This window comes from Paraburkholderia sp. CNPSo 3272 (genome assembly GCF_024206495.1).
Lineage (GTDB): Bacteria > Pseudomonadota > Gammaproteobacteria > Burkholderiales > Burkholderiaceae > Paraburkholderia.
Window position 1 is genome coordinate 170,824 of sequence record NZ_JAMBPQ010000009.1, and the last position, 57,671, is coordinate 228,494.

At 65.2% G+C, this 57,671-nt stretch carries 48 protein-coding genes and 2 pseudogenes (2 of these 50 only partly in view); 29 read left to right on the top strand and 21 right to left on the bottom strand.

Annotated features, from left to right (window positions below; genetic code table 11):
* From M3I53_RS14270 to M3I53_RS14300, 7 genes and pseudogenes are all read right to left on the bottom strand, one after another.
* On the bottom strand, nt 1-53 hold the start of the coding sequence (locus M3I53_RS14270) for an alginate export family protein (RefSeq protein ID WP_375542528.1). The gene continues 1,330 nt to the left of window position 1, outside the view; 53 of the gene's 1,383 nt are visible here — the first part of the coding sequence; the start codon lies at nt 51-53; the stop codon falls past the left edge of the window.
* 158 nt (nt 54-211) lie between these two features.
* Nucleotides 212-899, bottom strand: a pseudogene (locus M3I53_RS14275) (YoaK family protein).
* Complete coding sequence (locus M3I53_RS14280) at nt 896-1,810, bottom strand: glyoxalase (protein ID WP_254316557.1); 915 nt, start codon at nt 1,808-1,810, stop codon at nt 896-898. The pseudogene M3I53_RS14275 and the gene M3I53_RS14280 overlap by 4 nt, the downstream one beginning before the upstream one ends.
* 37 nt (nt 1,811-1,847) lie before the next feature.
* Entirely contained in the window at nt 1,848-2,273 is a 426-nt protein-coding gene (locus tag M3I53_RS14285; protein WP_254316558.1) for a DoxX family protein, read from the bottom strand.
* 1 nt (nt 2,274) lies between these two features.
* A complete protein-coding gene (locus tag M3I53_RS14290) occupies nt 2,275-4,164 on the bottom strand; it encodes an amidohydrolase (RefSeq protein ID WP_254316559.1) in 1,890 nt (629 codons plus the stop codon).
* A gap of 19 nt (nt 4,165-4,183) precedes the next feature.
* Nucleotides 4,184-4,351, bottom strand: coding sequence for a DUF1427 family protein (locus M3I53_RS14295; protein WP_254316618.1), 168 nt, complete (start codon nt 4,349-4,351; stop codon nt 4,184-4,186).
* A 233-nt stretch (nt 4,352-4,584) separates the two neighbouring features.
* Nucleotides 4,585-5,271 carry a hydrolase gene (locus tag M3I53_RS14300; protein WP_254316560.1) on the bottom strand — a complete coding sequence of 229 codons (687 nt, stop codon included), beginning with the start codon at nt 5,269-5,271 and terminating at the stop codon, nt 4,585-4,587.
* 287 nt (nt 5,272-5,558) lie between these two features.
* Between M3I53_RS14300 and M3I53_RS14305 the strand changes: the two genes are divergently transcribed.
* Entirely contained in the window at nt 5,559-5,825 is a 267-nt protein-coding gene (locus M3I53_RS14305; protein WP_254316561.1) for a XapX domain-containing protein, read from the top strand.
* Between the two features lie 107 nt (nt 5,826-5,932).
* On the opposite strand, the gene M3I53_RS14310 is transcribed toward M3I53_RS14305, so the two are convergent.
* Nucleotides 5,933-6,412, bottom strand: a complete 480-nt coding sequence (locus M3I53_RS14310; protein ID WP_254316562.1) for a hypothetical protein — start codon at nt 6,410-6,412, stop codon at nt 5,933-5,935.
* Between the two features lie 352 nt (nt 6,413-6,764).
* Here M3I53_RS14310 and M3I53_RS14315 point away from each other — a divergent pair, with 352 nt between their 5' ends.
* From M3I53_RS14315 to M3I53_RS14325, 3 genes are read left to right on the top strand one after another with little or no spacing between them, the layout of a single operon-like run.
* Nucleotides 6,765-9,086 (top strand): FdhF/YdeP family oxidoreductase, encoded by a 2,322-nt coding sequence (locus tag M3I53_RS14315; RefSeq protein WP_254316563.1) that lies wholly within the window; start codon nt 6,765-6,767, stop codon nt 9,084-9,086.
* Entirely contained in the window at nt 9,073-10,470 is a 1,398-nt protein-coding gene (locus M3I53_RS14320) for a cytochrome ubiquinol oxidase subunit I (protein ID WP_254316564.1), read from the top strand. Before M3I53_RS14315 ends, M3I53_RS14320 begins: the two co-directional genes overlap by 14 nt.
* 36 nt (nt 10,471-10,506) lie before the next feature.
* Complete coding sequence (locus M3I53_RS14325; protein ID WP_254316565.1) at nt 10,507-11,502, top strand: cytochrome d ubiquinol oxidase subunit II; 996 nt, start codon at nt 10,507-10,509, stop codon at nt 11,500-11,502.
* A 102-nt stretch (nt 11,503-11,604) separates the two neighbouring features.
* Here M3I53_RS14325 and M3I53_RS14330 read toward each other — a convergent pair whose 3' ends face one another.
* The 7 genes and pseudogenes from M3I53_RS14330 to M3I53_RS14360 form a co-directional block, all read right to left on the bottom strand.
* Complete coding sequence (locus M3I53_RS14330) at nt 11,605-12,003, bottom strand: DUF3331 domain-containing protein (RefSeq protein ID WP_254316566.1); 399 nt, start codon at nt 12,001-12,003, stop codon at nt 11,605-11,607.
* A gap of 100 nt (nt 12,004-12,103) precedes the next feature.
* Entirely contained in the window at nt 12,104-12,295 is a 192-nt protein-coding gene (locus tag M3I53_RS14335; protein ID WP_254316567.1) for a hypothetical protein, read from the bottom strand.
* A complete protein-coding gene (locus M3I53_RS14340) occupies nt 12,282-13,211 on the bottom strand; it encodes a helix-turn-helix domain-containing protein (RefSeq protein WP_254316568.1) in 930 nt (309 codons plus the stop codon). The genes M3I53_RS14335 and M3I53_RS14340 overlap by 14 nt, the downstream gene beginning before the upstream one ends.
* A 417-nt stretch (nt 13,212-13,628) precedes the next feature.
* Entirely contained in the window at nt 13,629-14,285 is a 657-nt protein-coding gene (locus M3I53_RS14345; protein WP_254316569.1) for a response regulator transcription factor, read from the bottom strand.
* Nucleotides 14,282-14,458: pseudogene (locus M3I53_RS38625) on the bottom strand (ATP-binding protein); the annotation flags it as partial. The gene M3I53_RS14345 and the pseudogene M3I53_RS38625, both read right to left, overlap by 4 nt.
* Before the next feature lie 212 nt (nt 14,459-14,670).
* The gene (locus tag M3I53_RS14355) at nt 14,671-15,030 is read right to left on the bottom strand and encodes a response regulator transcription factor (RefSeq protein ID WP_254316570.1); all 360 of its coding nucleotides are present in this window, start codon (nt 15,028-15,030) and stop codon (nt 14,671-14,673) included.
* A gap of 189 nt (nt 15,031-15,219) precedes the next feature.
* Nucleotides 15,220-16,185: a LysR family transcriptional regulator gene (locus M3I53_RS14360; protein ID WP_254316571.1), complete on the bottom strand. Its 966-nt coding sequence runs from the start codon at nt 16,183-16,185 to the stop codon at nt 15,220-15,222.
* A 328-nt stretch (nt 16,186-16,513) separates the two neighbouring features.
* Here M3I53_RS14360 and M3I53_RS14365 point away from each other — a divergent pair, with 328 nt between their 5' ends.
* From M3I53_RS14365 to M3I53_RS14465, 21 genes are all read left to right on the top strand, one after another.
* A complete protein-coding gene (locus tag M3I53_RS14365; protein ID WP_254316572.1) occupies nt 16,514-18,736 on the top strand; it encodes an FUSC family protein in 2,223 nt (740 codons plus the stop codon).
* Complete coding sequence (locus M3I53_RS14370; protein ID WP_254316573.1) at nt 18,733-20,247, top strand: efflux transporter outer membrane subunit; 1,515 nt, start codon at nt 18,733-18,735, stop codon at nt 20,245-20,247. Before M3I53_RS14365 ends, M3I53_RS14370 begins: the two co-directional genes overlap by 4 nt.
* The gene (locus tag M3I53_RS14375) at nt 20,231-20,431 is read left to right on the top strand and encodes a DUF1656 domain-containing protein (protein WP_254316574.1); all 201 of its coding nucleotides are present in this window, start codon (nt 20,231-20,233) and stop codon (nt 20,429-20,431) included. The genes M3I53_RS14370 and M3I53_RS14375 overlap by 17 nt, the downstream gene beginning before the upstream one ends.
* Before the next feature lie 25 nt (nt 20,432-20,456).
* A complete protein-coding gene (locus M3I53_RS14380; RefSeq protein WP_254316575.1) occupies nt 20,457-21,416 on the top strand; it encodes an HlyD family secretion protein in 960 nt (319 codons plus the stop codon).
* A gap of 282 nt (nt 21,417-21,698) precedes the next feature.
* On the top strand, nt 21,699-22,913 hold the full coding sequence (locus tag M3I53_RS14385) for an MFS transporter (protein ID WP_254316576.1): 1,215 nt from the start codon (nt 21,699-21,701) through the stop codon (nt 22,911-22,913).
* Between the two features lie 58 nt (nt 22,914-22,971).
* Nucleotides 22,972-24,108 carry an alkene reductase gene (locus M3I53_RS14390; protein WP_254316577.1) on the top strand — a complete coding sequence of 379 codons (1,137 nt, stop codon included), beginning with the start codon at nt 22,972-22,974 and terminating at the stop codon, nt 24,106-24,108.
* Nucleotides 24,109-24,153: 45 nt separating this feature from the next.
* The gene (locus M3I53_RS14395) at nt 24,154-25,440 is read left to right on the top strand and encodes a c-type cytochrome (protein ID WP_254316578.1); all 1,287 of its coding nucleotides are present in this window, start codon (nt 24,154-24,156) and stop codon (nt 25,438-25,440) included.
* The gene (locus M3I53_RS14400; RefSeq protein ID WP_254316579.1) at nt 25,437-25,922 is read left to right on the top strand and encodes a (2Fe-2S)-binding protein; all 486 of its coding nucleotides are present in this window, start codon (nt 25,437-25,439) and stop codon (nt 25,920-25,922) included. The genes M3I53_RS14395 and M3I53_RS14400 overlap by 4 nt, the downstream gene beginning before the upstream one ends.
* Nucleotides 25,919-28,183: a molybdopterin cofactor-binding domain-containing protein gene (locus M3I53_RS14405; protein WP_254316580.1), complete on the top strand. Its 2,265-nt coding sequence runs from the start codon at nt 25,919-25,921 to the stop codon at nt 28,181-28,183. Before M3I53_RS14400 ends, M3I53_RS14405 begins: the two co-directional genes overlap by 4 nt.
* Nucleotides 28,184-28,189: 6 nt before the next feature.
* Entirely contained in the window at nt 28,190-29,110 is a 921-nt protein-coding gene (locus tag M3I53_RS14410) for a LysR family transcriptional regulator (RefSeq protein ID WP_254316581.1), read from the top strand.
* A 102-nt stretch (nt 29,111-29,212) separates the two neighbouring features.
* Nucleotides 29,213-29,932, top strand: coding sequence for a TetR/AcrR family transcriptional regulator (locus tag M3I53_RS14415; RefSeq protein WP_254316582.1), 720 nt, complete (start codon nt 29,213-29,215; stop codon nt 29,930-29,932).
* A 211-nt stretch (nt 29,933-30,143) separates the two neighbouring features.
* Entirely contained in the window at nt 30,144-31,160 is a 1,017-nt protein-coding gene (locus M3I53_RS14420; protein ID WP_254316583.1) for an XdhC family protein, read from the top strand.
* A 136-nt stretch (nt 31,161-31,296) separates the two neighbouring features.
* Nucleotides 31,297-32,430: an NADH:flavin oxidoreductase/NADH oxidase gene (locus M3I53_RS14425; RefSeq protein ID WP_254316584.1), complete on the top strand. Its 1,134-nt coding sequence runs from the start codon at nt 31,297-31,299 to the stop codon at nt 32,428-32,430.
* 138 nt (nt 32,431-32,568) lie between these two features.
* Nucleotides 32,569-33,063 carry a VOC family protein gene (locus M3I53_RS14430; protein WP_254316585.1) on the top strand — a complete coding sequence of 165 codons (495 nt, stop codon included), beginning with the start codon at nt 32,569-32,571 and terminating at the stop codon, nt 33,061-33,063.
* A gap of 1 nt (nt 33,064) precedes the next feature.
* Nucleotides 33,065-34,288 carry an FAD binding domain-containing protein gene (locus M3I53_RS14435; RefSeq protein WP_254316586.1) on the top strand — a complete coding sequence of 408 codons (1,224 nt, stop codon included), beginning with the start codon at nt 33,065-33,067 and terminating at the stop codon, nt 34,286-34,288.
* Between the two features lie 80 nt (nt 34,289-34,368).
* Entirely contained in the window at nt 34,369-34,731 is a 363-nt protein-coding gene (locus M3I53_RS14440; RefSeq protein ID WP_254316587.1) for a DUF485 domain-containing protein, read from the top strand.
* On the top strand, nt 34,728-36,368 hold the full coding sequence (locus tag M3I53_RS14445; protein ID WP_254316588.1) for a cation acetate symporter: 1,641 nt from the start codon (nt 34,728-34,730) through the stop codon (nt 36,366-36,368). Before M3I53_RS14440 ends, M3I53_RS14445 begins: the two co-directional genes overlap by 4 nt.
* Before the next feature lie 305 nt (nt 36,369-36,673).
* Nucleotides 36,674-37,138 (top strand): LysR substrate-binding domain-containing protein, encoded by a 465-nt coding sequence (locus M3I53_RS14450; protein ID WP_254316589.1) that lies wholly within the window; start codon nt 36,674-36,676, stop codon nt 37,136-37,138.
* Between the two features lie 107 nt (nt 37,139-37,245).
* Nucleotides 37,246-38,715, top strand: coding sequence for a winged helix-turn-helix domain-containing protein (locus M3I53_RS14455; RefSeq protein WP_254316590.1), 1,470 nt, complete (start codon nt 37,246-37,248; stop codon nt 38,713-38,715).
* Nucleotides 38,716-39,020: 305 nt separating this feature from the next.
* Nucleotides 39,021-44,252, top strand: coding sequence for a trifunctional serine/threonine-protein kinase/ATP-binding protein/sensor histidine kinase (locus M3I53_RS14460; protein WP_254316591.1), 5,232 nt, complete (start codon nt 39,021-39,023; stop codon nt 44,250-44,252).
* Nucleotides 44,253-44,310: 58 nt separating this feature from the next.
* Complete coding sequence (locus M3I53_RS14465) at nt 44,311-44,964, top strand: response regulator transcription factor (protein ID WP_254316592.1); 654 nt, start codon at nt 44,311-44,313, stop codon at nt 44,962-44,964.
* A gap of 24 nt (nt 44,965-44,988) precedes the next feature.
* Here the strand turns inward: M3I53_RS14465 and M3I53_RS14470 are convergent, their stop codons facing one another.
* The 5 genes from M3I53_RS14470 to M3I53_RS14490 form a co-directional block, all read right to left on the bottom strand.
* Nucleotides 44,989-45,729: a YoaK family protein gene (locus tag M3I53_RS14470; protein WP_375542526.1), complete on the bottom strand. Its 741-nt coding sequence runs from the start codon at nt 45,727-45,729 to the stop codon at nt 44,989-44,991.
* Nucleotides 45,730-45,806: 77 nt separating this feature from the next.
* Nucleotides 45,807-46,469, bottom strand: coding sequence for a phosphohydrolase (locus M3I53_RS14475; RefSeq protein WP_254316593.1), 663 nt, complete (start codon nt 46,467-46,469; stop codon nt 45,807-45,809).
* A 95-nt stretch (nt 46,470-46,564) separates the two neighbouring features.
* Nucleotides 46,565-48,457, bottom strand: coding sequence for an amidohydrolase (locus M3I53_RS14480; protein ID WP_254316594.1), 1,893 nt, complete (start codon nt 48,455-48,457; stop codon nt 46,565-46,567).
* A 270-nt stretch (nt 48,458-48,727) separates the two neighbouring features.
* Nucleotides 48,728-49,720 (bottom strand): alpha/beta fold hydrolase, encoded by a 993-nt coding sequence (locus M3I53_RS14485; protein WP_254316595.1) that lies wholly within the window; start codon nt 49,718-49,720, stop codon nt 48,728-48,730.
* 214 nt (nt 49,721-49,934) lie between these two features.
* Nucleotides 49,935-52,829, bottom strand: coding sequence for a winged helix-turn-helix domain-containing protein (locus tag M3I53_RS14490; RefSeq protein WP_254316596.1), 2,895 nt, complete (start codon nt 52,827-52,829; stop codon nt 49,935-49,937).
* Nucleotides 52,830-53,394: 565 nt separating this feature from the next.
* Between M3I53_RS14490 and M3I53_RS14495 the strand changes: the two genes are divergently transcribed.
* The 4 genes from M3I53_RS14495 to M3I53_RS14510 all read left to right on the top strand — a co-directional run bounded on the left by M3I53_RS14495 (nt 53,395) and on the right by M3I53_RS14510 (nt 57,399).
* Nucleotides 53,395-54,315, top strand: a complete 921-nt coding sequence (locus M3I53_RS14495; protein ID WP_254316597.1) for an AraC family transcriptional regulator — start codon at nt 53,395-53,397, stop codon at nt 54,313-54,315.
* Between the two features lie 121 nt (nt 54,316-54,436).
* Nucleotides 54,437-55,078, top strand: a complete 642-nt coding sequence (locus M3I53_RS14500; RefSeq protein WP_254316598.1) for a DsbA family oxidoreductase — start codon at nt 54,437-54,439, stop codon at nt 55,076-55,078.
* Nucleotides 55,075-56,244: an FAD binding domain-containing protein gene (locus M3I53_RS14505; RefSeq protein ID WP_254316599.1), complete on the top strand. Its 1,170-nt coding sequence runs from the start codon at nt 55,075-55,077 to the stop codon at nt 56,242-56,244. The genes M3I53_RS14500 and M3I53_RS14505 overlap by 4 nt, the downstream gene beginning before the upstream one ends.
* Before the next feature lie 21 nt (nt 56,245-56,265).
* A complete protein-coding gene (locus tag M3I53_RS14510) occupies nt 56,266-57,399 on the top strand; it encodes a hypothetical protein (protein WP_254316600.1) in 1,134 nt (377 codons plus the stop codon).
* Between the two features lie 39 nt (nt 57,400-57,438).
* Here M3I53_RS14510 and M3I53_RS14515 read toward each other — a convergent pair whose 3' ends face one another.
* A protein-coding gene (locus M3I53_RS14515; RefSeq protein WP_254316601.1) for a LysR family transcriptional regulator crosses the window boundary here: on the bottom strand, nt 57,439-57,671 show its final stretch. The gene runs 673 nt beyond the window's last position; 233 of the gene's 906 nt are visible here — the last part of the coding sequence; its start codon lies off the right edge, out of view — the gene reads right to left on this strand; it ends in the stop codon at nt 57,439-57,441.

Below are 57,671 nucleotides of genomic sequence, written 5' to 3' on the forward strand. Positions count from 1 at the left end.
GTATTGTCCGGCGCGTTCGTTCCCGTCTCTGCGAATGCCGCATGGGCGCTCATCATCAGCAGCCCGGCGGCAGCCGCAACGCCCGCGGCCCTTTTCTTTCGACGCCCGCGCGTCGTGCTCGACACCATGTTTTTCCTTGCCGTTGACGGCGTGTGTTTGATTTCGCGAGACGTACGAAGGGCAGGCGCCCCGCCGCTTCGATTCGTTCGCGTTATGCCGGGTCGGCGGTTGCCGCGCGCTCGTGCTCTCCGGTGGTCAACGCGAGCGCAGCCAGCGCGCACACGGGCACGAGCAGCGCCCAGAAACCCACGTAGCGCAGGCCGAGCGCGCCGCCCACCGCCCCCGCCGCAAACGCCGCGATGGCCGGCATCATCTTCGCGAACCGGGCGCGCGCCGCGGCGCGCAGGCTCTCAGGCGCGCCCGTGTGCACCATGTCCACGACGTCGAGAATCGCCTGCGTGACGTTGCCCGTCATCACCGTATTCGGCACGGCGGCCCGCACGATCAGGCGTGGATGCGCGTTCTGCACGCCCATCGCGAACGCGCCGAGCACGCCGGCCACGACCACCGGCAGCGTGTCGGGCTGGCTGACCCCAGACGCCCGCGAGACAAAAGCCGAGCATCAGCACTGCTTGCACCGCATGAAGCAGGCGCGCGCCCTGGCGCGCGTGCTGCCCGCTGAGCGAGCGCAACAGCAGGCTGCTGCCTGCCACGCCCGCGCCGAACGCCGGGAACACGATCAGCTTGAGGAGCACGCCCTGCCCGTAGCCAGCCACGCCTGCGCCGATCAGCACGAAGTTGCCCGTGACGTGCGCGGTGAAGAGTCCGAACAGCGCCACGAAACTCAGCGTGTCTACAAAGCCCGCTACCGCCGCCAGGATCGTGTCCTCGTATTTCATTTCGCCGCGTTGGCGTGGATTTCGGCGATGTACCCGCCCGGGAACTGGACGATCGCCGCGTTGCGACCGTTTGAGGTGAACGCCGGCACCAGCACCTTCACACCCGCGGCCTGGGCCTTTTGCAGCGTCTCGTCGAGATTCGCCACTTCGTAGCCCGTCGTTTCGCGCCCGAACGGATAGGGCAGACGGCCGTCCGTCACCAGCACGGTCATCTTGCCGAAGCCCGATTCGATCCGCACGCGCCGATACGTCTCGTCCGGCCGACCGATTTCAACGCCCGGCGCCTTCGCCTCATCGGACACCACCTTGCCGTGAGAGAACTTCACGAAGTCATGCACCAGCTTGTGCAGGCTTTTCGGCGAAACGTACACACGGTTCTCGGGAACCATTTGGAGCGCGTCGTAGTGCGGGGCCTGGTTGTGCCAGTAAAGCTGCATGTTCACGCCGTCCGCCCACGAGATGATCGCGTCGCGCCCGATCGGATCGGGGAAGGTGTCGACGATCACGTCCGCTCCATGCGCGCGCGCCGCCTTCACTGCCGCGTCCATGTCAGTCACGAGGTAGCCGGTACGCTCCGAGCCGAAGGGATACGGCACCGGCGTCTTGAAGCCGAACACGGAGATCGTGCCCGACGGTGTGAACACGAGCTGCGACATTGTCTGGCTCGGCGTGGGCGTGACCTGAAATACGCCCTGTTTTGACTTGCTGCCGCCGAAGGTCGCCACGAAGCTGTCCGTGAAGAGGTCGAAGTCTTCCGGGGCAACGTACACGTGCGTCGTATCGTACTGTGGGCCGACGGCCACGGCCGGTGTTTCGGACTCCATCACAGGCGGCTTCGCGAATGACGCGGGCGCGGCGACAAGACCGCCCGCCACCATCAGCGCGAGCAGTGCGGAACGAAATGCTTTCATCGTCGGATTTCCTTGTTTCATCATAGGTTTGTGCCGGTCAGTCGCGGATATCTTCCAGCAGCGTGGCCAGCACGAGCGCCGCGATCAGCCCGAGGTGCTCAAAAAAACTGTTCAGCGCCATGAAATGCGCGGCGCCCGTATGGTTCCAGAAGTCGTTGGCAACCAGCATGGCCACGAGCGTAAGCACGCCCAACGCGCCCGCACCGAGCCACGTGAAGCGGCGCGACACCACGCACAGCGAGCCGCCGATCTCCACCAGGATCGCGAGCGCGGCCCACAGCGCGGGCGGATGCAGGCCGAAATGAGCCTGCTCCGCAACGGCCGCGTCGAAGTCCAGCAGCTTTTCCACGCCACCGATCAGCCATGCGGAAACCAGCGCGACGCGCACGAGCGGCGCAACCCATGGCTGCGCAAGCAACGCGCGAATCCACGCCGGGTTGCCCCGACCCGTGAACGCCGCCACGTCAGATCGCCCAGCACGAACAACCGAATGCGCCCCAGAAGCCCTTCGCATCCGAGGTCGGCAGCGCGCTGCCCCATGCGCTCCCGTGCGCATGGCCATGCAGGTTGCACGCGCTCGCACAGGCGCACAGCGCCGCCGCGGCCGCGCGCTGCAACGGCGCGCCAGTCTGCTGCGTCGCGCCCCAGCCGCCATAGCCGCCGTACTGGCGCACCGGTGACCAGTCGGGCATCGCGGGCGGGATCGGCGCGTCGTGCTCCGAGAACGGACCCGCGCCCCACACGATCCGGCCGTCCACCACCGTAAGCAGCGCTGTGGTGTCGGCGATATCGTCCTCGGCGCAGGCGAAGAAGTCGCGGTCCGGCACCATCAGGTCGGCAAGCTGCCCCACCGCAATACGGCCCTTCTTGCCCTCTTCGTTCGAGAACCACGTGACGTACTCGGTCCACATGCGCAGCGCCGTTTCCCGATCGAGCAGATCGCGCTGCGGATACAGGCGCAGGCCGCCCACCGTCCTGCCGCTCACGAGCCACGCAAGCGAAACCCACGGGTTGTACGACGCCACGCGTGTGGCGTCGGTGCCCGCGGAGACCTTGATGCCTTTGGCGAGCATCTTCGCGACGGGCGGCGTGGCCTCGGCCGCGCGCGCACCATATCGTTCGACGAAATATTCGCCCTGGTACGCCATGCGGTGCTGCACGGCGATGCCGCCGCCCAGCGCCGCGATGCGGTCGAGCGAGCGATCTGAAACGGTTTCCGCGTGATCGAAGAACCAGTTCAGCCCTTCGAGCGGAATGTCGCTGTTGACCTTCTCGAACACGTCCAGCGCGCGGCTGATTGTTTCGTCATAAGTGGCGTGCAGACGCCACGGCCAGCGGTTCTGCGCGAGCACGCGCACGACGCCTTCGAGCTCGCCCTCCATCTCCGGCGGCAACTCGGGGCGCGCCACGCGGAAGTCCTCGAAGTCGGCCGCCGAGAACACTAGCATCTCGCCCGCGCCGTTATGCCGGAAGTAATCCGAGCCATCGTGATACTTGACGCTCTGCGTCCAGTTCACGAAGTCTTCCTTTTCCGCGTCCGGCTTCTGCGTGAAGAGGTTGTACGCGATGCGCACCGTCATCTCGCCCGCGTCGTGCAGCTTGCGGATGACTTCGTAGTCGTCCGGATAGTTCTGCGAACCACCGCCCGCGTCGATCGCGCCCGTCACGCCCAGGCGGTTCAGTTCGCGCATGAAATGACGCGTCGAGTTGTACTGGTACTCGGCTGGCAGCTTCGGCCCCTTGGCGAGCGTCGCGTAGAGGATCGTCGCGTTCGGATTGGCGAGCAGCAGGCCGGTGGGCGTGCCCGAGGCGTCGCGCAGGATCGTGCCGCCCGGCGGCTCCGGCGTGTCCTTCGTGTAGCCCACCACGCGCAGCGCGGCGGCGTTCAGCAGCGCACGATCGTACAGGTGCAGGATGAACACGGGCGTGTCCGGCGCGGCCGCGTTGAGTTCCTCGATCGTGGGCAGGCGTTTCTCGGCGAACTGGTGCTCCGTAAAGCCGCCGACCACGCGCACCCATTGTGGCGCGGGCGTGATCGCAACCTGCTGCTTGAGCATCTCCATGGCAACGGCGAGCGAGCGCACGCCGTCCCAGCGCAGTTCCATGTTGTAGTTCAGGCCGCCGCGGATGAGGTGCAGGTGATTGTCGATCAGGCCGGGCAGCACGGGGCGCCCCTGCAAGTCGATGACGCGCGTGCCGCGTCCCGCGAGCGGCATGACGTCCGCCTCGCCGCCAACCGCGACGAAGCGGCCGTTGGCGATGGCCACGGCGCTGACGAGCGGGTTGGAGCGGTCCAGCGTGGTGATGCGTGCGTTATGAAGAATGAGATCGGGGTGGCTGTCGGTTGCGCTCACGGGCGTTTCCTCACGTTGATTAAAGACCCAGCAGCGGCTTCAGGGCGGGAACGGCCTGCGCGCCGATCACCATGCCCAGCAAGCCAACCAGGGCGATCAGCGGCGGCGCGGGCGAGCGGACCCTGATCACGCTGTAGATCACGCCGATGAGCACGCCCGCGCCCAGTGACACCAGATAAGATTCCATGCGGTCGGCCTCGCGGTCGGATTGGAATGCGGGACATGGCTGCCGGGGAACCCGCAGAGGTTCCGTTTGCAGCAGTTCCGGCATCGGTTGGTTGTCCTGATTGATGTGACAGGCGCGCCGGAGATTCATCGAATCCCGAACCCTGCGCGAGCACGCTGCCAACTAGTGGAGAAAGACGCGGCGCCCCCGCCTGGAGCGCGCCGCATCAATGTCCACAATCACAGAGAAGCCGATCAGCGGGCCGGAACCGCCGGCAGAATTTCATGCGGCGCGGACGTGCGCTGCGGCGACTTGTGAACCATCGTGTACGCGTAATCGACGCCCATGCCGTACGCGCCCGAGTGCTCCTTCGCGATCTTCATCACGGCGTCATAGGTCTCGCGGCGCGCCCAGTCGCGCTGCCATTCGAGCATGACCTGCTGCCACGTGACCGGCACGACGCCGGCCTGAATCATGCGCTGCATGGAGAAGTCGTGCGCGTCTTTCGAGGTGCCGCCCGATGCGTCGGCAACCATGTAGATCTCGTAGTCGCCTTCGAGCATCGCGCACAGCGCGAAGGTCGTGTTGCAGACTTCCGTCCACAGACCGGCAACGACCACCTTCTTGCGGCCATTCGCGGCAAGCGCGTCGCGCACCTTCTGGTCGTCCCACGAGTTCATCGACGTACGTTCGAGCAGCTTGTGGTCCGGGAACACGTCGAGCAGTTCCGGGTACGTATAGCCGGAGAAGCTCTCCGACTCGACCGTCGTGATCGTGGTGGGAATGTTGAAGACCTTCGCCGCCTTGGCCAGCCCAACGACGTTGTTCTTCAGGACCTGGCGGTCGATCGACTGAACGCCAAAGGCCATTTGCGGCTGCTGATCGATGAAGATCATCTGGCTGTTTTGCGGGGTGAGTACTTCAAGTTTGGCGTTGCTCATGGTGCTTGCGTCCTTTGATCGAGGAATAGGTAGACCGCCTCTTGGGCGGGACAGCCGAATTTCCGTCTGTCTTCTGCCTGAAGTAGCGACACTCCAGCTAGCGCTATTTGACACGCAATCACCAGCAAGTGGCTCTGAAGAATTCTGAAGAGATCTGATGTTGAATTCCCGGCCAGCGCAAACTTCCTGAAGTATTCTGAATTAGCCTCCTCCATTCAAAATCAATCTGATACCTTTATCGTTCATTATCGAATATCACTTTCACTGCGACACAGGGAAATCGTCCGATGAACGCATACTTATTTTCACTCCTCGCAGGCATTCTTGCGGGGGTCGTCTACAGTCTGATCGGCGTGCAATCGCCCGCCCCTCCCGCGATTGCTCTGGTAGGCCTGCTTGGCATTCTGGCTGGAGAGCAGATTCTGCCCGTTGTGAGGCGAATCGTATCGGGGCTCAAGCCCGGTGCAGCATGGCGTGAGGCGAAATGCAGCCAGCACATGTTTGGCGCGCTGCCCGGCGGTCGTATCCCCGATGCAGGAAAGGAAGATCGATAATCTTCAGAGGCATCCTGGCAATCGCTTTTTTCGTGTGACATACGGGCGTCATAGTAAGCTATGACGCCATGCGTTTTGCCTATTTCGGTCTACCGCGGCTCTCGTGCTCACGGCTCCATAGCGATATAGCGCGAGACGAACACCACGAACAGCCCGCATTTAAAAGCACATTCCACGAGTGAGAGCCAGAACGCGATGCGAAAATTCGCGTATTCGGCGGGCAGCGCGGGCGCGACGGCAAGGAGACTGAGCGCACAGAGAAAAACGAATACCCCGCGAGCCGTTGCGCCGCCCTTGAGCACGCGAACCACGATCGCAAGCCAGATCACCGTCGACACCGCGAGCGCCGCGCGCTCCAGGTCGTCAGCCGCGCTCCAGTACGCAACGGGCAACTCGACCAGCGCCCAGAGCGCCGAGAATTTCACGAGCCTGCGGGTCCACGCGCCGGTGAGCCCGGTCGCCCTTGCGTCGCTTGCAACAGCCGTTCCGCGCCCGCGCAGCCACGCCCAGAAGCGAGCGAACTCAGGCGCTTCATCCATCGTGCGCGCGTCGGCAGTGGCGCGGTTCAAAGCTTCATCGTGATTCATAGTCGTGTCTCCGCACCGTGATCGCCGCGCGTGAAGCGCAAGCCAGATAAGCCAGGTAAGGTTGCTTCGGTCTTTAACGGCCGGAGCCGCGACTTTCAAGGATCGGTCGCGCCGGCATTGCGTTGCAGTATCGGCGCGCGCAACCGCACCGGTGTTCTCAATGCACGATGTCTTTTCAGGATTCGCACGCTCATCTGGGCCGCCAGCCCACACCTGAGCAACCCCGCTCGAAACCCCCCGCACGCATCGCCGTGCGATTTCGAAATCGCCAGCCGTGCGCCGCAAGCTGCGGCGGCGCAAACGCGTCACCCTTCGCACACGTGGCGTCCTCCCTTGCCGCGAAGGAATCGAAATGGCTAGCGACAAGAAAACAATCCGCATCTATACAGAACCGGCGGGCGGCTGGGGCGCGTTGCGCGCCACGGGCGATGCACTCGCGCTTCAGGGTGTCGCGGTCTCCGGCGCGCGCACGTTGCTGCGCATGAACCAGCCCGAGGGCTTCGACTGCCCCGGCTGCGCGTGGCCCGATCCGAAGCACACTTCCTCGTTCGAATTCTGCGAGAACGGCGCGAAGGCCGTGGCCTGGGAGGCCACGGACAAGCGCTGCACGCCGGAATTTCTCGCCGCGCACAGCGTGAGCGCGCTCGCCGCGTGGGACGACTACGACCTTGAAATGGTCGGCCGCCTCACCCACCCCATGCGCTACGACGCCGCCGCCGACCGTTACGCGCCCATCGGCTGGGACGAAGCATTTGCGCTGATTGGCACGCATCTGAACGCGCTGGAAAGCCCGAACGAAGCTGACTTCTACACGTCGGGGCGCGCTTCGAACGAGGCCGCGTTTCTCTACCAGGTGTTCGTGCGCGAGTTCGGCACCAACAACTTCCCCGACTGCTCAAACATGTGCCACGAAGCGACCAGCGTGGGCCTGCCGCAGTCGATCGGCGTCGGCAAAGGCACGGTGCTGCTGGAGGACTTCGAGCACGCGGACGCCATCTTCATCTTTGGGCAGAACCCCGGCACCAACAGCCCGCGCATGATGAGCGACCTGCACGCGGCCTCTCGCCGCGGCGCGAGCATCGTCTCGTTCAATCCGTTTCGCGAGCGCGCGCTCGAGCGCTTCGCAGCGCCGCAGAACCCGATCGAAATGGCCACCTTCAGCTCGACGCCCATCAGCACCTGTCTCTATCAAGTGAAGGTCGGTGGCGACGCGGCCGTGCTCAAAGGCATGATGAAGGCGCTGCTCGAAATGGACGACGCCGCTGTGGCACACGACCGCCCGCGCATTCTCGATACCGAATTCATCGCGGGCCATACCCTGGGCTTCGAGGCGCTCGAAGCGGACTTGCGCGCGACGTCATGGAAATCGATCGCCGCCCATAGCGGCCTCGCGCAGGCTGACATCGAATCGGCCGCGAGCCTTTACGCGGCGGCGAAGAACGCGATCCTCGTCTACGGCATGGGCATCACCCAGCATCACTGCGGGACCGCCAATGTGCAGCAGGTCGCGAACCTCGCGCTCATGCGCGGCAATGTGGGGCGCCCAGGCGCGGGCGTGTGCCCCGTGCGCGGCCATTCGAACGTGCAAGGCAACCGCACGGTCGGCATCACGGAAAAGCCGCATGCGGCGCTCATCGACGGCATCGAGCGCGCCTTCGGCTTTCGGCCGAGCGCCGAACATGGCCGCGATGTCGTCGCGACCATCGAGGCCATGCTCAAGGGCGAGTCGAAGGTTTTCATCGGCCTGGGCGGCAACTTCGCGGCGGCTGTGCCCGACTGGCCGCGCGTACAGGCGGCCATGCGCAACCTCGCGCTCACGGTGCACATCGCGACCAAGCTCAATCGCAGCCATCTCGTGCACGGCAAGGACGCGCTGATCCTTCCCTGCCTCGGCCGTACCGAAATCGACGTGCAGGCGAACGGCCCGCAATCGATCACGGTGGAGGATTCGATGTCGATGGTGCACGCTTCGGCGGGCCGCAACCCGCCCGCCTCGCCGGACCTGCGCAGCGAACCCGCAATCGTCGCGGGCATCGCGCGCGCCACGCTCGGCGCGCGCTCGCGCGTGCCCTGGGAGCACCTGGTGGCCGACTACAACCGCATCCGCGAGGCCATTGAAATCGTGTTTCCCGCATTCCAGGCGTACAACGCGCGCATTCGCGTGCCAGGCGGCTTCCATCTGGGCTCGACCGCACGCGATCGCATCTGGGCCACGCCCACGGGCAAGGCCAATTTTCTCGTGTTTCAGGGGCTCGACGAAGATCCCGCGCACGGCGACTCCGACGCGCTCTGGCTCACCACCATGCGCAGCCACGACCAGTACAACACCACGCTCTATTCGCATTCGGACCGCTATCGCGGCGTATTTGGCCAACGCGACGTGGTCTTCGTGAACGCCGAGGAACTGCGCCGCCGCGAGATGCACGCGGGCGAGCGCGTGGACCTCGTCGCCCTGTCGCGCGACGGCATCGAGCGCGTCGTGCGCGGCCTGACGCTTGTGGAATATGCGTTGCCCGACGGCTGCTGCGGCGCCTACTACCCCGAGGCGAACCCGCTCGTGCCGCTCTATGCCTACGACCCGCAAAGCCGCACGCCTTCCTATAAGGGCGTACCCGTGAAGATCCGGCGCGCCGGCGCCGCTGCGCAACAAGGAAGCCTCCATGGAACTGTTTGACACGCTCGCCCTCTCGCGCCTGCAATTCGCGCTCACGGCCATCTTCCACATTCTCTGGCCGATCCTCACGATCAGCCTCGCGGCCTTCGTCCTGCTCGTGGAGGCCCTGTGGCTGCGCACGGGCGATCTCGCGTATTACCGGCACGCACGCTTCTGGTCGAAGCTTCTGATCCTGAACTTCGCCGTGGGCGTGGTGAGCGGCATTCCCATGGAGTTCCAGTTCGGCACCAACTGGGCAGGCTTCGCGCAGTACAGCGGGCAATTCATCGGCAACATTCTCGGCTTTGAAGGCGCGATGGCCTTCATGCTCGAAGCAGGCTTCATCGGCGTGATGCTGCTCGGCTGGGACCGCGTGCCGCGTGGAGTGCATCTGTTCGCAACGGCGATGGTTGCGCTAGGCTCCAGCCTCTCCGCGTTCTGGATCATGGTCGCGAACTCGTGGATGCAGACGCCGGCGGGCATCGAAGTCGTCGACGGCAAGATCGTCGTCAGCAGTTATCTGCACGCGATCTTCAACCCCGATGTCGCTTGGGGCGTGGGCCATATGTGGGTGGCCGCGATCGAAACGGGCATGTTCGTGGTCGCGGGTATTTCCGCGTGGCAAATGCTGCGCGCGCGTCAAGCCGAATTCTTCGCGCACTCGTTCAAGCTCGCGCTCGCGGTGCTGCTCGTCGCGGCGCCCTTGCAGGTGTGGCTCGGCGATTCGAGCGGCGTGAGCGTATTCGCCACGCAACCCGCCAAGGGCGCAGCGATCGAAGGCCACTGGCACACCAATGCGCCGGGCAAGGGCGCGTCGTGGTCGCTGCTCGCCTGGCCCGATCAGGCTGCGCAGCGCAACGACTGGTCGATCGAGGTGCCGGGCATGCTGAGCGTGCTGGGCACCCATACGCTGCACGGCACCGTGAAGGGGCTCGCCGACTTCGCGCGCGAGGACCCGCCGCCCATGCTGCCACTGCTCTACTACGCGTTTCGCGTGATGGCGGGCATCGGCTTTCTGTTCGTGGCGCTCGCGCTGTGGACCGCCTGGTGCCTGCGGCGCGTACACGGCAGGCTCGACGCGCTGCTTCAGCGCCGCTGGCTGCTGCGCGCGTGGGTAGCGGCGATCCCGCTGCCGTATATCGCCGTCGAGGCGGGCTGGATCGTGCGCGAGGTGGGCCGCCAGCCGTGGGTCGTCTATGGCCTGCTGCGCACGCGCGATGCCGTCTCGGCCGTGCCGCCCGGCCATGTCGCCGCCAGCACCGGCATGTTCCTCTCGTTCTACCTCGTGCTGATCGTCACGTTCTTCCTCCTCGCGCGCCGCTGGCTGCGCACGGGACCGGACCTGCTCGTCGCCCCGGCGCGCGCCGCATCGCAAGCGGCCGATTCATACACCACGGTGGGTTGAAGCCGCCGCCTCTCGCTGAAGGACGAAGGAACCCTCATGGATACTTCCACGCATGTCATGCTGGCCTATACCTGGTTCAGCCTCATCGGTCTCATGCTCGCGTTCTACGTCGTCACCGACGGCTTCGATCTCGGCGTCGGCATCCTCACGCTCCTGCGCCGCGAGCGCACCGATCACGACGTGATGGTCGCCTCGATCGGCCACGTATGGGACGCCAACGAAACCTGGCTCGTCGTGGTGGGCGGCGCACTCTTCGGCGCCTTTCCGCTCGCCTACGCCCTCCTCATGCAAGCGCTCTATGTGCCCGTGATGGTGTTGATCGCGGGCCTCATCATGCGGGGCGCGGCCATCGAATTCCGCCACAGCGCGACGCGCGGCGCCCTCTGGGACCGCGTGTTCGGCTTCGGCAGCGTCGTAGCGGCCGCCGCGCAGGGGGTCATCCTCGGCAAGGTCATCACCGCGCTCGAACCCGGGCCCGTGAGCGCGCTCTTCGTCGCCTGTTCGGCGGTGGGCGTGATCGCGGGCTACGGTCTGCTGGGCGCAACATGGCTCATCCAGAAGACTCAGGGCCCGCTCGAGAAGTGGGCGCGCGGCGCGGCAAACGTGTGCGCCAAGGTATGCGTGGCGGCGGCGCTCGCGCTGAGCGCCGCGACCTGGCTCTACAGCAGCGTGGGCCACGACCGCTGGTCGCAAGCACCGGTCGTGCACACGCTTGGCGCGCTCGGCCTGCTCGCGGCGCTGGCCTTCGTCGCGATCCTGGTCGGCTTGCGGCGCGCGGCGTCGGCCCTGCCGTTTCGCGCCACCATCGCGATGTTCCTGATTTCGTTTCTCGGTCTCGCCATCAGCCTCTTTCCCGACTTCGTGCCGGGCAAGCTGCGCATTATCGACGCCGCTTCCGATAGCGCGACGCTCACCTTCATGCTTATCGGCATCGGTTTCGTGTTTCCGGTCATGATCGGCTACAACCTCTACCAGTACTACATCTTCCGCGGCAAGGTCAGCATGCCCGCACACGCGGAGGAAAACGCTTGAGACGCGGGCGTTTGTTCCGAACGCCCAATGAAAGAGGGGCGCTCCGTGCGGAGCGCCCCTCTTTCATGCTCGCCTCTTATCGCGCCGGGCGTGGTTTCCACCTCAAGTGCGCGCCGCTTCGTCGAGAACGAGGCTATGGATCATCGCGTCGGCGTTGAGCGCCTGCGGACGCATCGGGCGCGGGCGATAGACGTGCTCGCCGCGCCGGATCTCGCGCCCGCTCACTGCGCACACGCCCGAGCGGCGCGCGCGGGTGCGATACCACTCCTGATCGCAATACGCGCACCGCGCGGGATCACGCCAGGCGAGCGTGACGCGCGTGGCCGTGGCGCGCTCGAGCACACGGATCGTGAGGCCGGGCACGGGCTTGTCGGCGCTGCGGCGCGAAGCGGGCTTGCGCGCCGCCGGAACAGGCTGGCTCGGACACGTCTCGCCCGACAACAACCCAAGCAGGCCAATCGTCATTTGCCACGGGTCGACAACTTGCGTTTGCGCTTCCATATTTCGGACTCCTATTGTAACCGCGTTCAACTTTGCTGTGGATTCTGGGATCTCGCTGCGCCAAAGTTCCATTCGCGGCGGCAGCGTCAACGGTCAAGCTTCAGACGAGGAGAGGTTCCGCTTCGATGCCGCCCAATCCATGCGGCGACTCGACACCCGGCAAGCACTCGGCGGGCGACGGGAGCACCGCCGTTTCCACCTTCGGCTCGTGCGCCGCTTCCGTGGGAAGATGACCGAGCAGATACTGCGTGCTGTGCGCCATGAAGCGCACGAGGTCGCTATCGAAGCCCATCGTTGCTTTTCCTCCAGGAATATGGCGTCTCTCCCACGAAACGCTTGAAGACGGTCGTGAAGTGCGCCTGCGAGCGAAAGCCGCAGGCGAGCGCGACGTCGAGCACGTTGTGCTGCGAGCCGAGCAGCAGCGACTGTGCGTGGTCGATGCGCCGGCGCAGCAGGTATTCATGCGGGCGCAGGCCGCAAGCCTCGCGAAACTGCGCCGCGAAGTGCATGCGCGTAAGACCCGCGCTCTGCGCCATTTCCGCGAGCCCGATGGGGTCGCCGAGATGCGCGTCGACGTACTCCATCACGCGCGTCATGCGCCATTTCGGCAACTCGGCCGCGACGCGCGCGCTGCGCGACGTTCCCGCGTACTGGCGGCTCACGAGGCGAGAAACGATGGCGAGGCTTACGCTGTCCGTAAAGACCTTGCCAAGCGCGGCGTCGCTGGTCTGCGAAACCGCTAGCGCCTGGCTCAGGCGCTCGATCGCGGGGTCGCGCAGCAAGCGGCCGTCGCCGAGCACGAGGTCGCCGTTGTGCGCGTGCTCGAACAGGTCCGCGTAGCATTCCTCGAGCACCTTTTGCGCCACGTACAGATGCAGCACGTCGCATGGCGACAAAAAGCACGCCCGCGCGGCAACACCGGGCGCGCCCACATGCGCGACGCCCGCCGACACGCGCCCACGAATCAGCGGACGCGCGCCGTAATCGAAATCGACCACGGTGCACTTGAGATTGAGTGCCACGCAATGCATCGACGCATGCCCATCGCTCACGACATCGAGCGGCACGCGCGGCCTGCGCGACCAGCGCAGGACCCGCATCTCGGGCGACGTTTGCAGCTTGTCGCCCGGTACGCGCCATTCGGCTTCCGCGTCGATCGGCTGGCGCGCCGCGCGCGACGGCACAAGACAGTCGGACAGATTGCTCATGAGATTCGCTCCTTTCTCGCCGCCGTCGTGTCGAAGTTCCGACCTGAAGCGCCACGACGATGAGTAATGTGATCAGGCTCCACCTTACCCGACGAATATCGCGCCCACTAGTCGTACAATGGATTGCGCCTTTGGCGTGAATGTTTGAGGCACTCATACCGACGTTTAACCCAATGCCCGTCTGAATATCCCGTAGTACGAAACGAAGGACGAGGTACCCCGCGCGCGCCGTATTTCCGTCGGCCGCTTATTCCTGGTGCACTGATCCGCTCATACCTTGGTATGAGCCGCCGATAAAAAGCGTGGTAGAAAGAATTAAAACTGCCATGAACGGCGGTGCGCCCGGTCATTCGCGCATTGGCGGAAATCGGCGGGCGTGCAAGCGTGGAAAACGGGGGATATGAGGAGCGTTGCGATTCAGGATTCGTCGGCGGACGCGCTAATGCCAAGCGTCTTCGCCTTGAGCACGAAATCGGCGAATGAATTCGATTCCATTTTTCGCATCGCCTGGCCGCGATGAATCTTCACGGTGATTTCGCTCAAATTCATTTCGGCGGCAATCTGTTTATTGCGCAGCCCCGAGGCCACCAGCGCCATCACTTCGCGCTCGCGCTGCGTCAGCGATCCATAGCATTTGCGCAGGTCCGAAACGGAGCGATCGGCGCTGCGCCGCTTTTCATCGGCCGCGAGCGCGTGATCGACGGCGTCGAGCATGTCCTGATCGCGAAACGGCTTGGCGAGAAAGTCCGTGGCGCCCGCCTTCATGGCCTTGACCGTCATGGCGATATCGCCGTGTGCGGTCATGAAGATGATGGGAATGCGCAGATCGCTCTGCGCAATCTGCTCCTGCACCGCAAGGCCGCTCTGCCCTTTGAGGCGCACGTCGAGAATCAGGCAGCTCGGTACGTCGGGCCGCTCGAAGGCGAGAAATTCGCGCGCCGATGCGAACGTCTGCACCGGCAGATCAACCGAGCGCAGCAAGGTGCCCACGGCCTCGCGCATCAAGTCGTCGTCGTCGACCACGTAGACAAGCCGGCCCGGCGCCAAGCCCCCTGCATCGCGCTGAACGTTCATGTGACAAGCTCCTCTTGTGCGGATTCCAGCGGCAGTGTAATCAAAAAGCGCGCCCCGTGAGCCGCCGGCGCGTCAAGGCCAATGCTGCCGCCATGCGCTTCGACGATCGAGCGGCAGATTGACAATCCCATGCCCATGCCGTTTGCCTTTGTTGTAAAGAATGGATTGAACACGCCGACGGTGACCGCGGTGCCCACCACGGCCATGCTCGATCCGCTCGACGCGACGAGCAGCACGACCACGACATAGAAGACGGCAACGGCGATATCGAGCGGCGTGAACGCGTCGACGCAGAATACGCCGAGCGCGGCGAGCGCGGCGAGCCAGAGGACCAGGCCCCCTTCGGGCCGATGCCGAATGGCGTCGGATCGGGTGAGCGTGGCGTTCAAGTGGAACGACTGAGTTTGTCCAGGCATGCGAGGATCGCATCCCCGTTGACCGGCTTGTCGAGAAAACACAGCGCGCCATTGGCGAGCGCTTCCTTGCGCCGCGCCTCGGAGCCGAATGCGCTGATAAAGATAATGGGCGGGGCCGACCCCAGTTCGGCGAGCTTGCGCTGCATCTCGATGCCGCCCATGCCGGGCATCTGCACGTCGGAAATCACGCAGTTCACGTCGCCAAGGCGGCCGGAATCCAGAAACGCCTCAGCCGATGCATACACCCGAACGTCGCAACCCAGCGACCTCAGCAGGCTGCAAGTCGCGAGACGCACGTTTTCGTCATCGTCGACGATGGAAACTATCATGGGGGTTTGCAAGCGAATGGTCCTCGTCCAGTACAGCGTTTCGGGCGGGCCTCGAGAAGTGCTGACCGCTCATGTTCGTTATCTTAGATAGGAGCGTCGTCGAGTAACACTATATCTCGATGTGTGACAACTATATCTAAGTATGAAGCGGGTAACGTTTCACTCGTCGGGCCTCGAGCGGTGCTGCCCTCACGCAAGCGCCATGTCCTGCGGCGCGTGCTGCGGGAGCGTGGCGGGTCGTGGCGCGCCGTGCAGTTCGTCGCTCAGGCGCGCGAAGGCGAAATCGATGAAACTTCGCACCCGCATGGGCATGGGCGCGCGCCGGGGATAGCAGAGCAGCACCTTGCGGCGCTCGCTCGCATAGTCGGGCAGCACGCTCACCAGACGCCCCGCCGCAAGATCGCCGCGCACGAGATACTGCGGAAGCTGCGCAATGCCCACCCCCGCGCGCGCCGCATGCACGATGGCACTCACCTCGTTGAAGGTGGCGACCGCCTGGATCGGGCAACTAAGCGGCACGCCGCTCGCGGCGAACTCCCAGGCCTGGGCAAGCGAACCGCGCGCACCGCGCGAGCCCCTTAGCCCGATGCAGCGATGCCGCGCCAGTTCATCGGGCGTGCGCGGCGCGCCGCGCCGGCGCAGATACGCGGGCGCGGCGCATTGCACCAGCTTGAGCGTGCCGAGCGCGCGCACGATCCAGCTACAGTCCGGCTCCACGCCCACGCGCACGGCCACGTCGATCTGTTCGTCGAGCGTCTCGTTGTGGCGTTCGTCGATCGACACATCGAATTCGATCTCGGGATGCAACTCGCTGAAGGCCGCGATGAGCGGCGAGAGCATGGTGCCCGCAATCACCGCCGGCGCGCCGATTCGAATCACCCCGCGCAGGGCCGCGTTCGAGCGGCATACGTCGCTCATGCCCGATTCGATCAATTGAATCCCTTCGAGCAGCGGCGCAAAAAGAAGCGCGCCCTCTTCCGTGAAACTCACCTTGCGGGTGGACCGGTTCAACAGCCGTACCTTGAGCGCGCCTTCGAGGTCGGACACGGCACGACTCACGGCGGGCGTCGACAAGCCCGACGCACGCGCGGCTTGCGTGAAGCTTCCCAGTTGCCCGACAGCGATAAATGCCTTGAGTGACTTGAACATGTCCATAGCGAGACTCTCCACTTGTGAATGGCGCCGTAGCGCATGCCGGGACTCGTAACCTGGCGACGAGGTGGATGATGGACAGCCCGGCGAGTCGAGGTGCGTGATTTCTGCCGGCGTTTTCAGATTCGAACGACGCCGTGCGCCCAACCTAAACCAAGGTATGGAACGTCAATCGATGGTCTGAAACGGACATATCAGAGGCTGATGGTGCCGGCGCGAGCGCGTTGCTATCGTTGGACTGGCTACCGAAGCCGCGCCCGGCGCTTAAGCGCAAACATTTTTGCCCTGTGCAATTCTTCCGGACGCGCAACCGACATTGAAAAGGACACCCATGAACGTGACGCCCGCAGGCGCCACACCGCCGCGCCTGCGCGACGAATGGCTCGCGTACTGGAAAGACGACGCGCCGCGCTTTCTGCACATCGTCAAGGTGGGCCTCGCGGTCGCGCTTTCGATGGGCCTGTGCATGCGCCTCGAGTTGCGCTCGCCGGCCACGGCCATGCTTTCCTGTGTAATCGTGATGATGCACCAGCAAAGCGGCATCGTGATCGCGCGCGGTTTCTATCGCGGGCTCGGCATGGTGGGCGGGAGCCTCGCGGGCCTCGTTCTGATCGCGTTATTCGCCCAGCAGCCGTTGCCCTTCTTTCTCGCGCTTGCGGCGTGGATCGGACTGTGCGCGTTTGGCTCGGCGTACTTTCGCAATTTCCAGTCCTACGGCCTCGTGCTCACCGGCTTCGCCACGGCGATCACGGCGATGCCCGCGATATCGAATCCGTACGGCGTATTCGACAACGTGGTCTATACGATCAGCGAGGTCGTGATCGGCGTGGTGTGCGCGAGCGTGGTGAGTTCGATCGTGCTGCCGCGTAACGTCGCGCCGGCGCTCGCTGCGGCAAGCCGCGTGAGCTTCACGCATCTGCTGGGCGCCCTGCGCACGACGCTCGAACACGCGACGTCGATGCCGCGGACGCCCTCGTCAGCCGCTCCGCAGGCGCACGCGCTGCTGGGCCTTATCAGCGAGCGCGCGAACGTCGAGTTGCTGCGCACCGGCGCGCTATTCGAAGATCCGTCGATGCGGTTCCTGCATTCCGTTTTTCTCGATCTTGACCGCAGCTTTCTCGACACTGTCACGTGGCTCTACGCACTGCAACGCCTCAAGGCGCACGCGATCGCCGACGCGCATCCCCGCGCGCAGGCCGCCATCGCGGCGCTGACCGACGCGACGCTCGCGCTCATGCCTGCGCAGGCGGGCGCGCCAGGCATCACGGACGCCGCCGTGGCCGCCTTGCTCTCCCAACTCGACGCGTTCGAAGCGGCGCTGCCCGCGCGGCTCGCCGCGCAACTGCAAGCGCTCGCAGATCTGCCGCCATCGCAACGCCGGGTCGTGGCGAGCACCGGTGCCGCGCTCCTTTTCATGACAGCGGATCTGCGCCTGCTCTGCCGCCGCTATATCGAAGCGCGCAACGCCGACCGCCTGCCCTGGAACGTCTCCGTGCTTCAGGCGATCAGCCGTATCGCGCGCCAGCACGCGGTGGCTAACCGCACGGCCGCGCTGGTCGCAGGCGCTCGCGCGGCGCTCGCAGTCCTGCTGGTCGGCGCCGTGTGGGTTGCCTCGGGCTGGGTTGGCGGCGCGACCGCGATCGTCGCGGTGGCAATCACGAGTACGCTGTTCGCGCTCGTACCCGACCCGCCCAAGGCCGCGTGGCAAATCTTCATGGGCTGTCTGGCGGGTTGGCTCACCGGCTTCGGCTTCAGCTTTTTCGCGCTGCCCCATCTCGGCACCTTCACGCTGCTTGCGGCGGCGACCGCCATCGTCGTGATGGTCGGCGGCTACCTTAACACGTTCCCGAGGACGGCCGTACTAGGGCTCGGCTTCAACATCTACTTCTGCTTCATCGTCGGCATTTCGAATCCGGCCGTCTATAACCCGAGCGTGTATCTCGACACGGGCTTTGCGCTGCTTTGCGGGATCGCCACCGCCGCCGGGGCGTTTTCCGTGCTCGCGCCGCGCGCGGGCGAATGGATTGCGCGCCGCTACCTCGCGGACATGCGCGCCCTCATTACCAGCGACGCGCGCGACGGCGACCTGGACGACAATCTGCTCTACGCGTTCGAGCAGAAAGTGCGCGACGGCATCATGCAGATCGCCTCCGCGGCCGCCGATCCGCGCGTGGATCGCGAGCGTATGATCGCGTGGGCATTTGCCGTGCTCGAAGCGGGCCGCGCGATGATCCTGATGCGCCTCGACACGCAGCAGCTTGGCGACGCGCTGCCCGCGGCGTGGGCCGATCGTCTGCAAGCGTGGCTCCAGGCGCTGGCCGAATTGTTCGATGCGCCCGCGCCCGAGCGCGCGAGACGTGCGCTCGCCGCCACCGACGAAGCGCTCGCGGCGCTGCCGCCGGGCATCGATCCGGGCCCGAATGCGCAGGGTGACGCCCCGGCCGATCACGAAGCGCTCATCCGTTGCCGCATGCAGGCGTTGCTGCACTTCACGGAACTGGCGCTGCGCGACGACGCGCTCGCACTCTGGGCGCACACGGAGCGTTCCGCATGAAAGCGCGTACCGTGCTGTCCTTTTTCGGTCGGCGCACAGTCGCATTCGCGGCGGCGTTGTCGGCGGCGCTCCTGCTCGGCGGGTGCATCAACAGCGGCGGCATCCACACGCACGCGACGATGGTCGATGCAAGTACGCTCGATCCCGGCGCCGCCTTGCGCGAGACGCAAGCCGATGCGCAATGGCCGCAAGACGACTGGTGGCGGCACTGGGGCGACGAGCAACTCGATCGCGTGGTGGGCGACGCCACGGCGGGCAATCCCGACCTGCAAGCGCTCGCCGCGCGGGTGGAGGCCGCGCGCTTCCAGACGGAAATCGCCTGGGCGAACGCGCTGCCGCAGGCGAACATGGATGGCTCGTTCGAGCGCCGCCGCTACGCGCGCTACACCACGCCCGCGCCGCCGGGAGGCACGACAGTGTGGAGCAACGACATCGGCGCGACGCTGTCTTACGACCTCGATCTCTGGGGCAAACAGCGTGCGATCCGCGCGGGCGCGCTCGACAATCTGCACGCCACAGCCGCCGACGCGCGCTTTGCCATGGTCGAACTGCAAACCAGCGTCGTGCGCGCGTATGTGCAGCTTTCGCTCGATTACGCGCTCGCCGACGTGTATCGCGCCGTTCAGGACGAGGAGCGGCGCACCTTCGAGATCGCGACGCAGCGCTGGCGCGCGGGCATCGGCAGCCGCCTCGAAGCGACCCAAGCGCAAACGCAGCTCTCCATGAGCGCGACGCGTCTGCGACGCGCACAGCAGCAGATCGCCCTGGATCGTCTTGCGATTGCCGCGCTGTGCGGCAAAGGCCCCGGCTACGGCGACGCGCTCGCGCGGCCAACGCTCGCCCTGAGCGTGCCGCTCGCGTTGCCGGATGCCTTGCCGGCGGGACTGGTCGGTCATCGCGCGGACGTCGTGGCGGCGCGCTGGCGCGTGCTCGAAGCGGACAAGCGCATCGACGCCGCGCACGCCGACTTCTATCCCGACATCAATCTGCTTGCGACGGCTTCGCTAGGTTCAGCGGCCACCTTCGGCGGCTTCTTCAACTTCCTCAATAGCGACGGCATCGGGCATGGCGTCGGCGCGGCGATCTCGCTGCCGATTTTCGACGGCGGACGCCGGCGCGGTCAGTACGGCGTGGCGGTCTCGTCGCGCGACGCCGCCGTGGACGTCTACAACCGCACGGTCGTGAACGCGATGCGCGACGTGGCCGTGCAGGCGGTGTCGCTGCGCGCGCTGGAGGATCAGCAGGCCTCGACCCAGTCGACGCTAGACGCCGCGCGTACGGCATACCGCCTGGCCGACGCGGGCTACCGCAGCGGCATCAGCGAGTTTCTCAACGTGCTGGCCGCGCAGAACACGCAGTTGCAGCAGGAGCAGAGTCTCGCGCAGGTGCAGGCGCAGCGGCTCGACGCGTGGGCGTTGCTGATGAGCGCGCTGGGCGGCGGCTATGACGCAGCGCGCTCCGTGAATTCAGCCCGACCCAATCCAGGAGCGAGCGATGCCGCGCGAGATTGAGTGCTTTTCGCTGCTCGTGCCGGGCTTGCTGCCCATTCTCGCGGCCTGCGCGCTGTTGTTCGTCGCGCTCGATCTCGCGTTCGCGCGGCTCGGCCTGTATCGCTTCGTTTGGCATCCTGGCCTCTTTCGCGTCGCGCTGTTCGCGGCGCTGTTCAGCGGCGCGTCACTGCTGTTGCGTCAGTGACCGCGCCCACACTGTGTGACCCACGATGAATACCCGAACCCTCCTGCGCGCCGCCACCACGCTCGTGCTGCTCGCCGTGTCCATCGCGCTCGTGCGAGCGCTGTGGCTCGACTACATGTTCTCGCCCTGGACGCGCGACGGACGCGTGCGCGCCAAGGTCGTGCAGATCGCAACCGACGTGTCCGGTCTCGTGAGCGACGTGCGCGTGCGCGACAACCAGTACGTGCACAAGGGCGACGTGCTGTTCGTGCTCGACCCGGCGCGCTTTCAGTACGCCATCGCCCAGGCCGATGCCGACCTCCAGCGCGCCCAGGCGCAACTCGCCGAAACGAAGGCGCGCATGGCGGCGGCCCAGACCGAGTACGGGATGAAGCGCGCCCAGGCCGCGCGCCGCGCAAGTCTCGCTGGCGACGCGATTTCCGAGGAAAACCGCGCCGACGCCGATTCGCTCGCCCTGCAATCCCAATCGTCCTATGAAGGCGCGGCGGCAGCGTACGCGTCGGCGCAGGCGCAGGTGAAGGCGGCCCAGGTTGCGCAGCGCACGGCCGTGCTCAACCTCGCGCGCAGCGAGGCGCACGCCCCCGCCGACGGCTATATCACCAACCTCGACCTGTACCCCGGCGACTTCGCGAGCGCGGGCGTCGCGCGCGTGGCGCTGATCGACGCGCATTCCTTTTGGGTGTACGGCTATTTCGAGGAAACGAAACTGCCTTCGGTGCGGGTGGGTGACCCGGCGCAGGTGCGTCTGCTCTCGGGCGGCACACCGATCGATGGACACGTGGAGAGCCTCGCCAGCGGCATTGCCGATCGCGACAACCCCACGAGCCGCGGCGACCTGCTCGCCGACGTCAATCCGATCTTTACGTGGGTACGCCTCGCGCAGCGCGTGCCCGTGCGGATTCATCTCGACCGTGTGCCCGAGGGCGTCAAGCTGGCCATGGGCATGACCTGCACGGTGACGCTCGCGCCGCCGGCGCGGCCCTAAGCGCTCACCCAGCGCTTGCCGAACCGGCGTCGTGCGAATCCGAAAAGCGGGCCGCCGGCCGCAAACACAGGCTTTCCGGCGTGCGCACACTGCGCCTGAAACCGCGTTTTCATTGCGATTTTTGCAACGTGGGGTTGCGTGGCGTCCGGCTTCCGCAGGGCTGGCGCCTCTTCTAACCTTCCGATCTGACAAATGTTGCCCTTTATCCGCGCCAGAGGTCGGCGGCGGCGAATACGGGGTCCCGCCTCGCCAGACCGGGAGGCCATCGTTCAAGGAGTTAGCATGTCCACGCCCTCACGGACCCTCGACGGCAAAAGCGAAACGGTCCGGCTCACGTCGGGACTCGTCGCACTGTTCGCCTTCGCCTGCGGCGCCATCGTCGCGAACCTGTACTACGCGCAACCGATCACGCTGCTGATCGGCACCTCGCTTCATATGTCCGGCGACACCGCAAGCCTCGTCGTCTCGCTCACGCAGATCGGCTATGCGCTCGGGCTGTTCTTCATCGTTCCGCTCGGCGACCTGCTGGAAAACCGCAAGCTCATGATCGCGACCGCACTGGTCTCGATCGCGAGCCTCGCGGCGGCCTCGGTCGTGCATTCGGCGAGCTGGTTTCTCGTGCTCTCGTTTCTGATCGGCTTCAGCTCCGTCGCCGTGCAGATCCTGATTCCGCTCGCGGCGCACCTCGCGCCCGACCACTCGCGCGGACGCATCGTCGGCACCATCATGGGCGGCCTGCTGCTCGGCGTGCTGCTCTCGCGCCCGCTCGCGAGCGTGGTCGCCGACCACCTGGGCTGGCGCGTGGTGTTCGGCGGCGCCGCGGTTCTGATGGCGCTCGTCACGGCCGTGCTCGCGCTCACGATCCCGCAGCGCCGTCCCGAGCATCGCGCCACCTACCTCGAACTGCTCGGCTCGCTCATCGCGCTTACGCGCAGCCTGCCCGTGCTGCGTCACCGGGCGCTCTACCAAGGCCTCATGTTCGCCACGTTCAGCCTCTTCTGGACGGCGGTGCCGATCGAATTGACGCGTCAGTACGGCCTCACGCAGTCGGAGATCGCACTGTTCGCACTCGTGGGCGCGATCGGCGCCACCTCCGCACCGGTGGCGGGACGCCTTGCCGACGCCGGTCATTCCGTGCGCGCCACGCTCGTCGCCCTGAGCACGGCCGCGCTGTCGTTCCTGCCCGCGCTCGTGCATCCCGCATGGGGCGTGTTCGGCCTCGTCGTCACCGGCATCACGCTCGACTTCGCCGTGCAAATGAACATGGTGCTCGGCCAGCGCGAGATCTATGCCCTGCATGCGTCGAGCCGCAACCGCCTCAACGCACTTTACATGACGAGCATCTTCGTGGGCGGCGCGATCGGCTCGGCGCTCGCCAGCACGCTGTTCGAGCGCGGCGGATGGACGCTCGTTGCCAGCGTTGCCCTGGTTTTCCCGCTCATCGCGTTCGTCCACTTTCTGTTTGTCGGACGCGCCCACGTGCGCAGCAGCCGATAGAACGCGCAGTTCGTACCCGCAGTTCAATTTCGAGAACGTGCCTCATAGGAAACTCGCCATGTCGTCCTTGCTTACTCCTTACGATCTGTCCGGCCTCGCGCTGCCCAACCGCGTCGCCATGGCGCCCATGACGCGCGCCCGCGCGCCGCATCGCGGCGAAGCCACCGCGCTGATGGCTCGGTATTACGCGCAGCGCGCGTCGGCGGGCCTCTTGATCAGCGAGGCGACGAACGTCAGCCCGCACTCCGCCGCGTTCGAACTCGCGCCGGGCCTCGTGACTGATGCCCAGGTTGAGGCCTGGAAGCCCGTGACCGAAGCGGTTCACGCGAAGCACGGCCGCCTCTTCACGCAACTCTGGCATAGCGGCCGGGTCAGTTCGATGGCGCTGCTCGACGGCAATCAGCCGCTCTCGCCCTCGGGGCTCAACGACGACCTCGAACAACTGCAGGTGTGGGGCCAACTGCAAAACGGCTACTACACGAAGATCCACGCCACGCCCTCGCGCGCCATGACGACCGACGAAGTCATCCAGGCCATCGCCGAGTACAAGCGCGCCGCCGTCAATGCGCTCGCCGCCGGTTTCGATGGCGTCGAAATCCACGCCGCCAACGGCTATCTGCTGCATCAGTTCCTCTCGTCGACAACGAATACGCGCGACGACCAATTTGGCGGCTCGCTCGCCAACCGCGCGCGCTTTCTCGCCGAAGTCGTCAAGGCCGTGGGCGAAGTCATGCCGCTCGCGAAAGTGGGCGTGCGCGTTTCGCCGTACGCGGGCTACAACAACGTGCGCGACGCGAACCCCGATGGCACCTACGCCTACGTCGCGCGGATGCTCGACGAAGCGGGCATTGCGTATCTGCATGCGGCCGACACGAACGGCTGGAGCGGCCAACCCGACTTGCCCCGCATGATCGGGACCCTGCGCCCCGCGTTCCAGGGCACGCTGATGCTCAACGGCTCCATCACGCCTGCGGCGGCCGATCGCCTGATCGCCACGGGCGACGCGGATCTCGTCGCGTTCGGCCGCGCGTATATCGCGAACCCGGACCTCGTCGAGCGCATCGCCGCGAACGTCGAACTGGCCGCGCCGCGCCCCGTGGGCTGGTATGGCGGGGACAACGTCGGCTATGTCGATTACCCGCCGCATGGCGCCCCCTCCGGCGAACCGGCTGCGGCGGACGCCCTCTCCTCGTGAAGCCTTCCCCCAAAGCGCTCATGAACGAGGCAACGAGGAGATAGCATGAATCGCAAACGCATTGCGCTGGCCGTTGGCGCGCTCGCGGTCGTGGGGCTGGCGGTGGCGGGCGCCATCATGTACGAGCCTGCCATCGCGCCCATCACGCCCCCGTCCCCCGACAGCTTCGACGCCCAGCTCAAGCAGGAAGGTGTGCGCGTGGTCGCCCTGGGCGACTGCGTGGTGTGCCACACCGCGAAGAACGGCAAGCCGTTCGCGGGCGGCCTGCCGCTCGCCACGCCGTTCGGCACGATCTACGCGACGAACATCACGCCCGACCCGCAAACGGGCATCGGCAACTGGTCGGAGGCGGCGTTCGCCCGCGCCCTGCGCCACGGCATCGCGCGCGACGGGCACCAGCTTTATCCCGCCTTTCCGTACGTGCACTTCACGCACATGACCGACCATGATGTTTCGGCGGCCTACGCCTACCTGATGAGCCGCGAGCCGGTGCAGGCCACCGCGCCCGCGAACGCACTCATCTTTCCGCTGAACTTCCGCCCGCTCGTGGCCTTCTGGAATGTGCTGTTCCTACACCCCGGCCCGCTCCAGCCGGACCCGGAGCCAGGCGCGCAATGGAACCGCGGCAAGCTGCTGGTGGACGGGCTCGGCCACTGCGCGTCGTGTCACTCGCCGCTCAACGCCATTGGCGGAGAAAAGTCGGGGCAGGCGTTCGACGGCGGCATTGTCGACGGCTGGGAAGCGCCTCCCCTCAACGCGCTCTACGGCGCATCAAGGCCGTGGACGCGCGAGCAGCTCGTCACGTACCTGCGCACTGGCCGCGCCTCCGAGCATGGCGCGGCCGCGGGCCCGATGCTGCCCGTCACGCGCGACCTCGCAACCGTGCCGCAGTCGGACGTCGAGGCGATCGCCAGGTACATCCTGTCGCTGCAAAAGGGCGAGCCGCCGCATCCGTCGCCAACGGTCGCGACGAGCACCTCGCATGAGGCTATACCGGCCGAGCAACGCGGTGCGGTGCTGTTCGCCGCATCCTGCGCGCAGTGCCACGGCAACGGCTCGCCCATGCAGACGATCGGCGAACGCCCCACGCTCGCCTTCAGCACGGCCGTCAACGCCGACACGCCGCGCAACGCGATCCAGATGATCCTGAACGGCATCAACTGGCACGGCGAGGACGCGATGAACTACATGCCCGCATTCAGCGGCGTTTATGACGACCGGCAGGTTGCCGATCTCCTCGCTTACGTGCGCGCAACGTGGTCCGCGAAACCCGCGTGGCCCGACGCCACCCCGCTCGTCGCCAAGCTCAAAAAGGAGGACAGTGCGCGATGATTACCCTGAATGTCAACGGCGTCCCGCACACGCTCGATATCGATCCGTCCACACCGCTGTTGTATGCACTGCGAAACGATCTCGAGCTGCACGGCGCGAAGTTCGGCTGCGGCCTGGGTCAATGCGGCGCGTGCACGGTGATCGTCGACGGCGAGGCCACGTTCTCCTGCCTCGTGCCGGTGAGCGCGATTGGCGCGCGCCCCGTACGCACACTCGAAGGACTGGGCAGCGCCGCGCATCCCGGAGCCTTGCAGAACGCCTTCATCAAGCACCAGGCGGCGCAATGCGGCTATTGCATCGCGGGCATGATCATGCGCGCCCAGGCGCTGCTCGACAAGAACCCGCACCCAGGCGAGCAGGAACTGCGCGATCACATGGAGCCGAATCTCTGCCGCTGCGGCACGCACATGCGCATTCTCGCAGCCGTGCGCGAAGTTGCAGGCATCGCTCAACCCCACACCGAAACGAAGGCGCAACGATGAGCCACCAGGACGATTTCGTCGACGAAGGCCGCCGCCACTTCATGATTTCGGGCGCGCTGTTCGTTGCCTTCAGCATGGCGCCGGGCGCAAAGGTGTTCGCCCAGGAGGTGATCGCCGACGAAGGCGCGGCGGTGCATGTCTCGAAGGAGACCCAGGCGCTCGCGGGCAGTCTCAAGACCAACCCGATGCTCGACGCGTGGATCAAGATCACGCCCGAAGGCAACGTCACCGTATTCACGGGCAAGGTCGAACTCGGCACTGGCGTGCGCACGGCGCTGCTCCAGGTCGCGTCGGAAGAACTGAACATGGCGCCCGCGCTCATCACCTTCCTGACCGCCGACACCGGCGCGTCGCCCGACGAAGGCCTGACCGCGGGCAGCCACACCATCGCGGATAGCGGGACGGCCTTGCTCAACGCCGCCGCCCAGGTGCGCGGACATCTTGTGGAAGCCGCCGCGAAGCACTTCAAGGTGGACAGCGCAACGCTCTTCGCGAACAACGCCGTGATCCGCGCGCGCGACGGCCGAATGATGAGCTATGGCGAGGCCGTCGGGCTCGTCAATCTCCATCGCAGCGCCACGCCCGCCTCGCCGCTCAAGGACCCGAAAACGTTCCGCGTGATCGGAACCTCGCTGCCGCGCGTGGATATCCCCTCGAAAGTCACCGGCGGCATGAGCTACGTTCAGGACATGGCGTTGCCGGGCATGCTGCACGCGCGCGTGGTGATGCCGCCGGTCTACGACGCACGCCTCATGGCGTATGACGAAGCCACGGTCATGAAAATGCCGGGCGTGGTCAAGATCGTGCGCAACGGCAGCATGATGGCCGTCGTGGCGAAAGGCGAATGGCAAGCGGTCAAGGCGCAACGCGCGCTCGCCGCGGGCAGCACCTGGACGAATGGCCGCGCGCTGCCCGATCCGCACACGGTGCATCGCGACCTGAAAGTCATCTCGACGGAGCCGATCAAGATCGCGGATCACCACGCGCCCATGGCGCCCGCCGTCAAGACGCTCAGCGCACAGTTCACGAAGCGCTACATGATGCACGGCTCGATCGGTCCGTCGTGCTCGGTCGCCCTGTTCGACGGCACGCAGATGACCGTCTGGACGCATTCGCAAGGGGTGTATCCACTGCGAGAGGCGCTCGCCGAAATGCTCTCGCTGCCCAAGATGCAGGTGCGCTGCGTACACGTGGAAGGCTCGGGCTGCTATGGCCACAACGGCGCCGACGACGTGGCCGCCCATGCGGCACTGATCGCCGCGGCCATGCCGGGCCATCCGGTTCGCGTGCAATGGATGCGCGAACAGGAACATACCTGGGACCACTACACACCCGCCATGGTGACGGAGGTGAAAGCCGCGATCGACGCGAACGGCCGCATTGTCGACTGGAACTACGCGCTGTGGAGCAGCTCGCACAACGAGCGCATCGTCAACGCGGGGCGTCTGCTGCCCGCGCGCATGCTGGAAAAGCCATTCGTCTCCGCGCCCTCCACCCCGATGCTGCAACCCGAAGGCGGCGGCGACCGCAACGGCATTCCGCTTTACGTGTTGCCGAACATCTACGTGATGAACAACTTCTCGCCGACCATGCCGCTGCAAACCTCGGCCATGCGATCGCTCGGTGCGCACATGAACGTGTTCTCCATCGAAAGCACGATGGACGACCTCGCCCATATGGCCGGCCTCGATCCCGTCGAGTTCCGCTTGCGGCATCTCGACGACGAGCGCGCGAAGGATGTCATCAAGCTCGCCGCGAAACATTTCGGCTGGCCGCGCGCGCCGCGCGCCCGCAATCATGGCGTGGGCTTCGGATTCGCCAAGTACAAGAACCTCATGGGGTACGTGGCCGTTGCCGTTGAAATCTCGATCGAGCCGGAGACGGGCCAGGTGACGCTCGAACACGCGGAAGCGGCGGTCGATTGCGGGCAGATCGTCAATCCCGATGGCATCCGCAACCAGATCGAGGGCGGCATCATCCAGTCTGCGAGCTGGACACTGCACGAGTCCCTGCAATTCGACACACAGCGCATTCGCAGCTTCGACTGGGGCACGTACCCCATCCTGCGCTACTCGTCGGTACCGAAACAGATCAACGTGCACTTGATCGACCGCCCCGGCGCCCCCTTTCTCGGCGCGGCCGAAGCGGCCATGGGACCGACCGCCGGCGCGCTCGGCAACGCGCTGTTCGACGCGAGCGGCAAGCGCGTTCGCGACATGCCGCTGGCCGGCGACTCGCTGCGCAAGCTCATCGAGGTGTGAACGACCATGGATACGCTATTGTCGATGCGCGTGTTCGCACGCATCGTCGAAACCGGCAGCTTCACCCGCGCGGCCGAACTCACGGGGCTCACTACGCCGCGCGTTTCCGCGCTCCTGCGGCAACTGGAGCAGCACTTGCGCTGCAAGCTGCTCAACCGCACCACGCGCCGTGTGTCGCCAACGGAAGACGGCAGCACCTACTATCAGCGCTGCGTTGCGGTACTGGGCGAGATCGACGACATGGAGGCCTCGCTGTCACGCGCGCGTGTCGCGCCCAAAGGCAAGCTGCGGGTCAACATGCCGACGGCCATGGCCAAACGCGTCGTGATTCCCGCTCTGCCCGAGTTCGTCGACCGCTTTGCCGATATCTCGATCGACCTGGCGGTCACCGACCGCCAGGTGGACCTCGTGGGCGAAGGCGTGGATTGCGTCGTGCGCGTGGGCGAATTACCGGACTCCGCCATGGTGGCAAGACGCATAGGCAGCATGTCCACCTGTACCTGCGCGACGCCCGCCTACCTGGAGCGGCACGGCACGCCCGAGAACGTGGACGACCTCACGCATCACAGCGCCGTCACCTACGTATCGGCGGACACGGGGCGCCCGCGCCCCTGGGAATATTCGGTGGACGGCGCGCGGCGCACGGTGCCCATGCGCGGAGCGATAGCAGTGAGCGACGCCGACGCGCAGGTCGAGTGCGCGCTCGCCGGTCTCGGCCTCGTCAAAACGTCGCTCTACCTCGTGGAGCCCGCCATTCGCGCCGGCCGGTTGCAGGAAGTGCTGGCCGACTTCAACACGCCGCCACGGCCGGTTTCCGTGGTGTATCCGCCCAATCGCCACATGCCACCGAAGCTGAAGGTGTTCATCGAATGGCTCTCGGCGCTCTACGCGGGCATTCCGGCGTTGCAGGGGCAGCGTCTTTCATGAGCGCGCTCTCACATGGGTACCGGAGGGCGAGGCATGGCGCCTGCTAGCCATCGGCGGACAATCTTTGTATGATCCCCACGACGCAACCAGTGGTGATCCAGCATGCCGCGAAAGAAAACGGAGGAAGCCGCGACGCCGCAAGCGCAACCGGCCACGGCGCGCCGCCTCGCGCCCGAAGTGCGCGAGCGGCAGATCCTGCTCAAGGCTGTCGACCACTTCGCCACGCACGGCTTTTCGGGCAGCACGCGCGAACTGGCGCGTCAGCTCGGGGTCACGCAACCCCTGCTCTACCGCTATTTCCCAAGCAAGGAAGCGCTCATCGACCGCGTGTACGACGAGGTCTACCAATGGGACTCGTCGTGGGAAAAGCTGATTCTCGACCGCACGATTCCCATTCAGGAGCGCATGGTCACGTTTTATCACGGCTATTCCCGCATCATCCTGCGCCGCGAGTGGATCCGTATTTTCATCTTCGCGGGGCTGACCAAGGAAGGCATCAACTCGAAATACCTCGCGCGCCTGCGCGAGCGCGTGTTCGTTCCCGTGATGAACGAGATTCGCGAGGCTTACGGCGTCGAGCCCGCGAACAGCGCGCAGCAACGCGCGGCCGATCTCGAACTGATCTGGAGCCTGCACGCCAGCATTTTCTATATCGGCGTGCGCAAATGGATTTACGGGCTGCCGGTTCCCGACGACCTCGAAGCCCAGATTGCCTTGCAGATCGATGCCTTCCTCAACGGCGTTCCGGCAGCGCTCAAGCATCTGCGGCACGCGCCCGCGGCAAAGTTGCCCCGCGCGAAACAGACGAAAACGGCGTCCTGACGCTGGCGTTCGTCATCGCGCTTCACGCGAGTGACGCCCGCGTTGACGCACTTACTTCGCATGTTGTTGCGCGATCCGAAACGCGGGATTGCATTGCCCGTAGATTCCGCGTCGCCGCGCCCTCCTTAAGCTACACGTTCCACTTCGCAAACAACCCGCGATGTCGCGCGTGCCCCGTGCGAATCGCGCCCTCATCATCCGGCAGGATCGTATGGACAGCGTGAACATGGAGGTAGTGAAAACGGCGGCCCGGTGGCTCGGCGAGCATCGCAGGGTTTTGCTGGTCACGGTCGTCAAGACGTGGGGCTCGTCGCCGCGGGCGCCGGGCTCGATGCTGGCGATCCGCGACGACGGGCTCGCGGCCGGTTCCGTGTCGGGCGGCTGTATCGAAGACGACCTGATTGCGCAGGTGCGCGCCTCGGGAATCGCGGCGGGAGCGCCGCGCGTGGTGCGCTACGGCATCACCGCCGACGAAGCCCACCGTTTCGGTCTGCCATGCGGCGGCACCCTCGAACTCGTGCTCGAAACCCTGGGCGTTGCGAGCCAGTTGCCGCAGCTACTCGATTCCCTGCAGGCCGGGCGGCTCCTGACCCGCACGCTCGATCTCGCCACGGGGGCCGTACGCATGGGCCCCGCATTCGCGACGGAGGGGCTGCGTTTTGACGGCGAGCGCCTGCACACGGTGCTCGGCCCGCGCTACCGCCTGCTCGTCATCGGCGGCGGCCAGCTCTCGCAATACTTCGCGCGCATGGCCGTCGGACTCGACTACCACGTGACCGTATGCGACCCGCGCGACGAATACGCCGATACGTGGGACGTGCCCGAAGCGAAGCTCGTGCGCGACATGCCCGACGACGCGGTGACCGCCATGCGGCTCGATGAGCGTAGCGCGGTCGTTGCGCTCACACACGATCCAAAGCTCGACGATCTCGCGCTGATGGAGGCGCTCAGGACGCCCGCGTTCTATATCGGCGCGCTGGGCTCGCGGCGCAACAACGACGCCCGGCGCATCCGCCTGCGCGAGTTCGATCTCGACGACGAGCAGATCGCCCGGATGAGCGGCCCCGCCGGCCTGCATATCGGCAGCCGCACGCCGCCCGAGATCGCCATATCGATACTCGCGGAGCTGACCGCCGCGAAAAACGGCGTGCTCGTGCCCGCGCACATGCGGGTGCGCTACGGCAAGGCAGAGGCGGCGAATCAAAGCGCGAGCAGTTGCGGTATCTAGCCCATATTGCGCTGCACGCAACGCCGCTTTCCACTTTGCCGTGATTCTCAGCGTGGCGCTCGCCGCGTAAGGTTTCGGTACGGGATTCGCGAGAGCGCGAATCCCGTACCGTCACACACTACGCAAAGGGATCGCCATGTCCAGCACGCTTTTCTCCCCCGTCGATGTCGGCCCGGTCCGCCTGTCCAACCGCATTGCCGTTTCACCCATGTGCCAGTACAGCGCCACGAACGGCGAAGCAAACGACTGGCACCTCATGAATCTCATGCAGCTCGGGATTTCAGACGCGGGACTGATCATGCTGGAGGCGACCGCCATCGAGCCGCGCGCGCGCATCACACACGGCTGCCTCGGACTCTATGACGACGCAACGGAAGCGGCGCTTGCCCGCGTCATGGCATCGGCGCTCGCGGTCGCGCCGCAAGGCGCGCGATGGGGCATCCAGCTTGGCCATGCGGGACGCAAGGCGTCGGCGCAACGGCCGTGGGAAGGCCGCGGCGCGCTCGGCGAGAACGAGCAGCCGTGGACGACCGAAGCCCCTTCCGCCATTCCTTTCGCCGCGGACTGGCACACGCCGCGCGCCATGACAACGAGCGACATCGCCCGGGTTCGTGAACACTTCGTCGAATCGGCGCGGCATGCCGTGCGCCTCGGCTTCGACATCGTCGAGATCCACGCCGCACACGGCTACCTCCTGCACCAGTTCCTTTCGCCGCTTGCGAACCAGCGCGACGACGAATACGGCGGCAGCCTCGAAAACCGCATGCGCTTCGCGCTGGAGGTTGCCGATGCCGTGGCCGCCGCGCTGCCCGACCACGTGGCGCTCGGCTTTCGCATCACCGGCACGGACTGGCTGCCCGGCGGGATCACGGTGGAAGAAGCGGCGACGCTGGCCACGGCCCTGAAGGCGCGCGGCGTGAGCTACGTGTGCGTGACGTCGGGCGGCGTGGCGCACGCCTCGATCAAGGTTACGCCGGGCTATCAGGTGCCGCTCGCTGAGCACGTGAAGGCCGCCAGCGGCATCGTCACGCGAACCGTCGGCATGATCGTCGATCCGCATCAGGCCGAAGCCATCATCGCCGAAGGCCAGGCCGATATCGTCGCCATTGGCCGCGCGTTTCTGGACGACCCGCGCTGGGTCTGGCACGCCGCCGAACGCCTCGATGCGCTCGACGCGATTCAATACCCGCCGCAGTACGAACGCGCGGGCGCACCGCACTGGCGCGGAGCCGCCCTGCTGCGCCCTCACGATGCTCTGAGCCTCGCCTGATTCGAGCGATATGCCCCCAGGAGCGCATGCCCGCTCCAGGGTAAACACCCGCGCGTTTGCGCTTGGTAATCGGGCGAGTTCTTCCCTACAATTTATCAACCGATCAGTTATCGATCGATAAATTACGAGGAGCGTCTCATGCCGATTTCCCGGCTCGCCCACTACTCGATCCGCGCGACCGATCTCGAACGTTCGTGCCGGTTCTACGAACGTGTGCTCGGCTTCAAGCGCGGCTACCGCCCGCCCTTCGACTTTCCCGGCGCGTGGCTATACCGGGGCGGCGACGAAGCCGACTACGGCATCGTCCACATCATCGGCGTGGACGCGGACAACCCCGAGGGACTGGCCGCGTACCTGGGCGACAAGGCCCCGGTGGAAAGCGGCACAGGAACCGTCGATCACATCGCATTTCTTGCAACCGGCGTGCAGGCAATGTGGGAAACGCTGCGCGCCGAAGGGCTCGAATGGCGCGACCGCACGGTGCCGAGCCTCGGCCTGCATCAGATCTTCGTGGAAGACCCCTCGGGCGTCACCATCGAACTGAACTTCCCCGCCGCTGAAGTCGAACAAGGCGAGGCGAAAGCGTTGGCAGCATTGAACGAAACAAGCGATCTGGCAAAGGCAGGGAACTGAGATGAACGGCAAAACTACGAAGGGCACCGCGATCGTGGTGGGTGGCTCGCTTGGCGGCTTGTTCGCCGCCAACCTGCTCGCACGTGACGGCTGGGCGGTAAAGATTTTCGAACGCGTGCCGGAAGCGCTCACGGGACGCGGCGCGGGCATCGTCACGCACCCGGAGCTGTTCGCGGCGCTGAGTGCGGCGGACATCCGCTTTGACGACACGATCGGCGTGAGCGTCGACAAGCGCGCCACATTCGATCAGGATGGCGAATTGATTTCCGCCTGCGCAATGCCTCAGGTGCTCACTGCATGGGGAAAAATGTATAGCGTGCTGCGCGGCTCGATCCACGACGCTCACTATTGCCCCGGCGTGTCGGTCGTGCGCGTGGACGAGGACGCCGAGCGCGCCACCGTCACGCTGGCAGACGGCGCGACGCACACGGCAGACCTCGTGATCGCGGCGGACGGCCTGCGCTCGGCAATTCGCGAGCAGTTTTTGCCGCGCGTGGCCTTGCAGTACGCGGGCTATGTCGCATGGCGCGGTCTGGTCGATGAAGCGGCCATTTCCGCGCCCACGCACGCGGCGCTCTTCGACAAGTTCGCGTTCTGCCTGCCCCCGCGCGAACAGATTCTCGGCTACCCCGTGGCCGGCCACGCCAACAGCACCCGGCCCGGCGAGCGGCGCTACAACTTCGTCTGGTACCGCGCGACCGACGAGCAGATAGCGCTTCGCGACATGCTCACCGACGCGTCGGGCAAGCGCTGGGAAGGCGGCATCCCGCCCACGCTGATTCGCGACGACGTGCTGGCCGACATGGAAGACGCCGCGCCTGCGCTGCTCGCGCCGCAGTTCGCCGAGATCGTGACGAAAGCCGCGCAGCCGCTCTTTCAGCCTATCTTCGATCTCGAAGTGCCGCGCATGGCCTTTGGCCGCGTCGCCCTGCTCGGCGACGCCGCGTTCGTGGCGCGCCCGCACTGCGGAATGGGCGTGACCAAGGCCGCGGGCGATGCGATGGAACTCGTCAAGGCGTTGCGCGAAGGCGCCGACGTGCGCGCTGCGCTGGAAGCCTATAGCGCCGTTCGCACGGAATTCGGGGCCGCCATCGTTCAGCATGCGCGCCACCTGGGCGCGTACATGCAGGCGCAGCTCAAGGATGAGTCCGAGCGCGAGATGGCCGAACGTTACCGCACGCCCGAGGCGGTGATGCGCGAGACGGCCGTTCCCTGGGCGGCTTGACGACACACGCACGGCGCACAACGGCGATGTACGACCAACGCGACGCCGCGCGAGCCAAACACGACATATACGGAGACAACGTGGAACACACTCTTTCCTCTCACGGCGCATACGGGCCCGAAGAGGCGGCGCTGCCCGCCGATCCCCCGCAAACACTGATCGGCAATCCCCGCTTCGCCGCGCTCGTGAAAAAGCGCCGGGCCTTCTCATGGGGACTCACCGCCTTGATGCTCAGCGCTTATTTCGCGTTCATCCTGTCGCTCGCGTTCAACGCGAAATGGCTCGGCATGCCAATCACGCAAGGCGAGCCGATGACCTGGGGGTTCCCGGTCGGCTTTGGCATGTTCGTGTTCACGTTCGCGCTCGTGGCCATCTATGTCGCACGTGCCAACGGCGTACACGACGCGATGGTCGAAGCCTGCGCCAAAGGAGAGAAGTCATGAAACGCCTGGCACTCCTCCTGTGTTATACGCTGGCGGCCCTGCCCGTCGCGGCGCAAGCCGCGCCGGCCTCGTCCATCGCGCAAGGCCACAATACCCTCGCCATCGGCATGTTCCTTATTTTCGTCGCCTCCACACTCTTCATCACCAAATGGGCGGCGCGCAGGAACAACAGCGTATCGGACCATTATGCGGCGGGCGGCAAGATCACCGCGCTCCAGAACGGCTGGGCCATTGCGGGCGACTACATGTCGGCCGCTTCGCTGCTCGGGATCTCCGCGCTGGTGTTTACGAGCGGCTACGACGGCTTGATCTACTCGATCGGCTTTCTCGCAAGCTGGCCGATTATTCTGTTCCTGATCGCGGAGCCGCTGCGCAACCTCGGCAAATACACGCTCGCGGACGTCGTGTCATGGCGCCTCGCGCAGCGCCCGATCCGTGCGTTCGCGGCGTCCAGTTCCATCGTCATCGTGCTGCTTTATCTCGTCTCGCAGATGGTGGGCGCGGGCAAGCTGATCGAACTACTGTTCGGCCTGCACTACAGCGTGGCCGTCGTGATGGTGGGCGTGCTGATGGTCGTTTATGTGTTCTTCGGCGGCATGCTCGCCACCACGTGGATCCAGATCATCAAGGCGGTGCTGTTGGTCGCGGGCGCGGCGTTCATGGCGTTCATGGTGCTCGCGCGCTTTGGCTTCAGCCTCAATGCGCTTTTTGCCCAGGCGGTTGCCGTGCATCCGGCGCATGACGCGATCATGCGGCCGGGCGGCCTGGTCTCCGATCCGGTTTCGGCCGTGTCGCTGGGCCTCGCGCTCATATTCGGCACCGCGGGTTTGCCGCATATCCTGATGCGCTTTTTCACGGTCCGCGACGTCAAGGCTGCGCGCACGAGCATTCTTTACGCTACGGGCATCGTCGGCATTGGCTACGCCCTCATCATCGTGATCGGCTTTGGCACGATTGCGCTCGTGGCGACGGACCCAAGCTATCACACGCCTTCGGGCGCGGTGATCGGCGGCGTCAATATGGTCGCGATTCATCTCGCGCACGCGGTGGGCGGCAACGTCTTTCTGGGCTTTATCTGCGCCGTTGCGTTCTCGACCATTCTTGCCGTCGTGGCGGGTCTCACGCTCGCGGGGTCCTCCGCGATCTCGCATGACCTCTACGCGAACGTGCTGCGCCGTGGCAAGGCTTCCGAGCGCGACGAAATGCGCGTCTCGCGCATCACCACCCTCGTTCTGGGCGTACTTGCCATTCTGCTCGGGCTCGCTTTCGAAAAGCAGAATATCGCGTTCATCGTCAGCCTGACGTTTTCGATTGCCGCAAGCTCGAATTTCCCGGTGCTGCTGTTGTCGATTTACTGGCGTGGCATGACCACGCGCGGCGCCGTGGCGGGCGGCACGATTGGACTCGCCGTAGCCGTGGCGCTGACCGTGCTCAGCCCAACGGTGTGGGTGCAGGTGCTCGGCCACGCTCACGCGGCTTATCCGTACGAATATCCCGCGCTCTTCTCGATGATCTGCGCTTTCGCGGGCACGTGGCTTTTTTCGGTCACCGACCGTTCAGCGCGCGCGCAACGCGAGCGCATGCTGTTCGATTCGCAAACCGTCAGATGTGAAATGGGCGCCACGCATGGTGCGTAAGCCTCTCAAGACACTCTCAACATAAAAACAGAATGAGACAGCGTATGGATTGCACGTGCTGTATTTCCCCGGCTCGCCGCCGTTTGCTCGGCGCACTGGGCGCGGTTGCCGGGGGAGCCGCACTCGGCGTGAGCGCCAAACCCGCGCAGGCGGCGCCAGCCGTGGCGGCGCCCATCACCGCACTATTACCCCGAATCGTACTGCGACCTCGTGGGTAAGGAAGGCTCGAATACGGCGGCAGTTTCGTGTGCGACGGGCACTCGTTCACCTTCAAGACACCGGCCGGCAGCCTGGGTCCGTTGCCGATGAAGTTCATCGACGTCGACCAACGACTAAAGCATTGTCGATCATACGGTCCTGAAGCGCCGGACAACCGCTCGCGGAATTCTTCGCGCAGCAAACGCAAACGGGCGACTGCTTCGTTGGCTGGTGCTTGCGTGCGGACAAAGCACGAATACGGCGCTATTGCCGCCGCCCAGGTCCTCCGTGCCGCGCAGGCCCCAGCGGGGGCTTTGATTGCCCGCTCAGCGGGTGTCGGACATCCACCTCGAATCGCGGGCGCCGCGGTTGGCGGCCAGGGCGTGGCCTTGCTGCCGAAATGGCTCGTCGCGCCCGACGTCGCGGCCGGTCGCCTCGTGAGGCTGTTCGAGGACAGCGAGATCACGGCCGACTCGGGCGAGGCATTCGTCTACGCGACCTACCTTCCCAACCGGCGCCTTTCGCGCAAAGTTCGCGCATTCATTCGATTTGTCGAGAGATTATCCATTTAGAAGGAAACACGCTACAAATTGCAATGAAGCGCGTTTACACTTGAGCACTCCATTGCGCCGTTCATTTTGTCGACGCGCCATTCAACATTAAAGAAGGGAGGCAGAACATGTACGTTTTCGGTCGAGTTTCGGTCTCCCTCGGGGGGCGTCAGGTATATCTCGATGGACAGCCGTTGGCGCTGGGCGCACGGGCGTTCGACATTCTCGAATTGCTCATTCGCGCCGAAGGCGCCATCGTGACCAAAGACGAGATCTTGCGGCTCGTCTGGCCCACGACCTTCGTTGTCGAAAATAATATTCAGGTCCATATTTCGGCGCTGCGCAAGCTGCTTGGCGAAGGATGGATTCGCACTGTCTCGGGGCGAGGCTATCGGCTCGTGCGCCCTTCGTCGCAGCCATCAAGCGCGTCGAGCACCGTTGAGGGTGCGGCCGTGCTGAAGCAGGATAGCGACAACCGCCAGCGCGCATGGGCGCTCGCCGGCCGTGAAGATCAGGCGCGCCGACTGTACGAACGGCTTCGGCACGAATCGCTCATCACGGTCACCGGGCCCGGCGGCGTGGGTAAAACGCGGCTTGCCCTCACCGTGGCGAAAGCGTGGGCCGAGGACAATCGCGCCGCTTTTTGCCACGTCGATTTCGCCGACCATATCGATCGCTGTTCCTGCTATGCGGAACGACTGCCTATGCTGTTGCAGGAACTTCGCGACGGCAGCGCCGGGATTGCGGAAATCGCGGGCGAAATTGGCGATCGGCGCATCGTGCTCGTGCTGGACAATTGCGAGCGTGAAGTGGAGAGCGTCGCCGCACTATGCGAGTGCATTCTCGCCGCGAACCGCAACGCGGTGCTGCTCGCGACCAGCCGCGAGCCGCTGCGCGCAAAGGGCGAATACCTTCACACGGTACCGCCGCTTTCACTGCCCCATGAAGGTGCGGACGAAGCGGCCATTCTCGCCAGCGGTGCCGTTACGATGTTCTTCGATCGCGCGAGAGCCACGGGAACCGAATTTCCGCAAAACCCGCAAACACTCGCGGCAATCGCCGATGTTTGCCGGCGCCTGAGCGGCCTGCCGCTCGCGCTCGAACTCGCGGTTGCGCGCGCCGCGTTGCTGGGCGCACAGGCGCTCGCGCATGAGCTACAGGGTTCTGCTTTGGGTCTCGCCGGCGGGTCGCGAACCGCGCATCCTCGCCAGCGCACCCTGCGCGCTTCGATCGAATGGAGCTATCTCCAGCTTGGCGCAGCCGAACGCGCGGTGCTGCATCGTCTGGCCGCTTTCGAGGCGCCATTCGACCTGGCCAGCGCCTGCAAAGTCGCCGCTGTCGACGGCATTCAGCGCGACACGGCTTTGGAATGCGTACACGGGCTCGCCGCAAAGTCGCTGCTGACTTTGCACTCCGAAGGGGCGAACCGGCTCTACTCGCTCTTTCCCATCGTTCGCGCCTACGCTGCCGAGCGGATGGCCGAGTCCGGGAAGCGCGTTCCCCTTGCGCCGCAAAGCCCGCTTTCGAGCGCCCTTGCACCGGATTGCGCGAACATTCGATCACTGCGCCACTCGAACAGCAAGCTGTACTCGCATTAACGGCGGGTTCAGCGGGTTCTGAATTAGTCTGCCCCACATTTCAGCACGCCGGCGATTTTCCCCAACACTACGCTAATGATTGAGCCGCCTTGCTCAATCATTACGACAACGCCTGCATTCGCTAAAAATCCTTAAGTGTTATGAACGCAGGCGGCAATCGCTGGATATCCCGAAACCTGTCCTCCATACTGCGGCTTACGCGCGAGGAATACGCTATTCCAGTATTCCTTGAATACTTCTCCACGAGGTTCTTGCGACGGCGCATCCGCGGCCCGCGAACGCGAAGCTAACAAGCTGCCCATTCAATGACCACGCATGCCAAGCCCTCCCACCCGGTTGCCGCACAGATTGAGAATGGCGCGGCCGTGGACGCCGCTTTCCCTGGCGTGCACTTCGACATCGCCTGGTTCGAGCGCTGCGAGAAGCGCGAACTCGACCATGCCGACGGCGTCACGACCTGCCTGCTGCGCGAGCCCGGTGACGGCAGGTATTGGCTCGCGCGCCATGCGCTGAACACCTCTGCAATCGGCTGCGAGCGCCTGAAGCGCGAACTTGCCGTCAGCGCACAAATTAGCATGCCTTGGGGCCTGCCGCCGGTGGAGTCCATCTGGGGTGGCGAACGCTTCATCATCGTGTACGAGGCAGGCGCGAGCAGCACGCTCGCCTCCTCTCTGGACACTCGGCAACTCGGCCTCGAAGCGTTTCTCGCCGTGGCCGCGGGCGCAGCGCGCGCACTAGGCGAAGCGCATTCAGCGGGCCTTTGCCACGGGGATCTGAAACTCTCCAGCATCGTGCTCGCCAATGCCCAGGCCGACCTCGAAGCCGACGCCGAAGCCTGCGCAATCCGCCTGACCGGATTCGATCCCGCGCCGCCTGAGGCGTATCGCGAACGCCTGAGCGCGCAGCCGTATCTGGCTCCGGAAGTCGCGCTCAATGACGCCCCTGCCGATCGAAAAAGCGCAGACCTCTATGCGCTGGGCGTGGCGCTCTACGCCCTGCTGACCGGCGAATTGCCCATCGACGCGCGAAGCGCGGCGGGTTGGTATCACGCGCGCCTCGCAATCGAACCTCTTCATCCGCGCCGACACCGCGCGGACGTGCCCGAGCCGCTCGCCGAAGTCCTGCTCAGGCTGCTCGCGAAAGACCCGCGCGAACGCTATGTCACGGCCGCTGCCGCCTATGCGGACTTGCAACGCATCCGCAACTCGCTTTGCGCGCCTGGCGGCGAAGCCCGCGTGGCCGTGGATGCCGGCGCATCGTCTCATCTCCTCAGCCTGCCTGGCCGGTTGTTTGGCCGGGCAACCGAGAAAGCCTTGCTCGACGATGCGCTTGCGCGCGTGGCCGCGACCGGCAAGACCGAAGTCGTGCTGATCTCCGGCAGCGGCGGCTGCGGAAAGTCAGCGCTCGTCGAATCGCTTTTCAACGACGTGCAGCGCCTCGGCTCCCGATTCGCGTCCGGCAAGGCCGACAAGCTTCGCACCACGATCCCTTACGCGCCGGTCGTCCAGATCGTGCGCGCCTTGACGCTGGCGCTGCTCGGCGAGGCCGACAACCTGCTCGCGTCCGTTCGCGAACGCTGGACTCAACGCCTCGAGGGGCAAGGGCGAGCGATCGCCGAACTCGTACCCGAAGTCGAACACGTCATCGGCCCCGGCGCGCCGCTTGCCGACGTGGCCGCGCCGCTCGCCCAGGCGCGTCTCGTGCGCGCGCTGCTGCACACATTCGCAGCGCTCGCACAGCCAGGCGCGCCGCTCGTCATTTTCTTCGACGACGTTCAATGGGCCGACCCCGCGAGCCTCGCGTTTCTGAGGGCGTTCTCTTCGGAACCGCCGCCGCACGTGCTGCTTCTTTGCGCGCACCGCGAATCCTCCGTCGAGCGGCCTGGCCCGCACCAGTGGCTGCGCGAACTCGACGCATGCAAGACGACGCGCGTGACGCAAGTGCGTCTGCAAGCGCTTTCGGTACGTGACCTCGCCGGTCTGATTGGCGCGACGCTCAACGAACCGGCCGAGCGCGTCGAGCCTCTGGCGCGCGCCGTACACGCGAAAACGGCCGGCAATCCATTCTTCTCGCGCCAGCTCCTGCGCATGCTGATCGACGACGAAGTGCTGGGCTACAGCGTCAAAGCCGCGGCCTGGACGTGGGACGAAGCGATCATCGCGCAGCGCCTTTACTCCGACAACGTGATCGACCTGCTGATTCGCCGCTTCGATCGATTTCCGCAGGAAAGCGTGAAACTGGTCGAGTGGCTCGCCTGCGTCGGGGTGCGATGCGACGTGGCACTGCTCGCGCAAATTGGCGGCATCACGCCGGGCGACGTTCATGAGCGTCTGCGCCCATTCGTCGATGCGAATCTGCTCGCGGCTCAACCCGAGGCTTACGCGTTTTTGCACGATCGCGTGCTCGAATCCGCTTACGCGCGTATCGATGCGCAAACGAAGCCGCATTATCACGCGCGCATCGCCTCCGTGATGATCGACTACTGGCGTGCGAGTCTCCCCGAGTCTGCGTTCGATATTGCCAGTCAGATCGAGCGCGCACCCAAAGAAGCGCTCGACCCCGAAACGCGGGTTGCGTATGTTCGTGTATTGATCCTGGCGGGCAAGCGCGCACGCAACGCCGCGGCCCTGGACCAGGCAACGGAATATGCCAACGTGGCCCTCGGCATGGTCGATGAACAGTGGTGGTCGAACCACTATGGCCTGACTTACGGCGCCCAACTGCTGCACTGCGAGTGTTTGCTGGCGCAGGCCAGACTCACGGATGCTCAACAACGCATCGACGCGTTGCTCGCCCACCCGCTCGCGATTCTCGACCGGGCCGGCGTGCATCGCCTCAAGGCCGTCCTGCAGACCGTCCAGTCCGATTACGAAGGCGCTTTGTCCACCGCGCTGGCCGGGCTTGCGCTGCTGGGCGTACATCTGCACCGCTCGCCAACAGCCGAACAGATGCGCGCCGCGTGCGAGTCGGTACAGATCGCGTTGCGGGGCCGCGCGATCGCGAGCGTGCGCCATCTGCCACCCTGCGAGGACCGGCGCATTCAGATCGTCATGGGCCTGCTCGCCACGCTCACTTCCTCGTTCTTCGTGACTGACGGGCTCGGCATCCTGCATCTCGCCAAGATGGTCGAACTCACGCTCGAACATGGCGTGACGCCCGAGTCGCCGTATGGTCTCGCGTGGTTCGGCGTCCTGTTCGCAGGCATGTACGAAGCGGCTGACGAAGGGCTCGCCTACGGACAGGCTGCGCTGACGCTGGTCGATCAGCACGGTTTCGAAGCGCAGCGCGTGGCCACGCTCGTTGCCATCGATCAGGTCAGCGTATGGACGCGCCCGCTCTCTTTCGCGCTCGAGCACGCGCGGCAGGCGCGCGTGCTGGGGCGTGCCTCGGGCGACATCGGCATGGCCTGTTACGCGTGCAATCACATTGTTTCCGACGTGATTGCCATGGGCGAAAATTTGTCGCTCGTCGACGAAGAGGTCGAACGGGGACTCGAACTCACAGCGATCATCCAGTACCGCGATATCGAAGCGGTCCTGCTGGCACAACGCGATTTCGTTCACCAGTTGCAGCGAGCGAAGGACAGCACGGATCGACTCGAGCACACCGGCGCCGCGGTTTCGCAGATCGCCCGCTTTTTCCTGTACTTTTATGACGGCCTCGCGAAGCTATTCGCCGGAGCGTATTGCGCCGCGCGCACTCGCCTCGACGATGCGCGGGCGCTTGCCTGGACCGTGCCCGCGCATATCAACGTGGCCGACTGCCACTGGTATGGCGCGCTCGCAATTTCACGCGGGCAATTCACTTCGCACGACAGCGCGCTTTTCGAGCTTCGCACGCAGCGCGTGCAGTTCGCGCGCTGGGCCAATCAAAACGGTGCGACGTTTCGCAACAAGCTCCTCCTGATCGACGCTGAAATCGCGCGGCTCCAGGGCGATGCCTTCGGCGCGCTCGTCGCTTACGAGAAGTCCGCACAAGCCGCCGAAGCAGCGGGATTCACGCACGAACAGGCGCTCGCGCACGAATTCGCGGGCGAGCTTTGCATGGCGCATGCGCTGGAGAGCTCCGCGCGCCATCATTTGCATCAGGCAGCAATCTGCTATGGCCGCTGGGGCGCGGCGTTACCCGAGGAGCGTATTCACGAACGCCACCCGCAACTGGCGTCCGTGGCGACCGACGAAGCGAGTCCGCGCAACGAAGTGCGGCAGCAGCCCTTTGTCGAGCTCGGCGTCGAAGCCGCGAAGGCAATCTCGGGCGAAGCCGTGACCGATCGTCTGGTCGAGAGGTTGCTGACGGGCATCACCGTGTACGCCGGGGCGCAATACGGCCTCTTGCTGCTCATGCACGACGACGGGCCGAAAATCGAAGCGTTGGCGCGCGTCGAATCGAATCACATGGCGGTCACGCTCAGATCCGTGGCACCCGACGATGAAGCCTTGCCGCTCGCCGTGCTCAATAGCGTCGTTCGCACGCGAAAGACGCTGGTGTTCGCGGAAGCAAGCGTCGAATCGCCGTTGCTGCGCGCGCGCACTAGCGCCGGGCGCACGCAACGCTCGGTGCTCTGCATGCCGCTGTTGCGGGGCGGATCGCTGATTGGCGTCGTCTATCTGGAGAACAATCTCGCGCCTGGCGTCTTTGACCCGAGCCGCGTCGCCGGCCTTGAAGTGCTCGCGCCGCAGGTCGCGGTTTCCCTCGAAACCGCCCGCCTGTACGAAAGGCTCGTCGAGGAAAGCGAGCACCGCCTGAATGCGGAAGTCAACCTGCGCTACGCGCGCGACGAACTCGCGCGCACCTCGCATCTCACGGTCATGGGCAGCGTCGCAGCCTCCATCGCCCACGAGGTGAACCAACCGCTCTCCGCAATCGCCACTTCGGTCGACGCCAGCCTGCGCTGGTTGCAGCGCGCCACGCCCAATCTCGAGGAAGTCGCGGCGGGCCTCGACCACATCAAGCGAACGAGCTTGCGTGCGGTCGAAATCATTCGCGCGCTGCGCGCACTCGCCAAGCAGGCGCCCGCGATTCTCGCGCCGCTACGCATGGACGACGTCGTGCGCGACGTGCTGGACCTGCTCCAACCGGAAGCACTAGCGCAGCAAATCCGCGTCGTCACCCAACTGGAAGCCGGCGACGCGATCGTTCAGGCGGATCGCGTCCAGCTGCAGCAGGTGGTGCTCAACCTGTTTACCAACGCCGTGGAGGCGATGAGCGAAACGGTGCTGGAAACGCGCACGCTTGCGATCTCCACGAGAGTGAGTGAGGGAAAGGTCGTGATGTCCGCGCGTGATCGCGGCACTGGAATTCCGGCAGACGTCCTCGAGCGGATATTCGATCCGCTCTATACGACGAAGGCGTCGGGCATGGGGATGGGCCTGGCGATTTGCCGCTCCATCGTCGAGAGCCATCACGGGACGCTCGATGCCTTTAACGTGGAGGACGGCGCCGAGTTTGTCATGACGCTGCCTATCGCCTGGCACGATGTCGCACCCCGGCGCGCGCGCAGCATTAACATTCAAGACTTTCCCGGTTACGCGCGTTAGCCTCCTGTCTGTTCGGATCCCACGCAATCCGGGTTGAATCGTGAAATCAGCGACATTCTTGAACCAAGAGCTAGCCAGCGAAGTCTTCACGGTCTATGTCGTCGAAGACGACATAGTCATGAACGAGGCCATCTGCCTGCTTGCGCGCTCCGTTGGCGTCGATGCACAGGGTTTTCTGAGCGTGCAGGACTTCCTCACTTGCAAGCGCAACACGGGGCCGAGTTGCCTCGTGCTCGACATTCGACTGAGGGGAAGCAGCGGGCTTGCGCTGCAAGACCTGCTCAAATCGGAGCATGACCCGATTCCGGTGATTTTCGTCACCGGTCATGCGGATATTCCCATGAGCGTGCGGGCGATGAAGGCGGGCGCCATCGACTTCCTCACGAAGCCGTTTCGCGATCAGGATCTGCTCGACGCCATTGCGATCTCGCTGGAACGCGACGCCGCAAGGTTGACCCGCGAGCGGCACGATAACGATGTGCTCGCGCGCTTCGAAGCGATGATCGAGCGCGAGCGCGAGGTGATGGCCGCCGCCGCGGCCGGTAAATTGAGCAAGCAGATCGCGGACGAGCTTGGCATTAGCGAAGTCACCGTGCGCGTCTACCGCAGCAGTGCGATGCGCAAGATGCGTGCACGTTCGTTCGCAGAACTTGTCATTCTCGCGCATCGGCTGGGGATCGTCGTGAAGGACGACCGGACGCGCCTGAATTGAAGGCTGAAGCGTGTCAGCCAGCCGTCACGCGCTTTCACGCCCCATTCGCGACGCGCAGCAAGCGAGCACCCCAAGCATCACGAGCGGCAAGATGAGCGCCCAGAACGAGCCCATCAACCAGCCCAGCGCCCCGCCGCCCGCGCCCAGCGCGAATGCGAGGACCGGCGGCAGCGTGCGCACGAGCCGCGTGCGCGCTTCGCCCCGGTCAATGTGCGCCGTGCCGGGCGCGAGCAGATCGAATGCGTCGATCACGGCCTGTGTGACGTTGCCCGTCATCACCGTGTTCGCGGCCACACTGCGCGTCGCGAGCCGCGCGTGGGCGTTCTGCACGCCCATGCCGGCCGCGCCCAGCAGCCCGCAAACGATGGTCAGCGGCGCATTCGCGTTCGTGATGGGCGCAGCGAATACGCCTGCGAGCATGAAGGCAACGAGGAAAGCGATCTGCAAGAGGTAGAGGCCCACCGCGCGTGTGCTTTCGGGGCGCTCGCGCAGTGTGTCGTCGAGCAGGCGCGCGACAACAATGCCGCTCACGAACGCCGGAAACGCCAGCAGCTTGATCGAAAGGCCGTTGCCCGCACCCGCGAGCCCTGAACCGATCAGGATGAAGTTGCCGGTGACATGTGCGGTGAAAAGACCGTAGAGGGCCACGAAGCCGAGCGTGTCGACATAGCCCGCGATGAAAGCGAGCATGCCGTTCTCGCCCAAAAGCGATTCGAGCACGCTTCCCGCGAAGCGCGCTCGCGTGTTTAGAGTTCGTTGTTGCACGATGATTCGCTCGTGAGTGTGATGGTTTTCATGGACGACATGTCGCGTTCTCCAAAACAGCGCGGCCCCTGCATCCTCTACTCCAGCCAGGGCGAACCCAGTATCTGCCCGCAAAAATTGATGCGGCGATAGTTGGGGTCGATCCGGTCCAGCACGTCGGCGCACTGATTGCCCACGGCGGTCTGTGGCCGAAAAGCGATCCCGCGCCCGAAGGCGCGAATGACTTCCTGCTTGTAGCCTTGCCCGCGAGGAAACGCCGCGAGCACGCTTGCCCGCTCGTGCTCCGTGTACAGATGCAGATTCGTGCCAATCAGATCGGTGCGAACCGCCGCCGCGAGCAGATCCGAAAGCGGCGTCACTCGCGCCGGAATGCCGGGCGATGTATGCAGGGCGACCGCGAGCCACGCATCATGCTGCTTCTGGCTTTTCATCCCGTAGTAGTGCAGCAGATGCCGGGCCGCGTCGGCGCTGTCGATTTCATAGCGCAGCGTCGAATGCGAATACGCGGGGCTCAGGCCCATGTTCGCGTACATCGCACTGACGTAAAGTAAATCCGTGTCGCATTCCATGCCCCAGCGCCGCGCCCTCAGCATCGCGAACATGAACACCCGGTTGGCGTGCCCGAGCAGGATGGGCGGCAACGTGGCGCATGCGCTTTCGACAGCCGCGGTCGCCACGGGCGTGCGCGGAATCCGCACGCCAGCGACTTCGCTGACCGTGCACCACGACGCTGTTTGCATAGAAGCCCTTCCGGATGTCCCGATCGTTATTTTCGGTGGTTGACGCAAGCGCGGCGCGAGTGACGTCGGTGCGTTTCATCTCAGCGTGCTCCCGTTCAAAACGCGAAGCAACTGCAACCCAGCGCGCCCCAGAACCCGTTCTGGTCCGATACCGGGGCGTTGCTGCTCCACGCCCGGCCATGCGCGTGCTGGTGAATGCCGCACAGGTTCACGCAAGCATCGCTGCACGACTGCGCGGGCACGGCGGCATGAAGCGCGGTTGCCGGCTTGTAGCGCGCATAGCTGCCGAATTCGGCCACGGGCGACCACGACGGGCTCACCGGCAGCGCGGGCGGGCTCAGTGCGTCGAACTCCGCGGCGGCATAAACGATGCGTCCGCCCACGACCGTCAGCACCGAAGTCAGATGCTTGATCGACGCTTCCTCGATCGTGAAGAAGTCGTCGCTCAGCACGGCGAAGTCGGCAAACTGGCCCGGCACGAGTGCGCCCTTCCTGGTTTCGTCGTTCGAGAACCAGGCGCTTCCCACCGTGTAGCGGCGCAACGCTTCCATGCGCTCGAGCCGGTCGCGCTGCGCGTACATCGGCGTGCCGCCCACCGTGCGCCCCGAAACGAGCCAGTAGAGCGAAACGAAAGGGTTGTAGCTCGCCACGCGCGTGGCGTCCGTACCTGCGCCCACGGGCAGGCCCGCTTCCAGCATCTCGCGTACGGGTGGCGTGTGGGCCGCCGCTTCGGCGCCGTAGCGCGCGATGAAATACTCGCCCTGGTAGGCCATGCGATGCTGCACGGCAATGCCTCCGCCCAGCGCCGCAATCCGCTCGATGTTGCGATCCGAGATCGTTTCGCAATGGTCGAAGAACCAGCGCAGGCCGTTGAACGACGTGTCGGCGTTCACGCGCTCGAACACGTCGAGGAAGCGGCTGACCGACTCGTCGTAGGTCGCGTGCAAGCGCCACGGCCAACGGTTCTGCACCAGCAGGCGCACCACGCCTTCCAGTTCCTTCTCCATCTCCTCGGGCAGATCGGGGCGCGGCTCCAGGAAGTCCTCGAAGTCGGCGGCCGAAAAGACCAGCATTTCGCCCGCGCCATTGACCTTCAGGAAGTCGTCGCCTTCGCCGGGCCGCGTGGCCTTCACCCACCGCGCGAAGTCCTCGATCTCGCGCTTCGCATTCTGCGTGAAGAGGTTATAGGCAATGCGGATCGTGAGTTGCTCGCGGCGCGCGAGCTCCATGATGACGGCGTAGTCGTCGGGGTAGGCCTGGTAGCCGCCGCCCGCGTCGATCGCGCTCGTCACGCCGAGGCGGTTCAACTCGCGCATGAACTGGCGCGAGGAATTCATCTGGTCGTCGATCGGCAGCTTGGGGCCCCTGGCAAGCGTGGCGTACAGCAGGCCCGCATTGGGTCGCGCGATCAGCATGCCGGTGGGATTGCCGCGCCGGTCGCGCTGGATCTCGCCGCCCGGCGGATTGGGCGTGTCGCGCGTGTAGCCGACGGCGCGCAACGCCGCCGCGTTCAGCAACGCGGTGTCGTACAGGTGCAGGATGAATACCGGCGTGTCCGGCGCGACCGCGTTGAGTTCTTCAAGCGTGGGGCCGCGTTTTTCGGCGAACTGGAATTCGTTCCAGCCGCCCACCACGCGCACCCATTGCGGCGCGGGCGTGCGCGCGACCTGCGCGCGCAGCATCTCCAGCGCGTCCTGCAACGAAGGCACGCCGTCCCAGCGCAACTCCATGTTGAAATTCAGGCCGCCACGAATTACGTGCAAGTGCGAGTCATTCAGACCGGGAATCACCGTGCGGCCGTTGAGGTCGATACGGCGCGCGTCGTCGCGCGCCCATTGCATGACGTCGCGCTCGTTGCCGGACGCGACGATCTTGCCGTCGGCAACCGCGAGCGCCGTGACGAACGAGCGGCGCTCGTCCTGGGTCGCGATCTTGCCGTTGTAGATCACCAGGTCGGCAATACGCCGAGGTTGATCGGATGCGCTCATCGACGCTCTCCTGTGTCTTGAGGGAGTTCTTTTGTCGTCCGAATTGCATGCAGCAGACTCGCACCGCACCGCATTCATCGCATCCGGAAAATCGTTGCGGTTTCAAGGACTTTGCAAGAACCCCACTTTATGGAATCTGCAACTGAAAGTCCTGTGTAAAACCTGAAGACTTATGATGGCTTTTCTGAGCACGAGACGACGCAATTCAAGCCACGCCGCATAGGCGGCGCGGCTTGAATCACTTTCCCTTCTGCTTCTCAGGCAGGATCGTCAGGCCTTGAGGAAGGCGAGCAGATCCGCGTTGACCTGATCGACGTGCGTGCTGCACATGCCGTGCGGCGCGCCCTGGTAGATCTTGAGCGTGGCGTTCTTGACGATCTTCGCCGAGAGCTTCGCCGAATCGTCGATCGGCACGATCTGGTCGTCGTCGCCGTGCAGGATCAGCGTGGGCACGCTGATCTTCTTCAGGTCGTCGGTGTAATCGACTTCCGAGAATTGCTTGATGCACTCGTACTGGCCTTTGATCGAACCGGCCATGCCTTCGCGCCAGAATTCCTGCACGAGACCTTGCGAGACCTTCGCGTTCGGGCGGTTGAAGCCGTAGAACGGCGTGGCGAGATCGAGGTAGAACTGGGAGCGGTTCGCGGCCACCCCCGCGCGAATGCCGTCGAACACCGACATCGGCAGACCGTTCGGGTTGTTGGCCGTCTTCACCATGATCGGCGGCACCGCGCCGATCAGCACGGCCTTGGCCACACGCTTTTCGCCGTGGCGGCCAATGTAGTGCGCAACTTCACCGCCGCCCGTCGAATGGCCCACGAGCATCGCGCCCTTCACGTCGAGCGCGTCGAGCACGGCGGCCAGGTCGTCGGCGTAGGTGTCCATGTCGTTGCCCTCGGAGGGCTGGCCCGAGCGGCCGTGCCCGCGGCGGTCATGGGCGATCACGCGGTAGCCCTGGTTCACGAGGAAGAGCATTTGCGCGTCCCAGGCGTCGGCGCACAGCGGCCAGCCGTGCGAGAACACCACCGGCGTGCCCGTGCCCCAATCCTTGAAGTAGATCTGCGTGCCGTCCTTGGCGCTCACATAGTTGCCGCCATGATGATGGCCCGTGCCGTGCGCATGCGCGGGCGCCCCGGTCGTGGCGGCCGCCGCGGCCGGCAGGCTCGACATGGCGACCATGGCGCCGGCCACGCCCGCGCCTGCGGAAAGGATGCGGCGGCGCGAGGTGAGAATGGTATTCGTATTGATTTGCTGCGTAGTCATGTGTTCTCCGTCGTTGCTTCGCCGCGGAAGGCCCGGGCGAGCTCACTGCGTTCAGGCTGATGAGCGATGGGCGCACAGACCCTGAAACGTCGAACGGTCTGCACCCCGATTTCGCTACCGCAGCTTAGCGACGCGGAAAAGCCATGTCTTTTGTGAAACCTGAATAATCCTGAAACCGCTCTTCAGAAAGCCGAGTGCGCGTGTTACCCACGCGCTACATGGCGTCGGCCATGTCGACGTCACGCAGCCCCGGCGTGTCGAGCTTGCGGCGCAGCGCGGCCAGCTTGCGCATTTCGGGCAGGCGCGGGCCTTCTCCCTGTTCTCCCTGCGCCGCTTGCTCGCCGCCGAAGCGCTCGAACGGCGCGAGCAACGCATAGGCATCGCGAAGCGCGCCCTCCTGCACCATCGACTCGCCGAGATCGAGCGCCGCGCGCAGTTCGAACAGCCATGCGCCCTGCTCGCGTGCAAGCGCCATCGCTTGAGCAAGCTTGCGATGCCCCGCGTCGATGAGGCGCGCGCGCGTCTTGTCGCCTGAAGCGTAACCCGCCCGCGAACGCGCGAGGTGCACCTGGGCGCTTGCCCGCATCAGTTCGGCCTCAAACGCGTGGTCGCCATCCGCGGCAGTGCGCCGCTGCGCCTCGTCGATTGTCGCGAGCGCCTCGTCGAGCCGCCCTTCCAGCAACAACGCTTGCGCGAACGAAACCGTCAGGGCCGAGGTCAGCCTGCGGAATCCACGGGCCTCCAGGCTCGCCAACCCCGCTTCGAGCCGGGAAAGCCCTTCTTCGTGGCGGCCCGCCTCCAGCGCCAACTGGCCCGCGAGGCATTCGCCGTAGTCTTTCCACACTTCGAAACGGTTGAGCGCCGCTTGCGAGCGCAGCAACGCCAGATGGCTCGCCGCGAGGTCCGACTCCCCGCACGCCAGCGCAATGGGCACCGCCACGACCGCAAGCAGATGGCACAGCGAAGGCTCGAGCATGTCCGCGCGCACGAGGTTGATCGCGCGTTCGATCAGGTCGAGCGCGAGCGCAGTTTCCCCCTGCATCCACGCGATGCGCGCGAGCGTGCCCGTGCCGAAGATGCGCGGATCGATGGCGAGGTCAGTGTCGGCGCGGCTTCGCGGCCCGCTCACCTCAAGCGACGCGAGCGCGCGCTCCAGCCGGTCGCGCGCCTGTTCGTGTTCGCCGAAGCAATGCAGCGATGCCGCCAGCGTCGCGCTCGCGCAGAGTTTTTGCCACGCCGAACCGCCCCGCAACGTGCGCGCCTCGAAACGCGTGGCGAAGCGCAGCGACGCATGAATGTCGCCCGCGGTCATGGCCGCATTCCACAGGCCCCACATGGCGCGCGTCTCGAAGATGGCGTCCGCGCAACCCGTGGCCCGATCCAGCACCCGGCGCCAGAGCGCGGCGGCGTCGGCCGCCGCGCCATCCGTCATCAGGAGCGCGGCCGCGTATGCGGAGCACACGCGCATTTCGCAGGTGGCGTCCACGGCGCCCTTGGGCAGCGCGTCGAGCGTTTCGAGCGCCCGATGGGCGCGCTCGCGGCATTCGTGCACCAGCGAGGCGTCGAGCAGCGTGCCCACCAGTGAGCCCGCCAGTGCCACACCCAGCGCCGCATCGCCATCGGATGAAAACGCCCAATCCCACGTGCTACGCGCCGCGTCGAGCGAGGAATGCGCTTGCGCACTCTTGCTTCGATGCGGCACGAGGGCCGAGCGATCTTCGATCTGGCGCTGCAAATAACGCAGATGGCGCTGCGCGACGCGCTGGACCTCTCCTTCGTCGTGGAGTTTTTCCATTGCATAGGCGCGCGTCGACTCCGTGAGCCGGTAGAGCGCGATCGCACCATGAAACTCGACCGTGAGCAGCGATTTCGCGGCCAGTTCGCCGAGCGCCGTAATGGCCGCCGCGATCGGCACGCCAGGCTCGGTGGCCACGGCGCAAACCGCCTCGAAGGCGAATGTGCCGGTGAAGAACGCGAGGCTGCGAAACAGCCCCTTTGCCTCCGCGTCGAGCAGCGCATAGCTCCAGTCGAAGGTGGCCCGCAAGGTCTGGTGGCGCGGTAGCGCAAGGCGCAAGCCGCCGCTCAAGAGATCGAGCCGGTCATCGAGCCGCGCCGCCACGCCTTCGATGCCGAGCGTCGCCACGCGCGCCGCCGCCAGTTCGATCGCGAGCGGCAAGCCCTCCAGTTGACGGCAGATGTCCGCCACCGCCCGGACACTGGCCTCGTCCCCCGCGCAACGCGGCGCGATATCACGCGCGCGCTGAAGAAATAGCTGAACCGCGCCATGATCGAGCATGGCTTCGACGGTATCTTCCGTAGCGGGCACGGCCAGCGGCTCGACCCGATAGACGGTCTCCGCGCGGATGGTGAGCGGCTCGCGGCTCGTGACGAGCACACGCAGCCAACGCGCATGAGCGACGAGATTTTCGACAAGCTCCGCGACTTCATCGACCACATGCTCGGCGTTGTCGAGCACCAGCAGCACGCCTTCCGGCGGCATTCTCGCGAGCAGCGCGCGCGTGTCCTGCAAGACTTCCGCGGGGCCCACCTGAAGGGCCAGTGCCATCGTAGCGAGCATGGACTCGCGTGAATTCGCGGAGGCCAATTCGACGAAACAAACGGTATGGGCGAACTGCGCCTGCGCGACCTCGGCGACGCGAATCGCCAGCGCGGTCTTGCCGATGCCGCCTGCGCCGACGAGGGTGACGACGGCCGACTCCGCCAGCTTCGCGACCACGTTTTCGACATCCGCGTCGCGGCCCACCAGCGCGGTGGGGCGGCCCGGCAAATTCGAGGCGAGCGCGCCCTGCGGCGCCAGCGGCGCTTGAGGGATGAGAATATAACCGCGGCCCGTGACAGTTTTAATCAGCTCGCGATCGGCCTCCAACGCCTTGCGCAACGCCGCGATGTGCACTTGCAGGCGGTTTTCCTCGACGATCTGGTCTGGCCAGACCGAGTCGATGATGTCGTCTTTGGTCACGATCGAGCCATTGGCCCGAAAGAGCACTTCCAGAATGTCGAACGCGCGCGCGCTTATACGCAACGGCAAGCCGTTGCGCAGAATCTCACGTTGCTCGAAATTCACGAGCAAGGCGCCAATTTTGATCATGGACGTTCCCTTGAGCCGCCGGACGGTGCGGCACGATCACTGCCAATTCTGACTAGTCGAGCTTGCCATCAAAGATCACACGACCGGATTGTAAGCAGGATGTAACGCGCGAGTCTTGAAGAAAAATGCACACCGGGCGGCGAGCGCGCTTTCCATGCCAACCCGCTTGAAGCAGGGAGTAAAATCATCGTATGCACCGCTTTGATGCAAAATTTGATGACTTTTGGACAAAACGGCTCCAACGCCGTCTTATCCGGCTTCCGAGACACATTAAAAATCAACGGGATGGATCCGGCTTAAGATGGGTCCGAACTGCGTCGCCACAAGGCCTGACTTGCCCCCGATTGCCTCCCATCCCAATCGAAATGGTTTATTGGACTGCATTTAACGTGGCTGCTCTAATTAAAAAACTTTAATCTTCAGACGTGTTTTAGCGCCCGCAACGCCAATCGCGAGTTCCGATATAATCGCCCGAGTATTTTTGACTTATGGCGAATGCCGCGAGCGCGGTGACTTCACGCCGGTTGCGCCACCGTACGAGCCATTCCGCACGAGAATCCGCCCAATGCAGCTCGCTAACGAAATCAGCCCGTCTCCCGCCGCTGCGCCAGTCAAGCGCGACGGGCTCGGCTGTACCGCGAGCCGGTTGCGCAAGGACCTGCATATCGGCAGCGGCGACCTCCAGATCTACCGAAAGGGCATGGACGACGCCCGGGCGGAGCGCGTCTCGACCGAGGCCTGCGATCGCGGCTTTCTGGCCGGCATTGCGTTGCAGGGCGGGCATCGGCGCAATCTCTTTCGCGGCGCACGCAGCGAAGAACGTCGCTTCGATTCGAGCTCGATTTATATTCGCGATTTTTCCGAGCCGTATTCCGCTGAACTTCACGGCGATTTCGATTTCGTTCTCGTCGAGTTATCGCCCGAATTCCTCGCCCGTCTCGCCGACGAACACGGCAGCCCCGTGATCCGCGGGCTCACCTGCTCGCCGCGGAAAAAAGACACTGTCCTCTATCACCTTGCGAGCGCGCTGGCTGCAACCACCGACACGTCCGGGCCGTTGAACAAGCTGTTCGTCGACCACGTCGGCCTGTGCATCGGCATCCATCTCGCGCGTCAATATGGCAACTTTGCGCATCACGAAGCGCAGTCCAAAGGGACGCTCACGCCCGCACAGGAAGCCCGGGCGAAGGAGCTTCTGCTGCTGCGCTCGGACAGCGGCAACTCGATCGCCGACATTGCGAGCGAGTGCAATCTCTCGCGCGCCTATTTCATTCGTGCGTTTGCGCGAACCACGGGTCGCACGCCGCATCAATGGTTGCTCGAACAGCGCATTACCGAAGCGCGCGTGCTGATCGAAACCACGGAAAAGTCGCTCGCAGAAATCGCCATGATCTGCGGCTTTTCGGATCAAAGTCACCTGAGCAGGGTGTTCCTCAAGATGTGCGGTGCGACGCCCGGCGCGTGGCGGCGCGCCGCCAGGACCTAGGGCCTGCTCGCACGCGGTAAGTTGCGCGCCACGCAATCTGGTGTTGCGCGGTCATGGCATTCTGTTCCCACGCCTTCCCGTATAGCCTCCATACGACGCATTTTTGTCTGGAGCACGTTTCGTGGAACGCACACAACTCGTACTTGCGTACGACTTCATATGCCCCTGGTGCTGGATCGGCCATCGCAACCTGAAGGCCGGCGCAAAGATAGCGGATTGCGAGAATCGCTACGACAACATCTTTTTGCCTTTCGAACTGAACCCGGGAATGCCGCGTGGCGGCATGAACCGCCGCGCCTACCGCACGCGCAAGTTCGGCAGCCTCGCCCATTCGGACATGCTCGATGCGGCTGTGACGGCGGCAGGCGTGGCGGCCGATGTCCATTTCGACTTCAGCCGCATCGAACTCACGCCCAATACGCGCCTCGCCCATCGCCTGATCCATCACGCACTCGGCGCGGGCACGCCTGGGCAGGCCGAACAGCTCTACGACGCCATCTTCGGCGCGTACTTCGCGCAGGGCCGCGATATCGGCGAGCTCGACACGCTGGTGGATCTCGCGGCGAGCGAGGGCTTCGACGCCGAAGCGGCACGCACCTACCTCGACTCCGACGCGGGCGACATCGACGTCAAGGCCTCGCGCGCGAAAGCCGACGCACTCGGCATTCGCTCTGTCCCGACGATACTCGTCGACAAATTCATCGTGAACGGCGCACAACCACCGGTTGTTTTCGCCAAGGCGCTTCAAGGGAGATTCGCATGAGCCGTGATACCCAACCGCACGCCGTCGTGGTAGGCGGATCGCTGGGCGGACTCGTCACCGCGGCAGCGCTGCGCGCGGCCAACTGGGACGTGACTGTGTACGAGGCCTCGGCGCATGAACTCGAAAGCCGCGGCGGCGGCGTCGTGTTGCAGCCCGATGTGACGCATGCCTTCGAATTCGCGGACGTCCCCGTGCCGCATCCGCCAGGCGTGCTTTCCGGCGACCGGATCTACCTCGACGAATCGGACCGCATCGTCAGCCGCTTCTACATGCCGCAAATGCAAACGTCGTGGAGCCTGCTCTACAAGGCACTCAAGCGCGCGCAGCCGGACGGCACGTTGCACGCTGGCGAGCGCTTTACCCGCTTCGAGGACGATGGCGAGCGCGTCACGGCTTACTTCGAAAGCGGCCATCGGCACACGGCCGACCTGCTGATCGGCGCGGATGGCGTTCGATCGACGCTGCGCACGCTGCTCGAACCCGAGACGAAACCCCGCTATGTCGGCTATGTCGCGTGGCGCGGACTGATCGACGAACCGGACCTGGCCGCCTTCGCCACCGACACATTGCGCGATCGCTTTGCGTTCTCGGACGGCGTGGGACACTCCGCGCTCGCCTACATGGTGCCGGGCGAGGACGACTCCACCGAGCCCGGCCGCCGCCGCTGGAACTGGGTCTGGTACCGCCGCTACGACACCGATGAACTGCGAGACCTGCTCGTGGATCGCAACGGCGTGCAACGGCCATTCTCGCTTCCGCCCGGGACTGCCAAACAAGTGGACATCGACCGCCTGAAGGATGAAGCGCAAACGCTGCTCGGGCCGACGTTCCGCGCGCTCGTGCATGCCACCGACATTCCGTTCATGCAGCCCATTGTCGACGTGCAGACGCACTCGATGCGCTACGGCCGGGTGCTGCTCACCGGCGACGCCGCTTCGGTTCCGCGCCCCCACACCGCCGGCAGCACGGCCAAGGCGGCCGCCAACGCTTACGCCCTGGCGCGCGAACTGGAGGCGGCGCAGCAGCCGCAGCACACGGGCGAAGGCGCGCTCGACCGGGCGCTCTCGCGCTGGAACGCGGAGCAGATGCGAGTGGGCCGCGCCATGACGACGCGAGGCATCATGCTCGGCAACCAGTTGATGCGCATTCCCGCGCACAGCGTCTGAACGTCCGGATGGGTGACGCACATGAAAACTGCCATTGTCGGCGGCTCGATTGCGGGTTTGGCGGCCGCGCTGACGCTGCGTTGCGTCGGCCACGACGTAACGATATTCGAGCGCACGGCCGCCGGCATGCGCGGCCACGGTGGCGGCGTTGCGGTCCTACGCCAGATGATGCGCTTTCTGGAGCAGCACGGTCATGCTACGCGCAAGACGCTTGCCGTGCCGGTCGAGTGGCGGCGATGGCTGGCTTCAGATGGCTCTCTCATCGACGAGGGCCGCGAAATCGTGCCGTTTTCGTCGTGGGACGCGGTCTATCGCTCGTTGAGCGAGATGCTGCCACCCGATGCCGTTCGATATGGCGAGCCGGTCACGAACGTGCGAAACCTGCAAGGCAGCGTGGAAATCGAAATCAACGCACGCGAAATGGTCACCGCCGATCTGCTGGTTGCGGCGGACGGCGCAGGCTCTGGCTTGCGCGCCATGCTTTTCCCTGATTATCAATCGTCGTATGCGGGCTATCTCGCGTGGCGCGGCGTGGTTGAAGAAGCGCAGCTTCCGGCACATCTGGTCGCCGAACTGGATAACAGCATCACGCTCGTGCGCGAACGGGATGCGTTGTTCATGACGTTTCCCATTCCCGCACTGGATGGGGCGATCGAACCGGGCGAACGGCGATTCAACTGGCTGTGGTATCGAAACGAAACCGACGCAGCGCTAAGCCGCTATCTAACTGATCGCGAAGGACATCGTCACCATGCCTCCGTGAGCCCCGGAGGGCTTTCGGCCGAAGCTACGGCGTACCTGCACGATTGCGCACGCGAAAAGCTGCCGCCTGTCTTGGAGCAATTGATGACGCACACGCAGGCACCATTCATTCAGGCGATTTTCGACGCATTGAGTCCGTCGTTTGCCGTGGGACGCGTCGCCCTGGTGGGCGACGCCGCGTGCACGGTCCGCCCGCACACGGCCTCCGGCACCTCGAAGGCGGCCGACGACGCGATCACGCTTGCACAAACCTTGAGCGGCCTGAACCCAGCCGACAATGTCGAAGCCGCGCTGGCAACGTGGGCAACGGCGAGGCGCACGGAACTCGGCCCGCTCATCGCGCGAGGCAAACAACTAGCGCAGTCGTTCGGCCTCGGCGCAAGCACGCAATAGCGTGATCGCGCGATGCAGTCGCGTCAGTCGATCAATGCTCTATTCCACCCGGCCCTCGACGAACTGGAGAAACGCCCGCACTTTTCGCGAGAGCCGCCGGTTAGGCAGATACGCCGCATACGCGACTGCCTCGTCGCCGTGCGGCGTCACGCGGTAGTCCGCGAACAGATGCATGAGTCGACCCGCGTTGATATGTTCCCTGACCTGCCATTCCGGCAATAGCGCGAGCCCCTGGCCCGCGAGCACGGCCTCGAGCAGCATATCGAGACTAT

Excerpts from the sequence above, each read along its gene's own strand:
- M3I53_RS14485 (WP_254316595.1), bottom strand. The coding sequence starts at position 49,720 with ATGACTACGCAGCAAATCAATACGAATACCATTCTCACCTCGCGCCGC.
- M3I53_RS14375 (WP_254316574.1), top strand. The coding sequence starts at position 20,231 with ATGCCGCGCGAGATTGAGTGCTTTTCGCTGCTCGTGCCGGGCTTGCTG.
- M3I53_RS14415 (WP_254316582.1), top strand. The coding sequence starts at position 29,213 with ATGCCGCGAAAGAAAACGGAGGAAGCCGCGACGCCGCAAGCGCAACCG.
- M3I53_RS14410 (WP_254316581.1), top strand. The coding sequence starts at position 28,190 with ATGGATACGCTATTGTCGATGCGCGTGTTCGCACGCATCGTCGAAACC.
- M3I53_RS14310 (WP_254316562.1), bottom strand. The coding sequence starts at position 6,412 with ATGAATCACGATGAAGCTTTGAACCGCGCCACTGCCGACGCGCGCACG.
- M3I53_RS14425 (WP_254316584.1), top strand. The coding sequence starts at position 31,297 with ATGTCCAGCACGCTTTTCTCCCCCGTCGATGTCGGCCCGGTCCGCCTG.
- M3I53_RS14335 (WP_254316567.1), bottom strand. The coding sequence starts at position 12,295 with ATGGGCTTCGATAGCGACCTCGTGCGCTTCATGGCGCACAGCACGCAG.
- M3I53_RS14450 (WP_254316589.1), top strand. The coding sequence starts at position 36,674 with ATGAAGTTCATCGACGTCGACCAACGACTAAAGCATTGTCGATCATAC.
- M3I53_RS14405 (WP_254316580.1), top strand. The coding sequence starts at position 25,919 with ATGAGCCACCAGGACGATTTCGTCGACGAAGGCCGCCGCCACTTCATG.
- M3I53_RS14400 (WP_254316579.1), top strand. The coding sequence starts at position 25,437 with ATGATTACCCTGAATGTCAACGGCGTCCCGCACACGCTCGATATCGAT.
- M3I53_RS14365 (WP_254316572.1), top strand. The coding sequence starts at position 16,514 with ATGAACGTGACGCCCGCAGGCGCCACACCGCCGCGCCTGCGCGACGAA.
- M3I53_RS14460 (WP_254316591.1), top strand. The coding sequence starts at position 39,021 with ATGACCACGCATGCCAAGCCCTCCCACCCGGTTGCCGCACAGATTGAG.
- M3I53_RS14315 (WP_254316563.1), top strand. The coding sequence starts at position 6,765 with ATGGCTAGCGACAAGAAAACAATCCGCATCTATACAGAACCGGCGGGC.
- M3I53_RS14360 (WP_254316571.1), bottom strand. The coding sequence starts at position 16,185 with ATGGACATGTTCAAGTCACTCAAGGCATTTATCGCTGTCGGGCAACTG.
- M3I53_RS14325 (WP_254316565.1), top strand. The coding sequence starts at position 10,507 with ATGGATACTTCCACGCATGTCATGCTGGCCTATACCTGGTTCAGCCTC.
- M3I53_RS14330 (WP_254316566.1), bottom strand. The coding sequence starts at position 12,003 with ATGGAAGCGCAAACGCAAGTTGTCGACCCGTGGCAAATGACGATTGGC.
- M3I53_RS14340 (WP_254316568.1), bottom strand. The coding sequence starts at position 13,211 with ATGAGCAATCTGTCCGACTGTCTTGTGCCGTCGCGCGCGGCGCGCCAG.
- M3I53_RS14355 (WP_254316570.1), bottom strand. The coding sequence starts at position 15,030 with ATGATAGTTTCCATCGTCGACGATGACGAAAACGTGCGTCTCGCGACT.
- M3I53_RS14505 (WP_254316599.1), top strand. The coding sequence starts at position 55,075 with ATGAGCCGTGATACCCAACCGCACGCCGTCGTGGTAGGCGGATCGCTG.
- M3I53_RS14390 (WP_254316577.1), top strand. The coding sequence starts at position 22,972 with ATGTCGTCCTTGCTTACTCCTTACGATCTGTCCGGCCTCGCGCTGCCC.
- M3I53_RS14395 (WP_254316578.1), top strand. The coding sequence starts at position 24,154 with ATGAATCGCAAACGCATTGCGCTGGCCGTTGGCGCGCTCGCGGTCGTG.
- M3I53_RS14480 (WP_254316594.1), bottom strand. The coding sequence starts at position 48,457 with ATGAGCGCATCCGATCAACCTCGGCGTATTGCCGACCTGGTGATCTAC.
- M3I53_RS14495 (WP_254316597.1), top strand. The coding sequence starts at position 53,395 with ATGCAGCTCGCTAACGAAATCAGCCCGTCTCCCGCCGCTGCGCCAGTC.
- M3I53_RS14370 (WP_254316573.1), top strand. The coding sequence starts at position 18,733 with ATGAAAGCGCGTACCGTGCTGTCCTTTTTCGGTCGGCGCACAGTCGCA.
- M3I53_RS14385 (WP_254316576.1), top strand. The coding sequence starts at position 21,699 with ATGTCCACGCCCTCACGGACCCTCGACGGCAAAAGCGAAACGGTCCGG.
- M3I53_RS14295 (WP_254316618.1), bottom strand. The coding sequence starts at position 4,351 with ATGGAATCTTATCTGGTGTCACTGGGCGCGGGCGTGCTCATCGGCGTG.
- M3I53_RS14445 (WP_254316588.1), top strand. The coding sequence starts at position 34,728 with ATGAAACGCCTGGCACTCCTCCTGTGTTATACGCTGGCGGCCCTGCCC.
- M3I53_RS14420 (WP_254316583.1), top strand. The coding sequence starts at position 30,144 with ATGGACAGCGTGAACATGGAGGTAGTGAAAACGGCGGCCCGGTGGCTC.
- M3I53_RS14475 (WP_254316593.1), bottom strand. The coding sequence starts at position 46,469 with ATGCAAACAGCGTCGTGGTGCACGGTCAGCGAAGTCGCTGGCGTGCGG.
- M3I53_RS14320 (WP_254316564.1), top strand. The coding sequence starts at position 9,073 with ATGGAACTGTTTGACACGCTCGCCCTCTCGCGCCTGCAATTCGCGCTC.
- M3I53_RS14305 (WP_254316561.1), top strand. The coding sequence starts at position 5,559 with ATGAACGCATACTTATTTTCACTCCTCGCAGGCATTCTTGCGGGGGTC.
- M3I53_RS14430 (WP_254316585.1), top strand. The coding sequence starts at position 32,569 with ATGCCGATTTCCCGGCTCGCCCACTACTCGATCCGCGCGACCGATCTC.
- M3I53_RS14345 (WP_254316569.1), bottom strand. The coding sequence starts at position 14,285 with ATGAACGTTCAGCGCGATGCAGGGGGCTTGGCGCCGGGCCGGCTTGTC.
- M3I53_RS14510 (WP_254316600.1), top strand. The coding sequence starts at position 56,266 with ATGAAAACTGCCATTGTCGGCGGCTCGATTGCGGGTTTGGCGGCCGCG.
- M3I53_RS14280 (WP_254316557.1), bottom strand. The coding sequence starts at position 1,810 with ATGAAAGCATTTCGTTCCGCACTGCTCGCGCTGATGGTGGCGGGCGGT.
- M3I53_RS14380 (WP_254316575.1), top strand. The coding sequence starts at position 20,457 with ATGAATACCCGAACCCTCCTGCGCGCCGCCACCACGCTCGTGCTGCTC.
- M3I53_RS14455 (WP_254316590.1), top strand. The coding sequence starts at position 37,246 with ATGTACGTTTTCGGTCGAGTTTCGGTCTCCCTCGGGGGGCGTCAGGTA.
- M3I53_RS14435 (WP_254316586.1), top strand. The coding sequence starts at position 33,065 with ATGAACGGCAAAACTACGAAGGGCACCGCGATCGTGGTGGGTGGCTCG.
- M3I53_RS14490 (WP_254316596.1), bottom strand. The coding sequence starts at position 52,829 with ATGATCAAAATTGGCGCCTTGCTCGTGAATTTCGAGCAACGTGAGATT.
- M3I53_RS14300 (WP_254316560.1), bottom strand. The coding sequence starts at position 5,271 with ATGAGCAACGCCAAACTTGAAGTACTCACCCCGCAAAACAGCCAGATG.